Annotated in this window: 54 protein-coding genes and 2 tRNA genes (1 of these 56 running past the window's edge); 36 read left to right on the top strand and 20 right to left on the bottom strand. The window is 33.5% G+C overall.

Annotated features, from left to right (window positions below; all coding sequences use genetic code 11):
* The 15 genes from ACFFLS_RS23705 to ACFFLS_RS23635 form a co-directional block, all read left to right on the top strand.
* Positions 1 to 67: the 3' portion of a hypothetical protein gene (locus ACFFLS_RS23705; protein WP_379682937.1), read on the top strand. It extends 374 nt beyond the left edge of the window; 67 of the gene's 441 nt are visible here — the last part of the coding sequence; its start codon lies beyond the left edge, outside the window; it ends in the stop codon at positions 65 to 67.
* A gap of 120 nt (positions 68 to 187) precedes the next feature.
* Positions 188 to 754 (top strand): anthranilate synthase component II, encoded by a 567-nt coding sequence (locus ACFFLS_RS23700; protein ID WP_379682938.1) that lies wholly within the window; start codon positions 188 to 190, stop codon positions 752 to 754.
* A gap of 117 nt (positions 755 to 871) precedes the next feature.
* Positions 872 to 2,563, top strand: coding sequence for a right-handed parallel beta-helix repeat-containing protein (locus ACFFLS_RS23695; RefSeq protein WP_379682939.1), 1,692 nt, complete (start codon positions 872 to 874; stop codon positions 2,561 to 2,563).
* Between the two features lie 49 nt (positions 2,564 to 2,612).
* Positions 2,613 to 3,605: an anthranilate phosphoribosyltransferase gene (trpD, locus tag ACFFLS_RS23690; RefSeq protein ID WP_379682940.1), complete on the top strand. Its 993-nt coding sequence runs from the start codon at positions 2,613 to 2,615 to the stop codon at positions 3,603 to 3,605.
* 82 nt (positions 3,606 to 3,687) lie between these two features.
* Positions 3,688 to 4,473 (top strand): indole-3-glycerol phosphate synthase TrpC, encoded by a 786-nt coding sequence (gene trpC / locus ACFFLS_RS23685; protein WP_379682941.1) that lies wholly within the window; start codon positions 3,688 to 3,690, stop codon positions 4,471 to 4,473.
* Between the two features lie 250 nt (positions 4,474 to 4,723).
* Positions 4,724 to 5,356, top strand: coding sequence for a phosphoribosylanthranilate isomerase (locus tag ACFFLS_RS23680; RefSeq protein WP_379682942.1), 633 nt, complete (start codon positions 4,724 to 4,726; stop codon positions 5,354 to 5,356).
* An 11-nt stretch (positions 5,357 to 5,367) separates the two neighbouring features.
* Positions 5,368 to 6,549 carry a tryptophan synthase subunit beta gene (gene trpB, locus ACFFLS_RS23675; RefSeq protein ID WP_111288918.1) on the top strand — a complete coding sequence of 394 codons (1,182 nt, stop codon included), beginning with the start codon at positions 5,368 to 5,370 and terminating at the stop codon, positions 6,547 to 6,549.
* Between the two features lie 72 nt (positions 6,550 to 6,621).
* The gene (locus tag ACFFLS_RS23670) at positions 6,622 to 6,939 is read left to right on the top strand and encodes a gamma-glutamylcyclotransferase family protein (RefSeq protein ID WP_379682944.1); all 318 of its coding nucleotides are present in this window, start codon (positions 6,622 to 6,624) and stop codon (positions 6,937 to 6,939) included.
* Positions 6,940 to 7,094: 155 nt separating this feature from the next.
* Positions 7,095 to 8,153 carry a hypothetical protein gene (locus ACFFLS_RS23665; protein ID WP_379689688.1) on the top strand — a complete coding sequence of 353 codons (1,059 nt, stop codon included), beginning with the start codon at positions 7,095 to 7,097 and terminating at the stop codon, positions 8,151 to 8,153.
* 58 nt (positions 8,154 to 8,211) lie between these two features.
* On the top strand, positions 8,212 to 8,973 hold the full coding sequence (trpA, locus tag ACFFLS_RS23660) for a tryptophan synthase subunit alpha (RefSeq protein WP_379682947.1): 762 nt from the start codon (positions 8,212 to 8,214) through the stop codon (positions 8,971 to 8,973).
* Positions 8,974 to 9,078: 105 nt separating this feature from the next.
* Positions 9,079 to 9,618: a hypothetical protein gene (locus ACFFLS_RS23655; protein WP_379682948.1), complete on the top strand. Its 540-nt coding sequence runs from the start codon at positions 9,079 to 9,081 to the stop codon at positions 9,616 to 9,618.
* Positions 9,619 to 10,070: 452 nt separating this feature from the next.
* Positions 10,071 to 10,700 (top strand): TetR/AcrR family transcriptional regulator, encoded by a 630-nt coding sequence (locus ACFFLS_RS23650; protein ID WP_379682949.1) that lies wholly within the window; start codon positions 10,071 to 10,073, stop codon positions 10,698 to 10,700.
* On the top strand, positions 10,690 to 12,018 hold the full coding sequence (locus ACFFLS_RS23645; RefSeq protein ID WP_379689686.1) for a TolC family protein: 1,329 nt from the start codon (positions 10,690 to 10,692) through the stop codon (positions 12,016 to 12,018). Before ACFFLS_RS23650 ends, ACFFLS_RS23645 begins: the two co-directional genes overlap by 11 nt.
* A 12-nt stretch (positions 12,019 to 12,030) precedes the next feature.
* Positions 12,031 to 13,110 (top strand): HlyD family secretion protein, encoded by a 1,080-nt coding sequence (locus tag ACFFLS_RS23640; protein ID WP_379689683.1) that lies wholly within the window; start codon positions 12,031 to 12,033, stop codon positions 13,108 to 13,110.
* A 6-nt stretch (positions 13,111 to 13,116) separates the two neighbouring features.
* Positions 13,117 to 14,706, top strand: a complete 1,590-nt coding sequence (locus ACFFLS_RS23635; RefSeq protein WP_379682952.1) for a DHA2 family efflux MFS transporter permease subunit — start codon at positions 13,117 to 13,119, stop codon at positions 14,704 to 14,706.
* 138 nt (positions 14,707 to 14,844) lie between these two features.
* On the opposite strand, the gene yaaA is transcribed toward ACFFLS_RS23635, so the two are convergent.
* Positions 14,845 to 15,603 carry a peroxide stress protein YaaA gene (yaaA, locus tag ACFFLS_RS23630; RefSeq protein WP_379682953.1) on the bottom strand — a complete coding sequence of 253 codons (759 nt, stop codon included), beginning with the start codon at positions 15,601 to 15,603 and terminating at the stop codon, positions 14,845 to 14,847.
* Between the two features lie 476 nt (positions 15,604 to 16,079).
* On the opposite strand from yaaA, the gene ACFFLS_RS23625 reads away from it, so the two are divergent.
* From ACFFLS_RS23625 to ACFFLS_RS23615, 3 genes are read left to right on the top strand one after another with little or no spacing between them, the layout of a single operon-like run.
* Positions 16,080 to 17,537, top strand: a complete 1,458-nt coding sequence (locus tag ACFFLS_RS23625; RefSeq protein WP_379682954.1) for a CCA tRNA nucleotidyltransferase — start codon at positions 16,080 to 16,082, stop codon at positions 17,535 to 17,537.
* Positions 17,537 to 17,893 carry a hypothetical protein gene (locus ACFFLS_RS23620; protein WP_379682955.1) on the top strand — a complete coding sequence of 119 codons (357 nt, stop codon included), beginning with the start codon at positions 17,537 to 17,539 and terminating at the stop codon, positions 17,891 to 17,893. Before ACFFLS_RS23625 ends, ACFFLS_RS23620 begins: the two co-directional genes overlap by 1 nt.
* Positions 17,890 to 18,915, top strand: coding sequence for a COX15/CtaA family protein (locus tag ACFFLS_RS23615; protein ID WP_379682956.1), 1,026 nt, complete (start codon positions 17,890 to 17,892; stop codon positions 18,913 to 18,915). The genes ACFFLS_RS23620 and ACFFLS_RS23615 overlap by 4 nt, the downstream gene beginning before the upstream one ends.
* 360 nt (positions 18,916 to 19,275) lie before the next feature.
* Here the strand turns inward: ACFFLS_RS23615 and ACFFLS_RS23610 are convergent, their stop codons facing one another.
* The 9 genes from ACFFLS_RS23610 to ACFFLS_RS23570 form a co-directional block, all read right to left on the bottom strand.
* Positions 19,276 to 20,043 carry a LytR/AlgR family response regulator transcription factor gene (locus ACFFLS_RS23610; RefSeq protein WP_379682957.1) on the bottom strand — a complete coding sequence of 256 codons (768 nt, stop codon included), beginning with the start codon at positions 20,041 to 20,043 and terminating at the stop codon, positions 19,276 to 19,278.
* A gap of 32 nt (positions 20,044 to 20,075) precedes the next feature.
* Entirely contained in the window at positions 20,076 to 20,444 is a 369-nt protein-coding gene (locus tag ACFFLS_RS23605; RefSeq protein ID WP_379682958.1) for a 2TM domain-containing protein, read from the bottom strand.
* Between the two features lie 17 nt (positions 20,445 to 20,461).
* Complete coding sequence (locus ACFFLS_RS23600) at positions 20,462 to 20,779, bottom strand: 2TM domain-containing protein (RefSeq protein ID WP_379689681.1); 318 nt, start codon at positions 20,777 to 20,779, stop codon at positions 20,462 to 20,464.
* Positions 20,770 to 21,096 (bottom strand): 2TM domain-containing protein, encoded by a 327-nt coding sequence (locus ACFFLS_RS23595; RefSeq protein ID WP_379682960.1) that lies wholly within the window; start codon positions 21,094 to 21,096, stop codon positions 20,770 to 20,772. The genes ACFFLS_RS23600 and ACFFLS_RS23595 overlap by 10 nt, the downstream gene beginning before the upstream one ends.
* A 1-nt stretch (position 21,097) precedes the next feature.
* Positions 21,098 to 21,403 (bottom strand): 2TM domain-containing protein, encoded by a 306-nt coding sequence (locus ACFFLS_RS23590; RefSeq protein ID WP_379682961.1) that lies wholly within the window; start codon positions 21,401 to 21,403, stop codon positions 21,098 to 21,100.
* Positions 21,403 to 22,743, bottom strand: coding sequence for a histidine kinase (locus ACFFLS_RS23585; protein WP_379682962.1), 1,341 nt, complete (start codon positions 22,741 to 22,743; stop codon positions 21,403 to 21,405). The genes ACFFLS_RS23590 and ACFFLS_RS23585 overlap by 1 nt, the downstream gene beginning before the upstream one ends.
* Positions 22,744 to 22,765: 22 nt before the next feature.
* Positions 22,766 to 23,386 (bottom strand): hypothetical protein, encoded by a 621-nt coding sequence (locus tag ACFFLS_RS23580; protein ID WP_379682963.1) that lies wholly within the window; start codon positions 23,384 to 23,386, stop codon positions 22,766 to 22,768.
* 38 nt (positions 23,387 to 23,424) lie between these two features.
* Complete coding sequence (locus ACFFLS_RS23575; RefSeq protein ID WP_379682964.1) at positions 23,425 to 23,835, bottom strand: DUF2141 domain-containing protein; 411 nt, start codon at positions 23,833 to 23,835, stop codon at positions 23,425 to 23,427.
* Positions 23,836 to 24,135: 300 nt separating this feature from the next.
* Positions 24,136 to 26,295 carry a TonB-dependent receptor gene (locus ACFFLS_RS23570; RefSeq protein ID WP_379682965.1) on the bottom strand — a complete coding sequence of 720 codons (2,160 nt, stop codon included), beginning with the start codon at positions 26,293 to 26,295 and terminating at the stop codon, positions 24,136 to 24,138.
* Between the two features lie 197 nt (positions 26,296 to 26,492).
* Here ACFFLS_RS23570 and ACFFLS_RS23565 point away from each other — a divergent pair, with 197 nt between their 5' ends.
* From ACFFLS_RS23565 to ACFFLS_RS23515, 11 genes are all read left to right on the top strand, one after another.
* A complete protein-coding gene (locus ACFFLS_RS23565; RefSeq protein WP_379682966.1) occupies positions 26,493 to 26,951 on the top strand; it encodes a DinB family protein in 459 nt (152 codons plus the stop codon).
* Between the two features lie 10 nt (positions 26,952 to 26,961).
* Entirely contained in the window at positions 26,962 to 27,420 is a 459-nt protein-coding gene (locus ACFFLS_RS23560; RefSeq protein ID WP_379682967.1) for a YciI family protein, read from the top strand.
* A 159-nt stretch (positions 27,421 to 27,579) separates the two neighbouring features.
* Entirely contained in the window at positions 27,580 to 28,908 is a 1,329-nt protein-coding gene (locus ACFFLS_RS23555; RefSeq protein WP_379682968.1) for a hypothetical protein, read from the top strand.
* Entirely contained in the window at positions 28,908 to 29,483 is a 576-nt protein-coding gene (locus tag ACFFLS_RS23550; protein WP_379682969.1) for a sugar O-acetyltransferase, read from the top strand. Before ACFFLS_RS23555 ends, ACFFLS_RS23550 begins: the two co-directional genes overlap by 1 nt.
* Positions 29,483 to 29,872, top strand: coding sequence for an SMU1112c/YaeR family gloxylase I-like metalloprotein (gloA2, locus tag ACFFLS_RS23545; protein WP_379682970.1), 390 nt, complete (start codon positions 29,483 to 29,485; stop codon positions 29,870 to 29,872). The genes ACFFLS_RS23550 and gloA2 overlap by 1 nt, the downstream gene beginning before the upstream one ends.
* Before the next feature lie 315 nt (positions 29,873 to 30,187).
* Complete coding sequence (locus ACFFLS_RS23540) at positions 30,188 to 31,489, top strand: chloride channel protein (protein WP_379682971.1); 1,302 nt, start codon at positions 30,188 to 30,190, stop codon at positions 31,487 to 31,489.
* A 91-nt stretch (positions 31,490 to 31,580) separates the two neighbouring features.
* A complete protein-coding gene (locus ACFFLS_RS23535) occupies positions 31,581 to 32,180 on the top strand; it encodes an HPP family protein (protein ID WP_379689679.1) in 600 nt (199 codons plus the stop codon).
* 210 nt (positions 32,181 to 32,390) lie between these two features.
* Positions 32,391 to 32,930, top strand: coding sequence for an IS1096 element passenger TnpR family protein (locus ACFFLS_RS23530; RefSeq protein ID WP_379682972.1), 540 nt, complete (start codon positions 32,391 to 32,393; stop codon positions 32,928 to 32,930).
* A gap of 109 nt (positions 32,931 to 33,039) precedes the next feature.
* Complete coding sequence (locus tag ACFFLS_RS23525; RefSeq protein ID WP_379682973.1) at positions 33,040 to 33,399, top strand: four helix bundle protein; 360 nt, start codon at positions 33,040 to 33,042, stop codon at positions 33,397 to 33,399.
* Positions 33,400 to 33,433: 34 nt separating this feature from the next.
* Positions 33,434 to 34,492, top strand: a complete 1,059-nt coding sequence (locus ACFFLS_RS23520) for a nucleoid-associated protein (protein WP_012026889.1) — start codon at positions 33,434 to 33,436, stop codon at positions 34,490 to 34,492.
* Positions 34,493 to 34,672: 180 nt separating this feature from the next.
* The gene (locus ACFFLS_RS23515) at positions 34,673 to 35,707 is read left to right on the top strand and encodes a hypothetical protein (protein ID WP_379682974.1); all 1,035 of its coding nucleotides are present in this window, start codon (positions 34,673 to 34,675) and stop codon (positions 35,705 to 35,707) included.
* A 70-nt stretch (positions 35,708 to 35,777) separates the two neighbouring features.
* On the opposite strand, the gene ACFFLS_RS23510 is transcribed toward ACFFLS_RS23515, so the two are convergent.
* On the bottom strand, positions 35,778 to 36,359 hold the full coding sequence (locus ACFFLS_RS23510; protein ID WP_379682975.1) for a TetR/AcrR family transcriptional regulator: 582 nt from the start codon (positions 36,357 to 36,359) through the stop codon (positions 35,778 to 35,780).
* A 72-nt stretch (positions 36,360 to 36,431) separates the two neighbouring features.
* The gene (locus ACFFLS_RS23505; protein ID WP_379682976.1) at positions 36,432 to 37,184 is read right to left on the bottom strand and encodes a glucose 1-dehydrogenase; all 753 of its coding nucleotides are present in this window, start codon (positions 37,182 to 37,184) and stop codon (positions 36,432 to 36,434) included.
* A gap of 228 nt (positions 37,185 to 37,412) precedes the next feature.
* Between ACFFLS_RS23505 and ACFFLS_RS23500 the strand changes: the two genes are divergently transcribed.
* On the top strand, positions 37,413 to 39,782 hold the full coding sequence (locus ACFFLS_RS23500) for a GAF domain-containing protein (RefSeq protein WP_379682977.1): 2,370 nt from the start codon (positions 37,413 to 37,415) through the stop codon (positions 39,780 to 39,782).
* Positions 39,783 to 39,833: 51 nt separating this feature from the next.
* Here the strand turns inward: ACFFLS_RS23500 and ACFFLS_RS23495 are convergent, their stop codons facing one another.
* Positions 39,834 to 41,018 carry a Pycsar system effector family protein gene (locus ACFFLS_RS23495; protein WP_379682978.1) on the bottom strand — a complete coding sequence of 395 codons (1,185 nt, stop codon included), beginning with the start codon at positions 41,016 to 41,018 and terminating at the stop codon, positions 39,834 to 39,836.
* 26 nt (positions 41,019 to 41,044) lie between these two features.
* On the opposite strand from ACFFLS_RS23495, the gene ACFFLS_RS23490 reads away from it, so the two are divergent.
* Positions 41,045 to 44,776 (top strand): metallophosphoesterase, encoded by a 3,732-nt coding sequence (locus ACFFLS_RS23490; protein ID WP_379682979.1) that lies wholly within the window; start codon positions 41,045 to 41,047, stop codon positions 44,774 to 44,776.
* A 127-nt stretch (positions 44,777 to 44,903) separates the two neighbouring features.
* On the opposite strand, the gene ACFFLS_RS23485 is transcribed toward ACFFLS_RS23490, so the two are convergent.
* Together ACFFLS_RS23485 and ACFFLS_RS23480 are read right to left on the bottom strand one after the other, a co-directional pair.
* On the bottom strand, positions 44,904 to 45,770 hold the full coding sequence (locus ACFFLS_RS23485) for a YjiK family protein (protein WP_379682980.1): 867 nt from the start codon (positions 45,768 to 45,770) through the stop codon (positions 44,904 to 44,906).
* Positions 45,771 to 45,853: 83 nt separating this feature from the next.
* Positions 45,854 to 46,906, bottom strand: coding sequence for a hypothetical protein (locus ACFFLS_RS23480; RefSeq protein ID WP_379689677.1), 1,053 nt, complete (start codon positions 46,904 to 46,906; stop codon positions 45,854 to 45,856).
* A 108-nt stretch (positions 46,907 to 47,014) separates the two neighbouring features.
* Between ACFFLS_RS23480 and ACFFLS_RS23475 the strand changes: the two genes are divergently transcribed.
* The 3 genes from ACFFLS_RS23475 to ACFFLS_RS23465 are packed head-to-tail and all read left to right on the top strand — an operon-like array spanning position 47,015 to position 51,131.
* On the top strand, positions 47,015 to 47,926 hold the full coding sequence (locus ACFFLS_RS23475) for an ABC transporter ATP-binding protein (protein ID WP_379682981.1): 912 nt from the start codon (positions 47,015 to 47,017) through the stop codon (positions 47,924 to 47,926).
* A gap of 3 nt (positions 47,927 to 47,929) precedes the next feature.
* Entirely contained in the window at positions 47,930 to 48,766 is an 837-nt protein-coding gene (locus ACFFLS_RS23470; RefSeq protein WP_379682982.1) for an ABC transporter permease, read from the top strand.
* Between the two features lie 13 nt (positions 48,767 to 48,779).
* Positions 48,780 to 51,131: a T9SS type B sorting domain-containing protein gene (locus ACFFLS_RS23465; RefSeq protein ID WP_379682983.1), complete on the top strand. Its 2,352-nt coding sequence runs from the start codon at positions 48,780 to 48,782 to the stop codon at positions 51,129 to 51,131.
* A 124-nt stretch (positions 51,132 to 51,255) separates the two neighbouring features.
* Here the strand turns inward: ACFFLS_RS23465 and typA are convergent, their stop codons facing one another.
* Positions 51,256 to 53,052, bottom strand: a complete 1,797-nt coding sequence (gene typA, locus ACFFLS_RS23460) for a translational GTPase TypA (protein WP_379682984.1) — start codon at positions 53,050 to 53,052, stop codon at positions 51,256 to 51,258.
* A 168-nt stretch (positions 53,053 to 53,220) separates the two neighbouring features.
* Here typA and ACFFLS_RS23455 point away from each other — a divergent pair, with 168 nt between their 5' ends.
* Together ACFFLS_RS23455 and ACFFLS_RS23450 are read left to right on the top strand one after the other, a co-directional pair.
* Positions 53,221 to 54,930: a PAS domain-containing sensor histidine kinase gene (locus ACFFLS_RS23455; protein WP_379682985.1), complete on the top strand. Its 1,710-nt coding sequence runs from the start codon at positions 53,221 to 53,223 to the stop codon at positions 54,928 to 54,930.
* 3 nt (positions 54,931 to 54,933) lie between these two features.
* Positions 54,934 to 55,344, top strand: a complete 411-nt coding sequence (locus tag ACFFLS_RS23450) for a response regulator (RefSeq protein WP_379682986.1) — start codon at positions 54,934 to 54,936, stop codon at positions 55,342 to 55,344.
* A gap of 151 nt (positions 55,345 to 55,495) precedes the next feature.
* On the opposite strand, the gene rpsT is transcribed toward ACFFLS_RS23450, so the two are convergent.
* From rpsT to proS, 4 genes are all read right to left on the bottom strand, one after another.
* Entirely contained in the window at positions 55,496 to 55,747 is a 252-nt protein-coding gene (gene rpsT, locus ACFFLS_RS23445; protein ID WP_089052957.1) for a 30S ribosomal protein S20, read from the bottom strand.
* A 156-nt stretch (positions 55,748 to 55,903) separates the two neighbouring features.
* Positions 55,904 to 55,975 (bottom strand) — tRNA-Glu (locus tag ACFFLS_RS23440).
* Positions 55,976 to 56,020: 45 nt separating this feature from the next.
* Positions 56,021 to 56,092 (bottom strand) — tRNA-Glu (locus tag ACFFLS_RS23435).
* A gap of 81 nt (positions 56,093 to 56,173) precedes the next feature.
* Positions 56,174 to 57,652: a proline--tRNA ligase gene (gene proS, locus ACFFLS_RS23430; RefSeq protein ID WP_379682987.1), complete on the bottom strand. Its 1,479-nt coding sequence runs from the start codon at positions 57,650 to 57,652 to the stop codon at positions 56,174 to 56,176.
* Between the last annotated feature and the right edge of the window lie 19 nt (positions 57,653 to 57,671).

Below are 57,671 nucleotides of genomic sequence, written 5' to 3'. Positions count from 1 at the left end.
AATAGAAAAAGTAGAAAAATTAGGAATCAACAGAATCATTACTGAAAAGTACGTTCGAGAAAAATAAAGATTTAGTTTCAAGTTTTATTTGTTTCAAGTTTGCTTCGCCCGTTCGGCTTTCAGCCTCGGGTCAAGTTGTTGGAACGTGAAACTTGAAACCTGAAACTTTGAAACAAAAAACAACACAATGAAAAAGATTTTAGTTATAGACAATTACGATAGTTTCACTTACAATTTAGTGCACTATCTAGAAGATTTAAACTGCGAAGTTACCGTTTACAGAAACGACGAATTTGAAATCGATGAAATCGCTTCTTTTGAAAAAATATTACTTTCTCCAGGACCTGGAATTCCAGACGAAGCAGGTTTATTGAAAGCAGTAATCGAAAAATACAGTCCAACGAAAAGTATTTTGGGTGTGTGTTTAGGGCAGCAAGCAATTGGTGAAGTTTTTGGCGGAACGCTTTCAAATCTTGACAAAGTTTATCATGGAGTTGCCACAAATGTGAAAGCGGTAGTAGATGATGAAATTTTATTTGAAGGTTTAGGAAACGAATTTGAAGTAGGAAGATACCATTCTTGGGTTGTAGATGCTAATTTGCCAGAAGATTTAGAAGCAACTTCGATAGACGAAAACGGACAAATCATGTCTTTACGCCACAAAAATTACGATGTAAGAGGTGTTCAATTTCACCCAGAAAGCGTTTTAACACCAAACGGAAAAAGGATTTTAGAGAACTGGATTAAGAGTTAACAAAGTTTTTTTTAAAACAAACATAATCTGATAAATTCAATTCAAATATTATAAATTTATTGCGCAAGTAATGATAAAAAAACTTGCCAATAAATTTATAATTCAATAAAAAATACTATGAAAAAAATTTTACTTGCTTTATTTGTTCTCTTTTCAGCCTATTCATTCGCAGCGGATGTCAGTGGTAAAGTGTTACTAGATAACAGTGTCACTTTTGAAAATTGTACTATCACTTTTACTCCAGTTTCTCCTAGTGCTATATTTACCCAAACTACTTCTTTCGCAAACGGTAATTTTACTGCAACTGTTGCTAATGGAGTATATAATATTAAATATGAAAAAGCCGGCTACCAAACTTATGAGCTATTGAATTATTTTATAAATGACACCGTTATTTTGAACGATGTCACTTTATCATCTAACAATTTAGTATTAGTAAATGGCAATGTAAGTGGTTCATGGAAAAAAGGAAACACTTATAGAGTAACAGGTAATATAATAGTTCCAGCTGGTCAAACTTTAACTATTGAAGAAGGTGTAGAAATAAAATTTGATGGATATTATTCTTTAACTGTAAATGGTACATTATTAGCAAATGGTACAGCCGATAAATACATTAAGTTCACATCAAATAGCACCTCTCCAACTAATAAAGATTGGAATCAGATAGTAATAAATGGCATTTCAGAAATGGATTATTGTATTGTAGAATATGGAAAAGCTAAAAATGATGATAATATTGGTATTTTAAATGTAACTGGAAACCTTACCCTGACAAACAGCATCGTTAGAAACTCAGAACAAAGTGCAATAAGTATTCGAAATGCGGGTGTTATAATCGTAGAAAATAATAAAATATATAACTGCGCATATGGATTCTCTATATATACTTCAGGAAAAGTTATAATTGAAAACAACGAAATATACAATCATGTTTGGATAGGCATAAATATATATCAGGCATCGACATCATCAACATTTAAAAATAATATTATTCATGATTGTATCTATCAAGGAATCCAGTCGATTGAATTTAATTATAAAATAGAAAGAAACATAATTTTCAACACAGGGACTGGAATATTCGTTACTTACGGTCAGCCTACTATAATCAATAATACAATAATTTATAATAAACATGGAATTGGCCTATATGACAACCCATCTATTACACCAAACCCTATTATCAATTCAAATATTATAAGTAACAACTCAAACTATGCAATTTATTCTAGTGGAACATATAAACCTCATTCTGTTGCGTATAATTTGTTCTATAACAATGGCTCTGGAATAGGAAATATGCTGCCTATTGGAGTTGGAACAATAATTACAACAAATAAAAACAATACCCCCGCTGATGCTTACTACAATATTTTTCTAAATCCAGAATTTGAATCTATCAATCCTGCTGAAGCTTCTTTTTGTACTTTAAAAAATATTTCTCCTGCTGTTAATGCTGGAGACCCATCAATAATAACATCTAATGGTACTATAGCTGATATGGGCGCAAAAGAATTAGGAGGAAATTTATCTACAGGAGATTTCACTAACTCTAAATTGGAAAGTATAAAAGTATTCCCAAATCCAACAACTGACTTCCTATCATTTGAAACCAATCAAAATCAAACATTTGATAGTATAAAATTCTTTGACATAAATGGAAAAAACATTGACCAAGTTAGATTAGACCAGGCTAAGTCAGCTTATCAGTGGAAAGTATCTAGCCATTTTAAAACTGGGGTGTATGTGTATGTAATTATGAATGGAAATTCAATCATACACTCTGGAAAATTTATAAAAAAATAAAGACAAATTCTATAGCAATAAATAGAGTTTATTTCAACAAATAAAAAAAATGAAAACTATATTAAACAAATTGATCAATCACGAAGTGCTTACTAAAGAAGAAGCAAAAAACGTTTTGATTAATATTTCAACAGGTCAATACAATCCAAGCCAGATTTCGGCATTTTTGACTGTTTTTATGATGCGAAGCATTACAATTGATGAACTTTCGGGCTTTCGCGAAGCTTTATTAGAATTGTGTATTCGTGTCGATTTATCAGCCTATAATACTATCGATTTATGCGGAACCGGTGGAGATGGAAAAGATACGTTTAACATTTCGACTTTGGCTTCTTTTGTATCAGCCGGAGCCGGAATAAAAGTGGCAAAACACGGAAATTACGGAGTTTCATCGATTTCTGGATCAAGCAACGTGATGGAAAAAATGGGAATTAAATTCAGCAACGATACTGATTTCTTAGAAAAATGTATCGATCAGGCTGGAATTTGTGTGCTCCATGCTCCCTTATTTCACCCAGCAATGAAAAATGTCGGACCAATCCGAAAAGAATTGGCAGTGAAAACTTTCTTCAATATGTTGGGACCAATGGTAAATCCGGCTTTTCCACAAAATCAGTTGGTTGGTGTTTTCAACTTAGAATTAGCTAGAATGTACGCCTATTTATACCAAAATACAGATACCAATTTTACTATTCTTCATTCGCTTGACGGTTATGATGAAATTTCCTTGACTGGACCAACAAAAATCATTACCAGCCATTTGGAAGGCATGCTAAAACCAGAAGATTTTGGCGTTCGTCTTTTATCACAAACAGAAATTGAAGGCGGAAAAACAATCGAAGAATCGGCTGAAATTTTCACAAATATCATTTCCGGAAAAGGAAACGAAGCTCAGAACAATGTGGTTTGCGCCAATGCTGCAATGGCAATTGCAACGGTTACAAAATGTTCTCCGCAAGAAGGGTTTGAATTAGCTAAAGAAAGTTTATTCTCTGGAAAAGGGTTGAAAGCATTGAATACATTACAGGAATTAAGTAAATAAATTTGTTTCAAGTTTCAGGTTTCAAGTTGTTTGAACGTTCGACAAACTTGAAACCTGAAACCTGAAACCTGAAACAACAACCATGAACATTTTAGATAAAATAATAATAGATAAAAAACGAGAAGTAATTCTAAAGAAATCGATTATTCCGGTTTCTCAATTGGAAGCTTCTGTCTTTTTTGGAAAAGAAACTATTTCTCTTAGCAAGAAATTAAAAGAAAGCAATTCTGGAATTATTGCAGAACACAAACGTCGTTCTCCATCAAAATCAATCATCAACAATAGTTTTACAGTTGAAGAAGTGGTAAAAGGTTATGAGAATGCAGGCGCTTGCGGAATTTCGGTTTTAACAGATGGAAAATATTTTGGTGGCTCTCTCGATGATTTGCTTTTAGCTAGAGCTTCAGTAAATATTCCGCTTTTGCGAAAAGAATTTATTGTCGATGAATACCAGATTTTGGAAGCAAAAGCACACGGAGCCGATTTGATTTTGTTAATCGCTGCTGTTTTAACCCGTGACGAAATCAAATCTTTATCTGAATTTGCTAAGAAATTAGGTTTAGAAGTTTTGCTTGAAGTGCACAACCAAGAAGAACTAGAGAAATCAATCATGCCTACTTTAGATATGATCGGAGTGAATAACAGAAACCTAAAAACATTCGAAGTAAGCTTAGACTTCAGTAAAGATTTGGCATCTCAAATTCCAAATGATTTTGTAAAAGTTTCTGAAAGCGGGATTTCATCAGTAGAAGCGATTCAAGAGTTAAAACCTTATGGCTACAAAGGTTTCTTGATTGGAGAAAACTTTATGAAAACCGATAACGCAGGACAAGCCGCAATGGAATTCATCAGTCAAATAAACCAATAAGATTTGCCACAAAAACGCAAAGGCGCAAATCTAATTTTACGAATCTATAAAATATAAAAACTTATTGTCTTTGCGGCAAAAAGAAATAAAAAAACTTAGCGTCTTGGCGTCTTAGTGGCAAAAGAAACAAGAAAACTTAGTGTCTTTGCGGCAAAAAGAAATAAAAAAAAACTTAGCGTCTTGGCGTCTTAGTGGCAAAAAAACAAAAAACTTAGTGTCTTAGCGCCTTCGTGGCAAAAACAAAATAAAAATGAAACTCAAAATATGCGGCATGAAATATCCAGAAAATATCCTCGAAGTGGGCGCTCTCCTACCCGATTATATGGGATTTATTTTCTGGGAAAAGTCCGCTAGATATTGCAATGGGAATGTTCCCGAACTGATAAAAACCATCAAAAAAACAGGAGTTTTTGTCAATCAAAGTCAGGAAGAAATTCTTGAAAAAGTTGAAAAATACAATTTACAGGCCGTTCAGCTACACGGAGAAGAATCTGTTGCATTTTGTTCAGAATTAAAAGAAAAACTTCCGAAGAAAATCGAAATTATTAAAGTATTTTCGGCAGACGAAAATTTTGATTTTGAAGCTATAAAACCTTTTGAAAATGTCTGCGATTATTTTCTGTTTGACACAAAAGGCAAATTACCTGGTGGCAACGGAACCACATTCGATTGGAGCATCTTAAAAAAATACAATTCTAAAAAACCGTTTTTTTTAAGCGGTGGCATCGGAATGAACGAATTAAAGGCCATTGAAGAAATTTCAAAAACCAAACTGCCTATTTATGCTGTCGATGTAAATAGCAAATTTGAAATCGAACCAGGACTAAAAAATAAAAACCTATTAAGCAATTTTAAGCGCAAATTTGAAATTGTAAACATTTAAAATTTATAAAAATGAGTTTTAACGTCAACGAAAAAGGATATTACGGAGAATTTGGAGGAGCTTACATCCCGGAAATGTTATATCCAAATGTAGAAGAATTACGTCAGAAATATTTAAGCATAATGGATGAGCCCGATTTTAAAGCTGAGTTCAACCAATTGCTGAAAGATTATGTAGGACGCCCTAGTCCGCTATATTTTGCTAAACGATTATCAGAAAAATACAATACCAAAGTCTATCTAAAAAGAGAAGACTTAAACCATACCGGAGCACATAAAGTCAACAATACAATAGGGCAAATATTGCTTGCTAAGCGTTTAGGCAAAAAAAGAATTATTGCCGAAACGGGAGCTGGACAACACGGTGTGGCAACAGCGACAGTTTGTGCTTTAATGGGAATTGAGTGTATCGTTTATATGGGTGAAATCGACATTGCACGTCAGGCACCAAACGTGGCGCGTATGAAAATGTTAGGTGCAGAAGTACGTCCGGCACTTTCGGGTTCAAGGACTTTAAAAGATGCAACAAACGAAGCAATCCGTGATTGGATCAACAATCCGGTTGACACGCATTATATTATCGGATCAGCGATTGGGCCACATCCTTATCCGGATATGGTAACGCGTTTTCAGAGTATTATTTCTGAAGAAATCAAATGGCAGTTAAAAGAAAAAGAAGGTCGCGAAAACCCTGATTATGTAGTCGCTTGTATTGGAGGCGGAAGTAATGCAGCAGGAACATATTATCATTTTTTGCATGAACCAGAAGTTGGAATTATCGCTGTTGAAGCAGCTGGAAAAGGTGTTGACAGCGGGCATAGTGCAGCAACAAGCAAGTTAGGAAAGGTCGGCGTTATTCACGGCTGTAAAACGCTTTTGATGCAAACTCCAGATGGACAAATTACAGAACCGTATTCTATTTCAGCAGGACTAGATTATCCTGGGGTTGGGCCTTTACATGCGCATTTAGCACAAACTGGCCGTGGAGAATTTTTCTCTGTTACCGATGATGATGCTATGAATGCTGGTCTTCAATTGACAAAATTAGAGGGAATTATTCCGGCAATTGAAAGTGCTCACGCTTTTGCCGTTTTAGATCAAAAGAAATTCAAACCGACAGATGTTGTCGTAATCAGTCTTTCTGGTCGCGGCGATAAAGATTTAGATAATTATATAGAATACTTTAAATTGTAATAAAAGTTATACTTTTGGGTATCAATCAAACGGATACCTAACCACAACAATTAAAGAGAAAAATAAGCAATTATGGAAAAGTTATTCTCATACGGAACTTTACGATCAAAAGAAATTCAAATGCGTCTTTTCAATAAAATACTAACGGGTACTGCAGATCAGTTGTTAGGCTATAAATTGAAAAGCCTCAAAATAGAGGAAGAATTTGGAATGGCCGATTATGTTGTCGCAGTAGCAAGCGAAAATCCTACTGATATTATACACGGTATTGTTTTCAATATTTCGCATGCCGATTTTGCTAAAGTAGATTTGTTCGAATCAAATGCCTACAGAAGGGTTCAGGTAACATTACAATCAGGAGAGACGGCTTGGGTTTACATCGAAAATTAAACAAACAATCACATGTAAAAAAGTGTATGAAAAATTATTTTTTCTATATTATTTTCGTGCTTTTCACGATTCAATTTTCGTACAGTCAAATAGCATCCGAATATACTAATCTAGTCGATGAAGGACGTAAATTATACAATCTGCAAAAATATGCATTGGCTTTAGAAAAATATTCTTCAGCCTTTAAAATAAAAGAATATGATGCTGTAGATTTATACAACGCTGCCTGTAATGCCGCTCTATCAGGACAATCAAAAATAGCTATGGAATTATTAAATAAATCTGTAGATAATGGATACTTTGATGAAGAGCATTTAAAAAAAGATTGTGACTTATATTCTCTTCATTCTTTAAAGGATTGGGAAGTTTTATTTTCGAAAATTGAAAGAGAAAAATCAAACGTAAAAACAGAAGAAGAAGTCTTTAAAAAAGTCTTTATAAGTGACTCAATTAGCAAAAATCTATATGAATTATTTTTCACGAAAGATTACAAAAGTAAAAATACTAAGCAGGATTTTGAAAAAGATCGCAGTTTGCTTTCTAACCTTGTAAAAGCTAATAAAATTGAGTCTACGAAAGATTTAGGTATAAGTGATTTTTCGCAAAGCATGAAATATGATTCGATACGCAACAGCCGATATCGCTGTAGTTTTATAATAGCGCCTAGTGTCTTTGGAGTAAATATCAATGAATATCTTATGACTAGAGCTGGTTATAGGATTGCAATTGAATATTCTACTACCAAAGGCAATGCATTAATCAATGAACTAAAAATAGAAAAACAAAATCTTCTAAGCCCATCCATAAATATTAAACAGAGATTCGAGACTTTTATAACCACAATAGATACCTGTCACTTTAGATTTGGAATTTTCAATAATGACAAAAGAGTAATTGGAATATCTTCTACAACTTCCATCAAAAATAAAATAAAAAAAATATTTGAAGATTTGGAATACGCAGAGAGCACAGAACTTCCAAAATTAGATGCTTCAAAAAAACATGGCTACATATCCTTTTTTACTGGAGATTCAGAAACCAGCGGTCCTAAAAACTCTATTGGATTTGTGATGCAACAGACTTTTGAATTTATATTTTTTGATAATACAGATATTATTGTAGTTTCTACAAATGGTGAGTATGGTTTTTATAGAACGAAAAAAATTGAAAAAATCAAAGATTTTATAAGTAACAGGAAAAATACATTAATATAAATAACAAAATATAACAGCTTTACCATCTTTTTGGAACTGCTGTATAAAAAACATAAAAATGAACAGAATAACTCAAAAATTACAAGAAGATAAAAAGATACTTTCTATTTATTTTTCTGCCGGATATCCTAATCTAAACGATACGGTACAAATTATTCAGGATTTAGAAAAAAATGGAGTGGATTTAATCGAAATCGGACTTCCTTTCAGTGATCCTTTGGCAGATGGGCCTACTATACAGGCAAGTTCTACACAGGCGCTACATAACGGAATGACGACTCAGATTCTTTTTGATCAGTTGCAGAACATCCGCGAAAGCGTAAAAATTCCGTTGATTATTATGGGATATTTTAATCCGATGTTACAATACGGTGTTGAAGCTTTTTGTAAAAAATGTGCTGAAATTGGAATTGACGGCTTAATTATTCCTGATCTTCCAGTTGATGTTTATGCTGATGAATACAAAGCGATTTTCGAAAAATACGGTTTAATAAATGTGTTTTTGATTACGCCTCAAACTTCAGATGAACGTATTCGTTTTATCGACAGCGTTTCAAACGGATTTATCTATATGGTAAGTTCTGCAAGTGTTACAGGTTCTCAATCTGGTTTCGGAAATACTCAGGAAACGTATTTTGAAAGAATTGCAGAGATGAATTTAAAAAATCCACAAATCATTGGTTTTGGAATTTCGAACAAAGAAACGTTCAATCAAGCCACTAAATACGCAAAAGGAGCTATTATCGGAAGTGCTTTTATCAAACATTTAAGCGAAAGCGGAAGTGGAAAAATTGAGGATTTTATTGGAGGAATTCGATAAATTTCTAAAAACATATAATTATAAAACGGCATTCATTTTTTGATGTCGTTTTTTATGCCTGTATATGAATGTATATTTAGGTACAATCTTATTTAAAAATCACAAATGAAAAAATCTCATTTCGTACTTGTTATCCTTTTCATTATTTTAAGCTGTCAAAAAAAAGATAATTATTCACAATTAACTTATAATCAAAAAGCAAATGAATTAATTGAGCAAGTACTAAAAAATGATTCATGCAATTGTCTATTGGAAATCCCACATGAATCAATGATTAAAATAAGTATGACCGAAAGTCCACGATTTGATATTATTAGAAAAAAAATTATGGAGAAACTTAATCTGGAGGGTGAACATCAATTGGATAGTTTAGAAAAAGTTTCAGAAAATTTTGTTTTAGATTCTCTACTTTTAAAAAAAAATAATATTACTATTTTTAGAATAGACTCAATCCATGAGTTAACTGAAGATCGAAGTACCAAGCTTATTAAAAAATGCCCAAATGGAATTTTATATTGTACCAAACCAATTTTAAACAAGGATAAAACAGCAGTACTATTTTATGGTCAAGCGTTTAATTGTTTTGGACCACAATTGAGGGTTTATAATTATAAAAATGAAAAATGGGTTTATGAGAAAAATTAAAATAATATTTTAAAAGCAAATTCAATTTTTAATCAATAAACAAGTATGCAAAAGGGCTTTTTATTAGAAGTGCTTTTATCAAACATTTAAGCGAAAGCGGAAGCGGAAAAATTCAAGAGTTTGTTGGAGAGATTCGATAAATAAATCTAATTAAAAATATAATATCCGTTTAGTTTGTCATTTCGACGAAGTAGAAATCTTTATTGCAAAATCGACAAAGATTGGATTTCACTTTACGGAGCCACTTGTGGAGATTTCTCCTTCGTCGAAATGACAATATTGCGAAAAAAGCCTGAAAACTCTATTTTTCAGGCTTTTTTATTTTAACTAATCCAGAACAAATTAACATAAATTATCGAAACCGTTTTATGTTAATATTGTGTTAAAACAAAATTAAACAACTGTTTAAATTAAACAAGTGTTTAATTTTGCATCCGATTAGAAACACTATCATGTCAAACATCGAATTAAACGACAAAAAGATTCAGATTCTTACAGTGGCTGAAAGGTTATTTTCTGAAAAAGGATTTGAGGGGACATCTATACGAGACATATCAAAAGAGGCAAAAATCAATATTGCGATGGTCTCCTATTATTTTGGTTCAAAAGATAACTTGCTGGAATCCTTAATCATTTATAAAACTTCTGATTTAAGATTAAAACTTGAAAATCTGCTTCAGGAAGATTTAGAACCTATTGAAAAAGTCAACAAACTGATTGAAATCTACATCAACAGAATCAGTTGCAACAAAGGAATTTTCAGGGTTTTGCATTTTGAAATCAACTCCAAAAAGAAAGAGAAAAGCATGGCCGCTTTTACAGAACTGAAAAAAGGAAACTTAAAATCTGTAGAAAGCATTATTGCACAAGGGCAGTCTAAAGGCGTTTTCAGAAAAGATGTCATTATTCCGCTTATTACTCCCACTATTATCGGAACGTTTTTTCATTTCCATATGAACAAACCTTTCTTTGTAGAATTACTGAATTTAGATACAGAAGAATTGTATAACAATTACATTAAAACCAGTCTCACAAAGCACATTCAACAAACTATAAAAGCGCTACTTGTTTATGAAAATTAGTCAATTAATGCTCTTTGGAGTTTTCTTTATCGGAATATCTTCAATAGAAGCACAAGAGAAAACAAGTTTAACTTTAGATGAAGCCGTAAAAATGGCTTGGGAAAAGAGCAATGAAGTTGCGCTTGCCAATACTAAAGTAAACTCAAAAAAATATGAGCTAAAGTCGGTTAAGAACAACCAATATCCAGACTTGAAAATTTCGGGCCAATACCAGCGATTAACAAAAGCTTCTATTGACATGCATAACAGCGATCAATCGAGTTCTTCTGAACCAATGCCGTCTCCGGATCAAGCTATGTTAGGAATGGCAAATCTTAGTCTACCAATCTTTTCTGGATTTAAAATCCAAAATAGCATCAATGCTTACGATAATTTATACGAAGCAGAAACTGCTAATGCGGCTAAAACAAAAGAAGATGTTGCTATTCGTGTAATCACTTATTATACTGCATTGTACAAAGCACAAAAGACATTAGATCTTTTAAACGAAAATCAAAAGCAAGCTAAACAGCGTGTTACTGATTTTACGGAATTAGAGAAAAACGGAATTATTCCGAGAAACGATTTATTAAAAGCCCAATTATTAGTTTCAAAAACACAATTATCTATTGATGAAGCTAATAATAATATCAATAACATCAATTTTTATCTAACAACATTGCTTAAATTAGAACCGTCTGTTAAGCTAGAAGTTAACGAAGCGGATTTCTTTAATCTAAAAACAAGCAATGCCCCTACATCTGATGCTTTGGCGCTTGAAAACAGAAAAGATTTAGAAGCTTTGCGTTTTCAGTCAAAAGCCAGCGAAGCCAATATCAAAATTGCGAGAGCAGGATATTATCCGTCGCTTGCTTTATTGGGAGGCTATACCGCTTTGGATTTGAAAGATTTTATTACGGTTAAATATGCTATGAATTTCGGAGTTGGTTTATCGTATGATTTATCTGGAATCCTGAAAAACAGTGCGCATGTAAAAGAAGCTGAAAGCAAAGCTCTTGAAGTAAAAAATTCGGAAGCTATTTTAACAGACCGTATTAAAGTTGAGGTTCAGAAATCTATCGAAGATTATGATTTAGCGATTAATCAAAGCGTAGTTTACGATGAAGCGCTTCAACAGGCCGCTGAAAACTACAGATTGGTAAAAGACAAATTCGACAACGGTTTATCTGATACCAATGATTTGGTTGAAGCTGATGTTGAGCATTTAAGCGCCAAAATCAATACGGCTTTATCTAAAGCGACCATTATTCAAAAATATTACGAATTACTTTCAGTATCAGGACAATTATCACAATCATTCAATCTTTCAAAAATATAATCTATAGCTCTCATGGAAAAGAAAAAAACAAATAAAAAATTCATTATCATACTAACCGTTTTGGTTTTAGTGGGCGGAACTTACGGAATCTCAAAATATACGCACTCATTGTCTCATGAAGAAACAGATGACGCGCAGATTGAGAAAAAAATGAATCCGATTATCCCGAGAGTTTCAGGATATATCAGTAAAGTTTATGTAAAAGATAATGATTATGTAAAGAAAGGTGATACGTTGTTTACAATCGATAAGAGAGATTATCAGTTGAAGATTGATGAGGCAAACGCTGCACTTTTAGGAGCTGAAGGACAATATGAAGCAGCAAAAGCAGATATTGGAAGTGCGAATGCAAGCATCTCAGTTTCAGATGCTCAAATGAAATCTGCTACAGGTTCTATTGAAAGCGCAAAAATTAGATTAAGACAATTAACAAACGACTACAATCGTTACAATAATCTTTATAAAACACATACTATTACAAAACAGCAATATGAGCAGGCTTTATCTGCAAAAGAAGAAGCTGAAAACCAAGTACGTGTATTAGAACAACAACAGAGAGCAAGTTCTTACCAGAAATCGGTAATTCAGTCAAAATCTAGAGTTTCTGACAAACAGACAGAAGTTGCTGCAGCAAACATCAAAAAAGCGCAAACGATGCTTGATGTCGCTAAATTAAATCTTACTTATACTGTTGTAACTGCTGCAATTGATGGTCAAGTTTCTAAAGTTGATATTCAGCCAGGACAATTGGTTCAACCAGGACAATCTTTATTTTACATCATCAACAATAATGAAGCTTGGGTTGTAGCCAACTTTAAAGAAACCCAATTGAACAAAATGGTAATTGGCCAAAAAGTAAGCTTAAAGGTAGATGCATATCCAAATTACGAATTTAAAGGAACATTGACTTCTTTTTCTCCTGCAACTGGATCACGTTTTTCTTTATTGCCTCCTGACAATGCGACAGGAAACTTCGTAAAAACAATTCAAAGATTACCTGTAAAAATTAGTCTAGACGAAACAAACGATCCTGAAAAAGTAAAACTTTTGAGACCAGGGATGAATGTTGATGTAGACGTACACTTGAAATAAGATTAAATGGCAACAGCAGTACAATCAGAAGATGATTTAGTAGAATACGGTTTCAGACGTGTTATCATTACGATTACGGCGGTTCTTTGTGCACTGCTAGAAATTGTAGATACCACGATTGTAAACGTAGCGCTGACACATATGCGAGGAAGCCTTGGTGCTACCCTTACCGATGTGGCGTGGGTAATTACGGCATACGCTATTGCGAATGTTATTGTAATCCCAATGACGAGCTGGCTGTCGCAGCAATTTGGACGACGTAATTACTTTGTAGCTTCTATTATAATTTTTACAGTCTGTTCTTTTTTATGCGGTAATGCCACAAATATATGGGAACTTGTAGCCTTTAGGTTTGTTCAAGGAATGGGTGGTGGTGCCCTTTTGGTAACCGCTCAGACCATTATTACCGAAAGTTATCCTGTCGCCAAACGTGGTATGGCTCAAGCAATCTACGGAATGGGTGTAATCGTAGGACCAACTTTAGGACCGCCTTTGGGAGGATATTTAGTAGATACTTATTCTTGGCCGTATATATTTTATATTAATATTCCGCTTGGTATTATTGCTACAATTCTGGCAATAAGCTTTGTGAGAAGTCCGAAATATGGAGAAAAGCTAAAAGCAAATCAAGTAGACTGGTGGGGAATTATTCTACTGATGGCATTCATCGGATCTCTTCAATTCGTTTTAGAACACGGACAACAAGATGACTGGTTTAACGATACTACTATTATTGTTTTAAGCGTTGTGTCGGTTCTTGGACTTTTGTTGTTTATCTGGAGAGAGCTTACTTATAAGCATCCAATCGTAAACTTGAGTGTTTTAAAAGACGGAAACTTAAGAATCGGAACCGTAATGTGTTTTATTCTTGGTTTTGGTCTATACGGATCGACTTTGATTATTCCGATTTATACACAGTCAATTTTAGGATGGACTGCAATGGAGGCTGGTTTATTGCTAATTCCAGGATCTATCACCACTGCGATTATGATGCCGTTTGTGGGGAATATGATTCAGAAAGGCGTACCGCAAGGCTATATGGTTGGAGTCGGATTCTTGGTATTCTTTTTCTTTACCTTCCTAATGCACAACAGAATGACTCCAGATACAGGTGCAGAACATTTATTCTGGCCATTGATTTTGAGAGGAATTGGTTTAGGATTGCTTTTCGTTCCGATTACAACTCTTTCGCTTTCAACGTTAAAAGGAAAACAAATTGGTGAAGGAGCCGCTTTTACTGGAATGATGCGCCAGTTAGGAGGTTCATTTGGTATCGCAATCATTACCACTTATATAACAAGATTAAGCCAGGAACACAGAGTTAACTTATTAAGATACTTAGATCCTGCAAAATTTGAAGTACAACAAAGAATCACTGGTATGCAACAAGCCTTTATGGCAAAAGGATTCAGTGCAGATGTTGCGCTCAAAAAAGCTCATCAAGCAATAGATTATTCAATTTTAAAACAGAGTACCGTTTTATCCTACATGGACATTTTCATGTATTTAGGAATTATGTTTTTATGCTGTATTCCTATTATCCTTTTAATTAAGAAAGGAAAGAATAAGATTAATCCCGCAGATGCGATGCATTAATATTCAATAATTATTTATAATACGAAAAACGCCGAGACATTCCTGAACTCGGCGTTTTTATTTTTGTTTTAGGTTTCAAGTTTCAGCTTGAAAACCTTTGAATCTTTGAATCTTTGTCACTTTGTACCTCAAAAAAAATTATCTCGTAAAAACCAGATTATTTCCTTTTGAAAGATTAGCATCAAATTGATAACCTTCGTAGTTAAAACCTTTTAAATCATCAATAGTTTCAGCGTTGGTGTCAATGATATAACGCACCATCATACCTCTCGCCTTTTTCGCAAAGAAACTGATTATTTTTAGTTTTCCGTCTTTGTAATCTTTAAAGTCAGGAGTAATTACAGGCACTTTTAAAGCTTTTATATCAACCGCAGAAAAATATTCGTTGCTTGCTAAATTCACGAATAATTCATCTTTCTTCAACTCTTTGTTTAAAGCTTTAGTTACAACAGGTTTCCAGAATTCATGCAAGTTTTTCGATTCGCCAACAGGCATTTTAGTTCCCATTTCTAAACGATAAGCTTGCATTAAATCAAGTGGTTTCAAAAGGCCATAAAGTCCTGATAAAATTCTCAATTTATCTTGAAGAACATCCAATTTTTCTAACGGAATTGTATAAGCATCCAGACCTGTATAAACATCACCATCAAAAGTATAAACCGCCGGACGAGCATTTTCTGCTGTAAAAGGTGTTTTCCAATCCTGATTTCTTTTCCAATTTAAATCGGCTAATTTGTCTGAGATTGACATTAGTTCTGATAATTCAGTTGGCTTTTTTGTTTTTACTACTTTATGAACCACTTTAGCTTCTTTTAAGAATGAAGGTTCTGTATATTGAGGAGTTGGTAATTCTTTTTCGAAATTCAATGATTTCGCAGGAGATATAACAATTTTCATGAGTGCTTTTTTCTATGATTCAAAAATACAAATTGCATTTCTAAAAATTGATTATCGTAATTGATTTGTTTTATTGTTGCATAAATGTTTTTTAACCACAAATTACACAAATTTCCACGAATTATGTTTTGCACAAATTCCTATACATTATAGGATTTAAAGGATTTAAAAAATCTGTGCAAATCTTTTTAATCTGTGGCTAAAAAATAAATTTGTGAAAATTTGTGTAATTTGCGGTAAATCATATTACCTATAATAGAGTAAGATTTCCACAGATTTTTAATCATTCTTATCCTAATAATCTGTGGCTAAAAAATAAATTCGTGGAAATTCGTGCATTTCGTGGCAACCATTCCCATTTTAATAAAATTCTATACGACAAAATGTGAAATTGTTCAAAAAAGTGAGCTCTAGATTATAATAGGCATTTTCTATGTTGTAAATTTGCATGCATTTTATTTCTACTGAAATTTGAAATGCGTTTTATTCAAAAATTGGAATTCGTGGCTATACAAACAAACTATAAAACTGCTTTACAAAACAAAATCTTCGATGTTATTTCGAAAGCTTCTCAGGAATTAAATGTTGACTCTTATGTAATAGGAGGATTTGTTCGTGATTTGCTTTTAAATCGAGGTTCAAAAAAAGACATTGATGTAGTTGCTGTTGGAAGTGGCATCGAATTGGCTCTTAAAGTTTCCGATTTACTTCCGAACAAACCAAAAGTGCAGGTTTTTAAAACTTACGGAACCGCAATGCTTCGTTTCGAAGATACCGATATCGAATTTGTCGGAGCCAGAAAAGAATCCTACACTCGTGACAGCCGAAATCCGATTGTAGAAAACGGAACTTTGCAAGATGATCAAAATCGTCGTGATTTTACCATTAATGCTTTGGCACTTTCATTAAACGAAAATAGTTTCGGAGATCTTTTAGATCCGTTTGACGGATTAACGGATTTGGAAAACAAAACAATCAAAACGCCACTAAATCCAGACATTACTTATTCTGATGATCCATTGCGAATGCTTCGTGCGATTCGTTTTGCTACTCAATTGAATTTCGAAATCGAAGAAAATTCATTGAATGCCATCACAAAAAATGCAGATCGTATCAAAATTATTTCTGGCGAAAGAATTGTAGACGAATTGAATAAAATTCTTTCGACTCCAAAACCATCAACTGGATTTTTGCTTTTATACAAAACAGGACTTCTGGATATTATTTTACCTGAATTAACAGCTTTGAATCAGGTAGAAGAAATTGAAGGTCATACACATAAAAACAATTTCTACCATACATTGGAAGTGGTCGACAATATTTGCCCAAATACCGATGACGTTTGGTTACGCTGGTCTGCCTTGTTGCATGATATTGGGAAAGCGCCAACAAAACGTTTCACTAAAAAACAAGGTTGGACTTTCCACGGACATGAGTTTTTAGGCGGAAAAATGGCGAAAAAAATATTCGAACGTCTGCATATGCCTTTGAACCATAAAATGAAATTCGTTCAGAAAATGGTGATTATGAGTTCACGACCGATTGTTTTGGCGCAAGATATTGTGACAGATAGTGCGGTTCGCCGTTTGGTTTTTGATGCTGGAGAAGATGTAGAAGATTTAATGACTTTATGCGAAGCTGATATAACGACTAAAAATCCAGCGAAATTCAAAAAATATCATAAGAATTTTGAAGTTGTCCGCAAGAAAATCGTTGAAGTTGAAGAACGCGACCACGTTCGTAATTTCCAACCGCCAATTACCGGAGAAGAAATTATGGAAATGTTTGATTTGAAGCCTTCACGTGAAATCGGAATTTTGAAAGAAGCGGTGAAAGAAGCTATTTTAGAAGGTATTATTCCGAATGAATATCAAGCGGCTTATGAATTTGTAATTAAAAGAGCTGAGAAATTAAACTTAAAACCTAAAAAATAATGGGTATTTCCGCAGTAGCAATTTTTAGAATTCTAGTCCTAATTGTAGTAATATTTCCCAACTATCTTTTTTATAAAAAGTATAATAAAAATAAAAAAAGATATTTTATACATGCGTTTGCTTTCTTTTTTATCAGTATTACCGTCTCTCTTTTGGTTATGCTTTTTATAGCAATTTCGAAAGAATTAATATCTGGTTTTTTAAATATAGATATTGACGACACTACTAATACTTACATGATATTTTTTGCTATCATGACAATACCAAGCAGCTTTTTAGCAAACTTTTATCTATTAAATGCTTACTTAAGAAAAAACAACAAATCAAACGAAATCGAATTAATCGGAAAAGAATGAAAAAAGAGAATAAATCAGTAATCATTTGGTTACTATCGGGTTGTGTTTTATTATTTTTAATGGTTGTTGTTGGCGGTATCACACGTCTAACCAATTCAGGTTTATCAATGACCGACTGGCATTTGGTGACCGACACTTTCCCACCTTTAACAGAAGCCAAATGGCAGGCTGCTTTTGATGAATATAAAAAGTTTCCTGAATATCAAAAAATCAATATTCATAACGATTTCCAATTAGCCGATTATAAATTCATTTATTTCTGGGAATGGTTTCACCGTTTTATTGGGCGTATTATTGGTTTGGTTTTCTTTGTTCCATTTGTTTATTTTTTAGCCAAAAAGAAATTAGATACTCCAACCATTAAAAAGTGTATCGTGCTTTTAGCGATGGGTGGTTTCCAAGGATTTCTAGGATGGTTTATGGTTCGCAGCGGACTGATTGATAATCCAGATGTAAGCCACTTTAGACTTTCATTACACTTGACTTTTGCTTTTATCACTTTTGCCTACACGCTTTGGGTTGCTTTAGATTTAATTTATCCTGAAAGAAATATCAACAAGATTTTACCTTTACGAAATATTGCTCGTTACGCTTTAGTTGCTTTATTAATCCAGATAATTTACGGCGGATTTGTGGCAGGATTAAATGCTGGATTAATTCACAATCATTGGCCTTTAATGAGCGACGGAGAATTTATTCACGAATCTGTTTTTATTGAACAGTCTAGTTTAATCAAAAATTTAATTGAAGGAAAAAGTGGTGTTCAGTTTGTACACAGAACTTTTGCTTATGCCGTTGTGGCGGTTATACTTTTCCTTTTCTTCAAAAGCAAAAAATACACACTTACAAGAACACAGTCAAACGGAATCAATACTTTAGTTGTTTTTGTTTTTATTCAGTTTCTGTTAGGAGTTTTTACTTTATTGTACAGCGTTCCTTTGGCTTTAGGATTAATTCACCAGATTATGGCGTTTTTCCTTTTGAGCGCGATGACGTTTACATTGCATCGATTGAGCAAATAATGTTTTGAACGATACCTAAAAAGAGCTGAAAATTTCAGCTCTTTTTATTTAAGAAATATTGTCTTGAAGATATGAACCGAGCCTACGGCTCTCTAAATTTGGGATGGCTATTTTTGACCGGATTAAAATCCGGCCCTACAAAATGTATCGAACCTATGGCTCTTCTTAAAAAACGAAAAAGTAATTGAGAAAAATTAAAAAATTCCGTAGGAATGAAAATATATTGTAGCAACGGATTTTAATGCGTTGAAATAATAAATCAATTCTACATAAAGTTCCGTAGGAACGAAACATTTTACATTTTACATTTTACAATATACATTTTACAATATACATCATAATTTTGCATTCTTAAAAAAACTATCCCAACCAAGCTTTAAAATCCTGCACTTTTTCACGGCTTACAACTACCTCATCCTCTTTATAACTTGGTAAAATCACTTTTAAACGTGAATTGGTGTAAACCTGAATTTCTTTAATTGCTTTTAATGGCACAATGAATTTTCTGCTTACGCGAAAGAAATCCTTCTTATCGAGTTCTTGTTCTAAAATTTCTAAAGTAGAGTCAATCAGATAATCGCGGTTTTCGAAGGTATGAATGTAAGTTCCTTTGTTTTCACTAAAGAAACACTCAATTTCTTCTGTATTTATCACTTTGAGATGCTGTCCGATTTTAACCGTAAATCTCTTTTTATACGTTTTCTCAAACGGATTGGAAAGCATTTGGCGAATCTGTTCGAAATCCATTTTTAGATTTTGGGATTCGGCATCAGCTTTCGGAATACGGCTTTTAAATTTATTGACTGCCGTTTCCAAATCGTCTTCATCAATTGGTTTTAGAAGATAATCGATGCTGTTGAGTTTAAAAGCTTTTAACGCATATTCGTCATAAGCTGTTGTAAAAATAATGGCGCTTTGAATATCAATTTTTTCAAAAATCTCAAAAGACAAACCATCTGAAAGCTGAATATCCAAAAATATCAAATCCGGATGACTGTTATTCTCAAACCATTCTAGCGATTCTTCTACAGAATGCAGCATCGTTTGTACATTTATATCTAGTTTTTCGAGTTTTCGCTGCAACAATCTCGCAGCTGGTTTTTCGTCTTCTATGATTAAGGTTGTCATGTATTAATACAAAAAGTTAAATTATTTTAAAGTTATTCCCATTTATCAGCTTTAGCTTGTTCTTTACTCATGTATTCCTGAATTTTCTTTTGTTCCCAATCTTGGGTGAAGAACCAATCTCTACCGAAAACAGAAAAGGCATGAAACAACAAACCGATTCCCCAATAAAATGCTGTCGAATAAGTTCTCCAGTCAAATAAACTTGTTTCATAGATACTTCTGGTAAAGAAATCCGAATTTACACTTGCCACAATAATAATAAAATTAACAATGATATAAACTCGTAAGTGCGAATAAAAACCTTTAAGCCTTTTTACCTTTTTGTATGCGATATCAAATTTTTCATCTGAACCGAATTCTGATCTGTAATTCTGATACATACGATTTCTAAATTCTCCCATTTCTTTTATATTTTAAATTATTGCCATTTTTCTTTATTATCTCGTTCTTTTTCCATCAGTTCCCTGATTTTTCTTTCCTCCCATTCTTTTCCAAAACAAGGAAGGATATTAAAGACTTTCATTCCGTGAATCACTACTCCTATTCCCCACCATAACAAAGGCCAGTAAAACCATAAATGATGCGGCGATGTGTACAAATTAATAAAAACCAACAGTATATTTACCAATATATAAGAAGTCAGGTTTCCATAAAATCCTTTGATGTTTTCTACCTTTTTTTTTGCCTGAAGATATTTTTCTTCTTCGATATAATCTCTTTCCATAATTACTCCCATTTTTGATTTTTTCTTTCTTTTTCTAAAATACTTTTCACTTTACGTTGTTCCCATTCCTCTCCAAAAATCTTGTATGAGGCAAACTGCTCAATGGCCTGAATTAAAAACGCTGTTGTCCAGATACACATTACAAATCCGTTTATATATCTAATCGGAAAAAAATTAAATCTCACGTCAAAATAAACATTTAAAATATAAAGAAGCAGCGCCACGACGTAAATAAGCGTATGTGAGTAAAACGATTTAAGTTTAGCTACTTTTTTGGCTGCAATCTCATGAAGTTCTGATTCGTAACTTCCGTTATAATTTGTTTCCATGCTATTCCCAATTTTGTTGGTTATTTTTTTCTTTCTCCATGATTTCGTTAATTTTTCTTTCTTCCCATTTTTCATCAAAAAACGGAGGCAGATTGAAAACCTTTAAACCATGTATTACAATTGCCAATCCCCAGCCCATAAGACACCATAAAAACCAAAAATAACCTGGAGATGTCATAATATTTACCACTATCACAATCGGATTAGTAATTAAGTAAAGCATAACGTGTTCGTAAAATCCTCTTATCTCCTTTACTTTTTTCTGTGCGCTGTAATAACGTTCTGCTTCCGTAAAATCAGTTTTCATTATTTCCAGTTTTTTTGGTTGTGTTCTTTCTCCAGAATCTCTCTGATTTTTCGTTCTTCCCAGTTCGAACTGTACCCAAAAACCTTAAAGGCATGCATTACAACTCCAAATCCCCAGCCTATAGCAGAAAACCAAAACCACTGGAATTTAGGAGAATAGGTCAAATTTATAAAAATTAAAAAAGGTATTACACAGCAGTATGAAATAATGTTTCCATAAAACCCTTTTAATTCTTCAACTCTTTTTTTAGCTCTGAAATAAGCTCTATTTTCGTCATTATTATAATCTAAACTCGTTTCCATAACTGTAATTTGTTTGGTTAAAATCGGAATTTTAACGGTGAAATTTTTCTCGTCCTGTTCAACAATTACTTTTCGTTTGGTGACAATTCCGTATCGATCAACGATGTTTTGCAACCCCACTCCTTTTCTGTCCCGAAGCACTTCTTTCTTTTGAAAATCGTTCTGAATAACCAGATAATCCTTTTCAATAAAAATCCTGATATGCAACGGTTTCTGTTCACTTACCACATTGTGTTTTACCGTATTCTCGAGCAGCAATTGCAACGAAAGCGGTACCACTTTTGCGTCTGGATTTATTCCTGCTGTTGGAACTTCGTAAAACAAACTGTTTTCAAAACGCATTTTCAGCAGGTTCATGTATGTTTTTGCAAAAGAAAGCTCATCTTCTACCGAAACCAATTCTTTATCGCGCTGTTCCAAAACATAACGGTAGATTTTAGATAAAGAAGTAGTAAATCGCTGGGCATTATCCGGATTTTCTTCAATCAAAGAACTTAAAACATTTAGGCTGTTAAACAAAAAATGCGGGTCAATCTGATTCTTTAAACTTTCGAATTTTGCGTTGGCCGTTCCGGCAATAATCTTCTGTTGTGTTACCTTGTTTTCCTGATACAGTTTGTAAAAATGCAGCGAGTGAAAAACCAGCAGCACAATAAAAGTAAGTATAGAAGATGATACATAATCGGCGGCGCTTTCGTTGGCCAGAAAACTAATTATGGTCTTCTGTTCAATTACAACCTCAGTAAATAAACGAAGGATGAAAATAACAAAAAGCGAAACAAAAAAAGAACTTACAAAACCAACGCTAATACGTCTTGGCGAAAAACGGTCTTCTTTAAAAACCCGGTCTAATAATTCAAATAACGCAGCATTGACAATATATAAAACCACGCTGTAAAGCATACAGTAAAAAAAGTAGATGAAGAGATTCTTTTGGAAAACTTCAAGTCCGTAGGTCGCAAAGCGAATCAGGAACGTAAAAAGAAAAACAATTCCTCCTACTATAAACGCTTTAAATAAATTTGGTTTTAGTGTCATTACTGTAATTTAAAATATTAGCTTATTTGCAGGTTTTCTGAACTTCTAATGCTCTATCTAATCCCCATTTTGGAGAAAATTGAGTTTCTGGTTTAAAAGTACCAAAAAGTTCAATAGCTTTATTTACTTCGGCGCACAAAGGTTTTGTGTCAACTCCTGTCCATTTCGCTCCGCCTAATTGGTAATCTGCTTCTCCAAAAACAGCTCTCGGATTATTTGGATCAAGGGCTTTTGCTTTCGCGTAAGCTTCCATAACTTTTGCAGAATATTTCATTCCGTTTGTCATTGGATCTTTAACAACATAAGCCGTATAAATCAAAGCCTGCAACACATAGAGTTCCGAATTGGACTGGTCTTTGATCAATTCTACATCAAGAGCTTCTTGCGCTTTCGTCAACATTAGATCAACTTTTGTTTTGTCTTTTTCAGAAAAAGATGCAGTTGTATTTACCAAAGCCACATAATAATTTGGCAACCAGCTTGATTTTTCTGCAGAAGCGATTCTTTCAAATAATTGAGAAGCTTCTGTATTTTTTCCTTCTTTCCAAAGATCAAAGGCTTTTCCCATTCCTTGTTCAAATTTTGTCTGTGCAGAACTTACTACGGCTATAAATAAAGCTATTACGGTAATAAAATTTTTCATTTTCTTATTTTTTTAATGGTTGTTAATCGGTTATATTTTTATTTAAAATTAATTTTAATTTTTGAATTTCCACTTACAGAAAATTTAGCATCTTGATAAGAAGGAGGCCCCATAAATCCTTTTGCATTGTTTGAAGCAGCATAATCCTCAGACGGAATTCCCATCATGTTTTTGTCTAAAATTCCGTTATTGTTTTCGTCATGAAAAGTTGAAATCGCATATTCTCCAGCAGGAACTCCTACGAATGTTACTGTCGCTTCATTATCTTTAATTTCTGAAACTTGGCTTTTGTACGTTGTTTTAAGAAAAGTTCCTTCCGAATTATACAAACCAACTTTTACAATTCCGTTACTGTTTTTCAATCCTGAAACAGAAACAGTAAGATTAGCATTTTGAGCAGACATTAAGCTGCAGATGAATAACAATGTAAGTGTAATAATTTTGCTCATGATTTCTTTTTTTTAAGATGATTAGTTTTTTTAGGTTCAAAGGTTCAGAGTGGCAAAGGTTTTATTTTCAATTGTTAATTCAACTCTGATACTTTATCACTTTGTTACTCTGTTACTTTTAATTTACACTTCAAAAGTATGTTGGTTTTTACTCTTTTAAAATTAAATGCTACCGAGTTGTTGATTTTTGATGATGAATTGTTTCTTTTTAAGATACTAAGATTCTAAGTGGCTGAGATTCTAAGTTTTTTGAATACTTTTCACTTAGAAACTTAGTGTCTCAGTATCTTAGAAGCTTTTTTAAAGATTCTTCAACTGATTCTCATTTTTATTCTGGCTGATGGTCCAGAAGAAACCTACGAAGAAAAAACGATCGGCAGTTGGCACGATGGCTTGTCTATTATAGACTCCTGTTGCATCTGGTGTTTTAGCATAATCGTATCCGAAAATGTTTTGTGTTCCTAAAATATTCGATACAGAAAAATAAATGATCTTTTGTGTTGTCAGCAGATAAGCCCAGTTAAAACTCAAACTATTATATGCTTTTGTTTTGCCATTCATAAACTGTGTCTGATTTGGATCGTTGTACGGACGTCCTGTGCTGAAACTGTTTGTAAAACCAATCTGAGATTTCCAGTCTGTAATAAAATATTTGGTCACAACAGATAAATTATGATTCGCTACAAAACTCGGCGTTGCCATATTCGGAAAGTTTTTATACTGTCTTTCAGAATCTATATAAGAATATGAAATCCAATATTCAAGGTTTTTATACAAATTGCTATCTCTCCAAAATATATCCAGTCCTTTTGCATAACCCGAACCGTTATTATTGAAAACCGAATTATACCGAATATCTCTTGTATCGTACTGAACCAGATTGCTATAATCTTTGTAATAAGCCTCTGCTCTAAAAGTCTGCCCTGGTTGGGTAAATTGATAATTCAGTATATAATGTCTTGCTTTTTCGCTTTCAAACTGATGGAATTTTGAATATTTAATATAATCAACTACAGGAGCTTGTGTAAAATCTCCGTAAGCAAATGAAAACTGGCTGCTTTTAGAAACTTTGTACGCTAGCGAAGCTCTTGGAGCAATTGCTGTTTCATCCAAAAGACTGTTGTAAGACAATCTGAAACCTACTTTTGCTGCCAATTTTTTAGAAAACTGAATTTCGCCTTCGGTATAAAAAGCCACAATATTTGAATCGTAACCATTTGAAGCCTGAATTGAAACATTGTCATCAAAATTTTCATTGAATTTGGTAATGAAATAATCAGTACCAAAAGACAGTTTGAAACGATTTGAAAAGCTCTTTCTCAATTTCAATTTCAGCTGAGCCGCATTCTCATCATTATTAATATCGTTGATGTCGTATTTTAATTTGTTTTTGCTGTATCCGTAGCTTAAACCAGTTGTCACTTGCCATCCATCGCCGAAAGTACCTTTGTAAGAAGAATTCAGATAGAAATTATTATTATTCATGTCCGTTCTTATCGGATTTTCAAAATTGATGTTTTTCTGATTCAAATCGAATTTTTCTGAGTCGAAAGCGGCATACATTTTAAAAATTCCGTTTGTAAAATTATAACGATAAACGAGTTCTCCGCCAAGCGACTGGTAAGGACTATTCCAATCAACATTCTGAGGAATCACAGCCTGATAAGGAGCCAAGTTGATATAAGCCATATTTACGCTCAACGAACTTTTTTTCCATTTTTGAGTATTTCCTAAACTTAAACCAACAGTCATTAAACCAATATCTGTTTTGTTGTGATCTGGTTCGTCCTGCGTATTCAAAAGCAAAACACTAGACAATGCTTCTCCGTATTCTGCTGAATATCCTCCAGTTGAAAAAGCAATTCCGCTGAATAAAAAAGGAGAAAAACGGCTTCTTGTTGGTAAATTATTTGTGGTTGCGCCATAAGGCTGCGCTACACGAATTCCGTCTACAAAAGTCTGTGTTTCGCTGGCTTCTCCTCCACGTACAAACAAACGTCCGTCTTCGCCCACAGATTGCGTTCCAGGCAATGTCTGCAATGCGGCAATAATATTTCCAGCAGAACCAGCAGTTGTTACAATGTCCAAAGGTTTTAAAACCGAAACCCTAGCTTTTTCTCCAGATTCCATAGTTCCGGCAGTAATTACAACAGCATCCAGAGAATTTACATTTTCTTTCAGTTTTATGGTTTGATCTTTAAAATTTGTTACATCAATTTCTTTGGTAAACGTTTCAAACAATAAAAAACTAACTACTATTGTCTGATTTCCAGAAGTTGTGGTTTCAAAAGAAAATTCTCCTGTTTCAGAACTTGAAGCCCCATCATAAGTTCCGTCTAGATAAATGTTTGCTCCGGCAACCGGTTTTCCTTTCTGGTCAAGAACTTTTCCTGAAATAATGTTTTGAGCGAAAGTAAATACACTCATTAATAAGAAAATAAACGTAATTCTGGTTTTCATACCTACTGATTTTATTTGTTATTGGGTCTTGTATGGTATCGCTTTTTTTGGCGATGTTATATTTTGGTTTTTGATGAAGCAAATGTATCTTAACATTTCTTGTTAAAAAATATATAATAACCCAATTGTAGAATTTTGAGGATGAGTTGTAAATTTCTAATTTGTATCTTAGCTAGGAATTCCAAAAACCACCGATTATGTCAGAAAACAAAAGAATCTCCGATTTATACCAGTCCGTTTATAATGGAAATCCTTGGCTAGAGGTTACTCTAGCAGGCACATTAAGTAATGTAACGGCCGAACAAGCTTACAAAAAGATAAATCCGAATCTGAATACCATTTGGGAGATTGTTAATCATCTAATTCAATGGAGAAGAAATATTTTGCAGCGCATGCAGGGAGAAACCATCATAACTCCCGACCACAATTATTTTGTACCCGTTCTAGATCCATCAGAAGTTGCTTGGGAACAATCGCTGCAGACACTGGCAAAATCTCAGGAAGCTTGGAATACTTTTTTTGAGGATTTTGATGATACTGATCTGGCAAAAATATATATCAATAATGGACATACCTATTACGAACATATTCACGGAATTATTCAGCACGACGTTTATCATTTGGGGCAGATTGTAATTTTGAAGAAAATGCTTTAAAAATTCATTTATGAAAAAGCCGTTTTTAATTTTCGCTTTTTTTATGCTAAATGCAGTCGGATTTTCTCAGGAAACTGAGGCAAAATACGATGAGAATTTAGCAAAGTCTCTTCATGCCGATGAATACGGAATGAAGAAATATGTTTTTTGTCTTTTGAAATCAGGAAGCAATACCACAGTTTCTAAAGAAGAAAGCAAGAAATTATTTGAAGGACATATGGCCAACATTAATAAATTGGCAAAAGAAGGAAAACTGGTCGTTGCCGGACCTTTCATGAAAAACGACCGAAATTATCGCGGCATTTATATTTTTAATGTAGAAACCATAGCTGAAGCTGAAGCGCTCGTTGTCACAGATCCAGCCATAAAAGCAAAATTACTCGAAGCCGAATTAACGCCTTGGTATTGCTCTGCTGCATTACAGGAAATTCCAAAAATGCATGAAAAAATTGCCAAGACGAAAATGTAATCTTAGATGAATAAAATAAACTTGAAATCGACTCTGTATTTTTTTCTCGCAATTCTTTTTCTATCAATTAAATCATACGCGAAAAACGATTATGATAGCTCGAAAATTTCTGAACAAACAAAAGAAATTGTCAAAAGAATAGAAAAAATAAACATTTTGATGGGGGAATTTGTAGGTCAAGCACCTCGGAGGCCTCAACAATATGAGAACTTTGAAGAATTAAAAAAGAAAACTTCTTTTGAGGAATTAAGAATGTTAACTGATCACCCAAATGGTGTTGTGAGATGTTATGCATTTTGGGCACTTGCCCATAACGAAAATGTAGATTTATTCTCGATAGTAAAAACTCATTTAATTGATGATGCGACAATAGAAACTCTATTTGGTTGCACAGGATCCGTCGAAAAAGTAGGAGATGTTTTCATTAATATAGTTACACCTAAATATTTTGACCTAAACATCAAAAAATTGAATGAAAAAGAGTCAAAAGCATTAGATAGTCTTTTAATTTATAAAAACAACAATCTTGATTCAAGGTTTACTGCTATTGAAAATGTCGAAATTAATGAATTATTGTATCCAAGAATTAGAGAATTAGTAACAAAATTTCACAATCAATCTGCTTTAGCAACTTTATCAAAATATAGAAAGGAAAACGATATACAATTGATTTTAAAGAACAAAGGAGAAGACAAAAGTTTTTTTTACACCTATAAAGCAATTCAGAATTTTCCAGACTCAAAGTTTTTTCCTCTACTAGAGAAAAATTTAATGCAAACCTTAGATAATGATCATTTTGATTATGATTGGAGAGAGTTATATAAAGCAATTGCAACTTATAAAAATACAAAAGCAGTTGATTTACTAACTATACCATTTACAAAAGTTAAACATCAAAACATTAAAAAGTATCATATTGATTTTATTTACGATGCAATATTAGTCAATGAATCCAGTCTTTATGATGACCTATTATGGAAAATCTGGGAAGAAGAAAATATCATTACTCTTAAAGGTTTTAAATATCTTTTAAAAACTAATCCATCCAAAACCTACGAATTAAGCAAGCAAAATCTTTTAAAGAATTACAACGGAAATCATGAAAATGTAACACCTTTTATTGATGAAAGTATTTTTGCAGATGGATTAAAAGAAACTATGCTGAATTTTATTTTAGCAAATGAGAGAAATTTGGCCTATAATATAATTTCAAATCAAATTCTAGAAAGTGATGTACACGATTTTGAAATGTACTGCAAAAAAGTATTAGAACTAAAAGAAACAACTTTTGTTGAACCTTTATTCAAAAGATTACAAACCGAAAACAATCCTAATGTTTATCTCCAAATCGTAGAAACTCTTATTTCGTTTAAAGACAAAGACATCAACAAAAGAATTCTGGAAACTAGGAAAGAAAATAAAAACATGAATCAGAATTGGGGAAGTGACTCTTTAGATCAAATCCTCGAAAAAAACAACATTAAATAATGAAAACAGAAAAAGAAAAAATGATTTCGGGCGAATATTACAACGCCTTTGACCCTGAATTGCTAAAAGGACGTCGTGCTGCCAAAAATCTCCTTCATTCTTTAAATGTAAAAGAATACAGAGTTACCAAAAAAGCCAAAGAAATTTTAAAAGAACTGATTCCTAATGCTGGAGCTGGACTTTATATCGAACCGCCTTTTCATTGTGATTATGGCTACAACATATTTGCCGGAGAAAATGTTTATTTTAATGTGAATTGTGTTGTTTTAGATTGTGCACCCGTTACTATTGGCTCAAATGTTTTTATTGCACCGAATGTGCAGATTTATACCGCTTCGCATCCGCTTGAAGCTGAATTAAGAAAAACGCTAGAAAATGCTTATCCTGTTACTATTGGTGATGATTGCTGGATTGGCGGCAATTCTGTTATCTGTCCAGGCGTAACAATCGGCAAAGGCTGTGTTATTGGTGCCGGATCTGTGGTCACAAAAGATATTCCAGACAATTCATTAGCCGTTGGAAATCCGGCGAAAGTCATTCGAAAACTAAATCAGGAACCTGAATCCCAAAAATAATGCTTACTCTAAACAAAGTTCATCATATTGCTATTTTATGCTCTGATTACGAAAAATCGAAACATTTCTACACTCAGATTTTAGGTTTGACAATTATTCGCGAAATTTATCGCGAAGAACGTCAGTCTTATAAATTAGATTTAGCATTAAATGGTTCTTATGTCGTCGAATTATTTTCATTTCCAGATCCGCCCAAAAGACCTTCTAGACCAGAAGCTGTCGGTTTGCGCCATTTGGCTTTTGAAGTGATCAATCTCGAAGAAACCATTTCTTTTTTATATTCTAAAGGCATTGAATCGGAACCCATTCGCATTGACGAAATAACAGAAAAACGTTTTACATTTATTTCCGATCCTGATTTATTGCCGATTGAGTTTTATGAGCGATAATATTTTGCCACGAAGACGCTAAGGCACAAAGTTTTTTTGGTAGCCACCAATTAAAAAGATTTAAAGTTTATCTCTCGCAGATTTGGCAGATTATGGAGATTATTTCTTGTCTTTTTTATCAAATCTGCTCAATCTGTCAAATCTGCGAGAAAAAACTTTGCGTTTCTGCGACTTTGCGAGATTCATTCTGCACGCCGTGCTTGCAGAAACACATTGAACGAATTTTCTTCTTTATATTGCTTTTAACACACTAAAATGAATATTTTCTAGAAAAAACCGAATTTCATCCTTAATTTTGTAACCCGCATAAAATAAATGCGAATTCTCAAACTTATAATGATGAACAAAACGGCGCAAATCAAAAAAAATCATCAATTAATCAAATTCCGAAAATTAGTTATTGTTTCTATCTTAATCGGCTTTCTTTCAGCCTTTCTCGGAATTTCACTAAAAAAAATCACAGAATATTACGAAGAAATATTTTTTCATGAAGTTACGGTCCATCCGATATTCTATATTATTTTTCCAGTTTTTGGATTATCCGTAATTTATTTTCTCAGACAATATTTATTTAAGAAAAAAGAGAACAAAGGAATTAAAGAGGTCTTTGAAAGTACCGCATCAAAATCTAAAAATCTTCCTTCTTATAAAATTCCGTCACACTTTATTAACGGATTAATAACTGTCATTTTTGGAGGTTCAACTGGAATAGAAGTTTCTACAGTTGTCGCAACCGCAACAATCGGATCTGTTGCTCACGAAAAAGAAAATGTTTTCCGTCAATACAAAACCGAATTAATTTGTGCGGGAGTTGCCGCCGGAGTTACAGCACTTTTCAGCAGTCCGATTGCGGGAATTTTATTTGCTTTTGAAGTGATTTCTAGAAAAGTAACCCGAGCTTTTGTCATTTCAAACTTAATTGCGGTTTCAATTGCTTTTGGTTTATTAACCATTTTAAAAGAACAACCTTTATTTGCTGTTTCGATTACAACTTGGCATTTAAAAGCCATTCCGTATTTCATTCTTTTAGGAATTTTGGCAGGAATGAACTCGGTTTACCTTACACGTTGCGTTTTGTTTTTTAAATCACAATTCGGAAAAATAACTACACATTATTATAAGATTATTTTAGGTTCTGTTGTTTTAAGCATTTCACTTTTTATTTTTCCACAATTGTATGGAGAAGGATATCATGCGATTAAAACAAGTTTTATTGCGCCAAACCAAATCATGACAATGACTTTGGCTTTAACTTTTATTGGAATTCTGATTTTAAAACCAATCGTTACTTCTATAACGCTGGCTTCAGGGGGCGATGGCGGTGTTTTTGCTCCGAGTCTTTTTATTGGTGCTTTTTTAGGATTACTGTTGGCTACAATCTTAAACAGCTTTTTTCATGTAAATGTAATTCCGATTAACTTTATGATCATCGGAATGGCGGCTGTTTTAAGCGCCAGCATTCACGCTCCTTTTACCGCAATATTTTTGGTTTGTGGCTTAACAAACGATTATACTTTGTTTTTACCCATTCTTGTAGTTTGTCTGATTTCAAAATACACCGCAAAAGCAATTTATCCTTACACCGTATATAGTTACGCTCCAAGCTTGACGAAATAAATTATTTAGCCACAGATTTAAATGATTCAACAGATTTTAATCATTTTAATCTGTGAAATCTGTGGCAGAAAAAATCCACATATAAAATATCATGCCAACTCAAAAATTAAAAAGAAGCTACAGAAAAACCCGTTACATTCTTTACAAAGAAACATTAATTGATTACAAAGAACATTTCTGGTCGTTTTTAGGATCTTTTGTCGGAATTGGGATTCTGGCTTATGTCCAGTCAATTCATTTTTCGGGGCCAGATGCTGTTTATTTAATAGGTTCTTTTGGTGCTTCGAGTGTTTTGGTTTACGGAATCATCCAGAGTCCGTTTTCTCAACCGCGAAATTTAGTCGGCGGGCACGTAATTTCTGCCCTAGTTGGTGTTACTGTCAATAAACTCGTTCCAGATATTATGTGGATTGCGGCACCTTTGGCCGTTTCTTTTGCCATCATTCTAATGCAGATTACCAAAACGCTTCACCCGCCTGGAGGCGCAACGGCTTTGATTGCAGTTATTGGTACAGAAAAAGTAAAAGCCTTGGGATATATGTATGTTCTTTCTCCCGTTTTTACAGGAGTGTTGATTTTACTTTTAACAGCTTTGATTTTTAATAATATGACTTCAAGCAGAAGTTATCCGAGTCATAGCACTTATCACAAGCATTATCATAAACTGAGAAAAAGATTGACTAGAAAGTAACGGTTTCGTAATTCCTGCAAGATTTTGAAAACCTTGTAGGTATAACTTTAAATATAATTACAAACCTACAAGGTTAAAAAAACCTTACAGGAAGGCCAAGCGAAAACCACAGTAAATCAAAAGATTAAAATCTTTTCAACAAATCGTAATTCACGATTCATATTTCGTTTTTTATATTTTACCTTTGACCTCTCAATAAAAACAAAGATTATGGTTTATAAATTTAGAGTAATTCTAGACGCCGAAGAAGATATTTTCAGAGATATTGCAATTCTTGAAGACGATACACTTGAAGATTTACACAATGCTATCTTCAATGCTTTTGGTTTTGACGGATCTGAAGTAGCTTCATTTTATACTTGTGATGATACTTGGAATCAGGAAGACGAAATTCCGCTTTTTGATACCGGCGATGTTCCAGGCGAACAAAGAACCATGAACGATTACCCTTTGTCGAGCATCTTAGACGAAGAAAACACTAAAATTATTTACGTTTACGATTTCATCAGCATGTGGACATTCTTAGTTGAATTGGCCGCTATCGAAGAAGAAACCGTTGGCGCAACTTATCCAGAAACATTGTTTTCGCACGGAGAAATGCCAGACGAAGCAACCGAAAAAAGCTTTGAAGCAGACATGCACGATGATATCTACGGAGAATTTGAAGATGATTTAGACGAAGACGATCTTGACATGTTTGAAGGCGACGATAGCTTTGAAGATTACGGATTTGAGGAGAATTGGAATTAGATTAAAGGTTCAAAGGTACAGAGTTACAAAGGTTCAAAGGTTTTAAAAACTCATGTTTTTAAATTGTAGTATTTTTCTTAGTTTTATATTTTACTTTAAATATAAAAATATGAATACTTTCAGAGGTCTCTTTGTATGGCAAAAGTCTATGCAATTTGTAACAGAAGTTTACCAATTAACAACATCTTTTCCTAAAGAAGAAATCTACGGATTAACTTCTCAAATTAGAAGAAGCTCAATATCAATTCCCAGCAATATTGCTGAAGGTTACGGAAGAGATGGAGATAACGATTATTTACGTTTTTTAAATATTTCTATGTCATCTTTGTTTGAAATACAAACACAGTTAGAAATTTCTTTTAACTTAAAATTTATAACAGAAAATCAATTTAATAAAATATATGGAGAAAGCAGAGAGATAGAAAGAATGTTGAGTTCTTTTATAAGAAAAATAAAAGATCACAAATAACCTTTGACACTTTGCAACTCTGAACCTAGAAAATATGATCAATTTATTCAACACCCACATCGACACGCTGGCGATACACCGCGTAGGAAATAAAAGCCGTAATGAGGCAATTTTTTTATCAGAGCAGCCATTTAATCTTAATGACGAGATTGTTCCTTTGATAAAAGAATTCTTTTTTAAGCCTTTTAGAGAAAAAGAAGAAAACTATTATCAGTTTGCGCACGAAGTAGATTTGGACTACAACGATATGTTTAAATATGCAACTGAAATTTTTGCCAATCCAGCGAATGTTCATGAGGTTTCTAAAAAGATCACGAAACATTTATACGAGCAGTCAAATCATCCGCATATTAAAAACGGAGAGGTTTATGTGACTTATTTGACCAACTTAAGCATAGACAACAATGTCGTTGATGCAATCGGAATTTTTAAAAGCGAATTACAAGCAGATTTTTTACAGTTTGAAGAAAACGGAAGTAATCTTGAAATGATTTTGCAACAAGGAATCAACTTGAGTAAACTAGACAAAGGCTGTTTGATTTTTAACTACAAAAAAGAAGAAGGATACAAAATCCTTACTGTAGACAGCAACCGTTATGATGCGCGTTACTGGCTAGAGCACTTTTTATCTGTTGATGCTTTTGAAGACGAAAATTTCATCACTAAAAAATATTTAAAATTCTGTCAAAACTTTGCAAAAGACGTGGTTTTGCCAGCAGAAGACAAGAAAGAGGAAGTAATGTTTATGAACCGATCTGTGAATTATTTCGCTAAAAATGATCAGTTTGAAGAACAGAATTTCTTGAATGAAGTACTAGACAATCCTGAATTAATTCCTGAATTCAAAAACTATAAAGTGGATAAAGGAGAAAAATACAGCATCGAAGATGTAACCTCATTCCCTATTGCCAACGCAGCAGTTTCTGATGCTAGAAAATCGATTAAAAACGTTATTAATCTGGATACACATATTCAGATTAAAATGGATTTCATCAATCCAGAAAGTGCAGAAAAATTTGTTGAAAAAGGCTGGGATGAAGAAAAACAAATGTATTACTACTTAGTGTATTTCAATAAAGAAGAAAAAAGCTAAGAGTCATTCATTTTCAATTACTTACTTACACAAACAGAAAACGGCAGTTACAAATTGTAATTGCCGTTTTTTTTATGATTGATAATCTGTTTGATTTGACAATCAGATTTTTTATATATTCGCCTCGTTAATTTTAATAATTAATTACCAAAGCCATTCCCAAATCTAAACCAGCAAACAATGATAATCTACGGTCACAATCATTTTAAAATTAAAGAAATACATCCGAGCGAATTAGGTTTAATAGATGATGATTATCATATCGAAATTCGTCAAAAATATTTTCATATCTACTGGATTCCGTTTTTTGGGTTAGGAAAAATATGGACAATCAGGCGAAATGGCGAATTGTATGATCTTCCAGAGGTTTACGTTCAAGAAATAAAAAAGAATAATATAAAAATCAGAAGTCCTTGGTACACTTATTCTCTTCCACTAATTCTTTTGGTTGGTTTTCTAATTTTTACAGGTGTTGAAAAATTCAAAGATCATCAGCATGAAAAGCTGGACATGCAGTATTTTACGAGAGATGTTCAAGCATTATATGAAGAGATTGAGCATGTAAAATCAAATGAATTTATTACGCTGGAAAATACCGAAAAAACGGACTCCGAATCTACTATGTATTTAAAAGTGGAGAAAGTATATGCTGATAAAATTCTTTTTACCTTAATTCCGGGCTTTTTTCTAGAAGGCTCAAAAACAGATTTAGAAGAGTGTTACAATGCAAACAAAGCAAATTTAGATACCATTACAATATCAAAAAAAGATTTAAAAAGCGCTGTTAACAATGATTATGAAGCTTATAGAAACTATAAGTATAAGGGCCAAACGATATTAAATTCAAACAATCCGTATCGATTGTCTAAAATTGAGAAAAAATTCGAACCTAAAATAGATGTCGGGCAGACTTTTATTGATTACAAAACAATCAAGATTATGCTAACCAATAGCAGTGTTGGTTTTAAAATTGTATCGATTAAAAACATTACTAACTCTATTCCTTGGAATACCAAATTGCCACTTGAAGTAAAAGCGGGAACACATTCAAATCCTTCTTTTTTTATGCTGGAAAATACTGAAGATGAAAAATTCAGTTTTTACGGAAATCAGAAGTACAGCGCCGAATTAAAAATTGTCGATGATAATGGCATCGAATATTCCTATTTTCTAAACGGTGAAGGAAATACGAACACTATTACAAAACAACAATAACTAGACAGAAGCATAAAAAAAACGGCCGTTGCAAATGTAACGGCCGTTTTTCTTGGTACGATTTTGTATTCTAAAATAAGGAAAAAATAGCTTTGAGAATATCGTCATAGACTGTTTTGTCTTTTTCGCCACCACGAGCCAGAACTCGAATTCCAGAATAATTATTGAAAACAAAACGAGCCAGCATCTGCGCATCGTTCTTTGTAGAAATCTGTCCTTTCTCCTGCCCTTTTTTAATTGCATTAAAAAAAACTTCTTCCATAATTTGTCTGTTTTCAATTACAATCTTTTCAATTTGAGGTTCGTGCATTGCGAGCTCAACAGCAGAGTTTACCATAAAACAGCCTTTTGTAATTCGGTCATCAAGACTTTCTAAAACAGCTTGTTTAAATATTTGCGAAATAGCATCTTTAACATTTTCACTGTTTTCCAAAAGTTCTTTTACTGCGTCTTGCCCTTGTTTTTGATATCTCTTTAAGGAAGTCACAAACAATTTTTGCTTGTCGCCAAAAGTATCATACAAACTCGAACGGCTTAATCCTAAATGATTTACTAAATCCTGTGCGGATGTTCCGTTATATCCTTTGTGCCAAAAAATCTCAACTGCTTTATCTAAAACCTGATCTTCATTAAATTCTTTCGTTCTAGCCATAACTTTAAAATTGAATTCTCCTCAAAAATACAAAAAAATACGGAACAATCGTTCCTAAATTAATCAAAAAAATTATAATACGGTATTTACGATAAGTCCGCCGTCAACTACAATTTCAGTTCCGTTGATAAATGAAGCGTCATCTGAAGCTAAGAAACTAACTGTTTTTGCAACTTCTGAAGCCTGACCAAAACGTTTCAATAAAATCTTTTCGCTTAAAGCGGCTCCTAAACCTTCAACGTCTGCTTTTTCTAAACCAACTTTTCCGTAAAGCGGCGTTTCAACAGGACCAGGAGAAACAGCATTTACTCTAATTTTTCTCGATGCCAATTCTACAGCAAAAACTTTATTTAAAGACAATACCGCCGCTTTACTTGCCGCATAAACACTAGAGTTTGGCATTCCAACATGAGCATTTACAGAAGTATTGAAAATGATTGAACCGCCATCATTTAAAATTGGAAGCACTTTTTGTACTGTAAAATAAACTCCTTTTACGTTTACATTCATAATGCTATCATAATGATCTTCTGAAGCTGATTCGACTGGAGCAAAAGAAGCGATTCCGGCATTCAAAAATAAAATATCAACTTTTCCGAATTTTGCTTTTACCTCTTCAACTAAATTGTCAATAGATTTTAAATCTGATTGATCGGCTACAATTCCAGTAACATTCAATTCTGATTCTGCTTTTGCCAAAGCTTCTTTATTTCTTCCAGTTACGATTACTTTTGTGCCTTTTGACACTAAATCGGCTGCAGCTGCGTATCCGATTCCGCTATTACCACCTGTCACGATTGCTACTTTGTTTTCTAAATTTTTCATTTTGTTTATTTTTTTAAGTTATTGATTATTCAATTATTATGACACAAAGATATAATAACGGAACGTTCGTTCCATTATTTAGAATGTTAATTTTGAGTTAAAAAAATAATCTTCATTCGAAAAACCTTTATTTACAAGGGAATCAACTATTTAACTATAGAGGAAAGAAATTAAAAAATGTCGGAGATGCTTAATTTATCATTAATTTTGCATTAAAAATAAACTAAGATGGATATTCAGTTTTTCAAAGAAAGTCCTTTCACCACTATAATTTCATTTCACAAGCTAATTGAATCTTTTGAGGAAATTGCTTTGTCTGATATAGATTACCGATCCAATTACGCAAAAGCGATTTTGAAACAAATCGAATTAATTCCAGAACTAAGAACTGGAATTCTGGATTATTCAGTAATTAAAGAAAATGAAGGATTAATCAAAAACATCGTAGCCGATTTATTCCCGACGGCACTTACACATAACGAAATCAAGGCGATAACGATTCCGTTTCAGAATATTTCCTTCAATTATACAGAGCGTTTCAAAAAAATCCTAAAAAATGCAGGAGACGAATTTTATATGGAAATTCGTGATTTTAGCGAGCATCAATTCTATATCAATAACTGCTGTTTGATTTTAAGCTATTATTACAAACAACATATAGACTTTAATCAGCCTTTTTTTTATGACATTCCTGATGAAAACGGCGTAGAAAGACATTACCGCATTCTGTACAATGCCGATTTCATGGAAATAATTCCAACAGAAAATGCCGTTACGTTAACACAGGAAGATATTGATCAATTGATTGACAACTACAATGATATCAACTTATGGAAATCTAAATTCCCAAAAGGAAGCTGGATTTTAAGAGGTTTCGGAATCGTTTCGTTGTTTGATGCTACTACAGAAAGCGCCATTTCTACCTTAAAAAGTAATTTGCTCAAACCTAGCGCAACAACAGCAACATCTGGCGAAGAAATCTCTAATATTTTTCAATCCATTTTTAATCTTACAAATCTAAAAGTCGGGTTTATTATTTATAATCCGGAAGAAGAGAAATTTTTGAGACCCGAAAAATATGATACGCAACTTAGAAGTTTTTTACTTTCATCAGAACAAGAAGTAGATTGTAAAAATGCTTTTTTTGGTTGTTCTTTTGAAAACTTATTAGATAACAAAGAGCCTTTTGTAATTTCAAACGTCAAAAAATTCACAGAAGAATCAACAAACAAAAGACTTGGCGAACATTTACTGCTGCAGAATATTCAAAGCTGTATTTTTGCTCCTGTCATCAAAGACGGACATTTATTGGGAGTTGTCGAATTAGTTTCTGAGAATCCGAGAGATTTAAACACTGTCAACGCAACAAAATTAGATTTGGTGCTTCCGTATTTAACAGATACAATTGATCGCTACAATACTGATATGCAACATCAGATTGAAGCTATTATTCAGCGTGAATATACTACAATTCACCCAAGCGTATATTGGAAATTTAAAAGAGAATCGCTGAATTATTTCCAAAACAATAATCCATCAAAAGATTATATTTTTAAGGAAATCGTATTTAAAAATGTTTTCCCACTTTACGGACAAATTGATATAAAAGGTTCTTCTGAACATAGAAACGATACGGTTAGAAAAGATTTAAAAAATCAGCTGACAACTATTTTGGAGATTTTTGAAAATCAGAAGCCAAACAGCAGTCTGATGCTTTTGGAACAAAGAAAATTTGAATTGGAATCGCTTCGAGACGAACTCGATCAGCCTTTAAAAGCCGATACAGAACAGCATATTCAGCGTTATATCGAAGATGAGATTCATCCGATTTTAAAAAACACTAAGGATACATCCAAAAATCAGAAACTGGAAGAAGAATATTTTGAAAGTCTTGACGAAAAGACTGGCATGTTTTATCAGGAAAGAAAGAAATTTGATAACGCAATGTCAATCATCAACAAGAAACTAGCTTCTGTTTTAGATAAAAAGCAACTCGAAGCGCAACAGATTTATCCGCATTATTATGAGCGTTTTAAAACCGATGGTGTTGAGCATAACTTGTATATTGGAGCTTCAATAGCGCCAACCAAGCCTTTTGACATTATGTATCTGCACAATCTGCGTTTATGGCAATTGCAGACTTTATGTGAAATGGAACTTGAACATCATCAGCTTAAAGAATCGCTTCCTTATGAATTAGATGTTACTTCGCTTATTTTGGTTTTCAGCGCTGCTTTATCTATTCGTTTTAGAATGGACGAAAAGCGTTTTGATGTCGACGGAACTTATAATGCAAGATATGAGGTAGTTAAAAAACGTATTGACAAGGCTCACATCAAAGGAAGTAGTGAACGCATTACCGAAAAAGAAAAAATTACGATTGTCTATTCACAAAACAGTGAAGAAGCAGAATATTTAAAATACATTAAATACCTGCAGCACAAAAAAATATTAGAACCTTCTATCGAACAATTTGAAGTTGAAGACCTTCAAGGCGTTTCTGGGTTGAGAGCCATTCGCGTAAAAGTAATCAACAACATTACGAATTCGAATACTAAAAAAATTACTTATCAGGATCTTTTAGATGAGTTGAATTAACTATAAAAAGCTTTGCCAAAGTTTAAATTTGACAAAGCTTTATTTTTTCTTTTAAAGCGTAACTCCCTTAAAAGCAATCACAAAGGATATTACGGTTATAATAATTCCAACCATAAAAAAGTTATAGGCTATACGGAGCAGATTGTATTTTCGTTGTAAAACCAATCCAAGATAATACAAATCTTTGATCATTGTCGAATACAAATAATCGCGGTCTTTCATCATTTCATTCATTGCCCAATCATAATCTTCGAGAGGCATTTTATAGAAATTTCCAAAAAACATTAAATTCACTTTTTTAGCTTCTACATCTCCCCTTGTAAAAAAACCAGAAGTGACTTTTGGTCTGGTTGAAAGAATAGCAAAAATAATCGTGATAACGCTCGACATCAGCATAATAAAAGTCGGAACCACCAAATGCGCATTTTTTGGACTGTCTAATTTCGGAATAATCGACGATAATGCAATTGAGATAATAATCGCATTTACTGACAACAAAATATTGGCTTTACTGTCTGCAATACCGCTTAATCGAGTATGATTTCCAAGCGTAACACGAAATAAAGTATCAACACCGCGTTCTGTTTTGTCGCTTTTATCCTTTTTGCTGTTTTCTTCATCAATAGCGGTTGCGGCTTTTAATTGCTGCTTATTAATTTTTTTCTGAATTAGAAGTAGGTTTTTTTCTTTCAGTGGCTGCCATTTTCGCAGCGCATAATCGGTATAAAAACGATGTTTGTTGAGTAAAAAATTCAGGTTTTCTTTTGTCCATTCTGCATTTGTAAAGCTGGCAAGTCCAGTATTTTTTAATTCTAAACGGAGTAATTCGCAGGTTGTTACATATTCTGTTCCCATCAAATGGGCATAATCTGCATCTTTAATGATTTTTTCAAGATGTGTTTTCGGCTGGTATTCTTTGGCAGTAGCCAGAATCAGACTAGAAACAAGAGAAATAAATTCTTCTGACTTCCCTTTTTCTCTCAAAAATTTGTCGGCAATTTTTACACTTTCTTCTTCATGATGTTGATAACCCTCAATATAACCAGTGTCATGGAACCAAGCGGCCGTCAAAAGCGCCTCCTTATCACCTCCCTCAACATCCTCTTTTTTACACAGCTCTTTTACCGCTGTAACTACAGTTAAAGTATGGTTAAAATTATGATAAGAATATAAATTAGAAAGTTTATCTTTGAGTAAATTACTGACGAAATCCTCGGATTGTTCTATTAGATTCATAAAGAATATTTTTATACCACTAAATTATGAAATTGTTTTTGGATAATCATTTTATTGCGAAAATTAAAACCGGCGCCACAGCTGTCATTATACTTTTTCTTGTTTTTTCATGTGCTACCAATAAACCACAATACGGAAAAAATGTAAGCGCGAACGAAAATGAAAACGCAACTGACAGCATAAAAATTGCGCATACTTTTTATCTTGTCGGTGATGCCGGAAATGCCGACGAAGATCAGGCACAAAAAACACTGGAACTTTTGCATCAAAGGTTGCAAAAAGCCAGCAAAAAATCTACCCTTTTATTTTTGGGTGACAACATTTATCCTAAAGGTTTCCCTGCAGAAAAGAAAAATGCAGATAAGGCTTTAGCCGAAACAAAATTGAAGAATCAATTAAAACTTGCAGAAGGTTTTAAAGGAAAAACAATTGTAATTCCGGGGAATCATGATTGGTACAGCGGCATAAAAGGATTAGAAAATCAAGCCAGTTTTGTAACTAATTATTTAAATGATAAAAAAGCTTTTCTGCCAAGAAAATCCTGCCCGATTGAAGATGTTAAAATTGATAGCACTACGACGTTAATAGCCGTTGATAGTGAATGGTTTCTCGAAGATTGGGATGATCATCCAACTATGAATGACAATTGTGAAATTAAAACTAAAGAACAGTTTTACGAAGAATTAGAAAGTCTTTTAAACAAAAACCAAGAGAAAACAGTTGTTCTTGCAATTCACCATCCTTTATTAAGCAACGGAACCCATGGCGGACAGTTTTCATTAGAAAAACAATTGTTTCCACTGGAGAAAAAAATCCCTCTTCCGGTTATCGGATCTTTTATTAATCTGCTTCGAAAAACCTCTGGAATAAGTCCACAAGACATTCAAAATAAACAATATACAATTTATGCTAAGCGAATCAAAACGTTGCTGCAGAAACAAAAAAACGTGATTGTAGTTTCGGGTCATGATCACAATTTACAATACATCAGCAAAGAAAACATTCAGCAGATTATCAGCGGTGCGGGATCAAAATCTGAAGCCGCGAGAGCTATTAATCCGTTTGATTTTTCGTATGGCGGAAATGGCTATGCTACTTTAACCATGTATAAAAGCGGTGATGCCAAAGTAAATTTTTACGGAAATGTAGAAAATAAAGAAAAAATGCTTTTTGAGCGCGAAATCATTAAGGCTAAAGAAATTAACTGGGCGCCTTCAACTTCAAATAATTTTCCGCCAAAAACCACGACTTCAATTTATTCTTCAAAAATGACCGATAAAAGTTTGTTTCATAAATTTTTATTCGGGCAACATTACAGAAAATATTACAGCATGCCAATCGAGGTTCAAACTGCTACTGTAGACACTCTAAAAGGTGGTTTGAAACCTATTCGCGAAGGCGGCGGACATCAGTCAGTTTCCTTACGAATGTCAGATCCAAAAGGGCGAGAGTTTGTGATGCGTGGCATGAAAAAAAGCGCTTCTGTGTTTTTACAGTCGGTTGCCTTTAAAGATCAATACGTTGTAAATGATTTTCAGAAAACCTATACCGAAGATTTTTTATATGATTTTTATACTACCTCGCATCCGTATGCACCTTTTGTAACGGGAAGCATGTCGGATAAGATTGGTTTGGCACACACTAATCCGATTTTATATTATATTCCAAAACAAAATGGTTTGGGAGAATTTAATTCCGGTTTCGGAGATCAGCTATATATGGTTGAAGAAAGACCTGCCGATAATCATCTTGACGGAAAAAACTTTGGAAATCCAACTAATATAATTGGTACTGATGACATGATGGCAAATCTTCATAAAGATGAAAAATATGTTGTCGATGAAAAAGAATATATAAAAGCGCGTTTGTTTGATATACTAATCGGTGACTGGGACAGACACAGCGATCAATGGCGCTGGGCTGAATTTAAAAAAGACGGAAAGGTAATTTATAAACCTATTCCGCGTGACCGTGATCAGGCATTTGTTAAATATGACGGGGCTTTATTGTCTATTTTAATGAATATTCCAGCTTTACGTCATATGCGTACTTTTAAGGATAAAATTGGAAATGTGAAATGGCTCAGCCGAGAACCTTATCCTATGGATCTAGCATTCTTAAAAACTGCTGAAGAGAAAGATTGGCTAGAACAGGCAAAATACATCCAAGAAAATCTAAAAGACGAGGATATCGATCAGGCTTTTAAAAAGATGCCGAAAGAAGTACAGGACGAGACTGTTGAGGAGATTAAGCGAAAACTGAAAAACAGAAAAAAAGACCTGCAGAAATATGCCAAAGAGTATTCTGATATTTTGAGCAAAACCGTTATGATTGCGGGAACCGATAAAAAAGACAAATTTGTTCTGAATCATAAGGCAAGAAAAAATATCGAAATTCAGGTTTATCGAGTGAAAAAAGAAGGAGACGAATTGGTGTACACGAAAAATGTCAACGATTCTAAAACCAAAAATCTATGGATTTACGGTTTAGATGATAATGATATTTTTGAAGTAAAAGGTAATGAGAAATCGAAAATTAAAATTCGTTTAATCGGTGGGCAGAACAACGACACCTACAATATCGAAAATGGAAAAAAGGTTATTGTTTATGATTTCAAATCAAAAGAAAACACCTATAATTTAGATTCTAAAACTCAAACACAGTTAACAGACGATTATGATGTTAACTTATACAATTATGAAAAACCAAAATACAATGTAATCTCAGGACTTCCGAACATCGGATTTAATCCTGATGATGGCGTAAAAGTGGGTATTAACCTTAATTATACCGTCAATAATTTCAAACAGAATCCTTATACGCAAAGACATATTTTTAATGCTTTTTATTATTTTGCGACAGGTGGTCTAGAATTTAATTACGCAGCACATTTCCCAGGATTATTAGGAAAGTGGGTAATCGATGTAGAATCGTTATATACAACTCCAAATTTTGCGATGAATTATTTTGGTTATGGAAATGAAACACCATATGAAAACGACCTAAGTCTAGATTACAATCGCGTCCGTATCAGAAAATTTAATGCTTCGGGAGCCATCAGACATGTAGGCAGATATGGAAGCGAATTCAGCATTCAGCCTATTTTTCAGAGAATGACAGTAGAACGAACTGAAAACAGATATATAGATCTTACAAATGTTGTAAATCCAGACATTTTTGAAAGTCAGAATTTTGGAAGCTTAAAGGTTAAATATCAGTTCAAAAATTCTGATTTTGCAGCAAAACCAACTTTGGGAATGTATTTTATGATTTCTGGAACTTGGACTGCAAATCTTGAAAACACCAAGAAAAACTTTCCGACTCTGGAAAGTATCTTAGGTTTCACGCATAAACTTGATCATAACGGAAAACTTGTTTTGGCCACTTATCTAAAAGGAAAAGCAATCTTAAACAACAATTATGAATTTTATCAAGGTGCAACTTTAGGAGGTGATACCGATTTGAGAGGTTACAGAAACGAACGTTTTTTAGGAAACTCTTATTTTTCTCAAAGTTCTGATTTGCGCCTGAGCCTTGGAAAAATACAAAAAACAATTGCTCCCCTCACCTACGGAATTCTAGGAGGTTTTGACTATGGAAGGATTTGGCTTGACGGTGAAAATTCAAGAAAATGGCATCAGGATTATGGAGGCGGTCTGTGGCTGAATGCAATCAATATAATTACAGCGAGGATTTCATACTTCAAATCTCCTGACGAAATTGGAAGGGTTATTTTTGGAGCGGCTTACAGCTTCTAGCTGAAGGCTCAAAGTAACAAAGTTTTTTTAGCCACGAATTTCACTAATTTACACTAATTTTATTTTAATATAATTCGTAGAAATTAGTGTAATTCGTGGCTAACTTTTTTTCTTAGCAACTTAAATCTTAGTGGTTTTCAAGTTTAAATTCATACACGTTTCCTCCTACTTTGTTTGTTTTTTCGTCGGCAATCAGCAGGGTGTTGTTGTCTTTAAAAACGATGGCTTCTTTTTGAGAAAAATGATTTAATTCTATTTGGGTATGAGTTCCTTTGTGGAATAAATCTCCTTTAAAATCTTTAAACAAAAGCACTTTGTCATGACTTAACAAAGCTACTTTTTTACCATCAGGACTAATTGTGGCGCTTGTTAAAACACAATGATTGTAATTATTGCAGGTTTTAAATTCTCCTATTCTAACTGCATTTTGCTTTCCAGAAGCATTTTTGATTTTGTAGATAAAAGCGGTTCCATCAAAACCTTTGCTTCGATTTTTGGTAAAAAGATAGAAGTAACCATTTTGTTCAAAGAAACCTTCAACATCATAGAACATTTCTTTTTTCTTTGGAGGAAATTCAGTTTGTTCCGGATATGAAAACGAAACTTTGTATTCTGCAGAAGCCTGATCTTTATTCAACTGATTTTTGGCCACTTTATAAATACACAAATCCTTGCGTTCGTTATCGTTATTTCCAAAATCACCAATATAAATATTTCCGGCTTTATCTTTTGTAATATCTTCCCAGTCAACGTTTACGGCATTTGCAATTGTAATTGTTTTGGCTATTTTACCTTTAGCATCAATAGCATAAATAGCGTTTTTATTTCCACTATCTTCTAGCGTATAAATAGTGTTGGTGTCAGGAAAATAAGTAATTCCTGAAACTTCCTTTAATTTTTTTGGAAGCGAATAAAGTTCTTTTAAATCAGAACCAGATTGCGTTTGGCAAGCCAATAAAACTATCGAAACGGCTATTAAAAAAGATTTTTTCATGATACTATTTTTATTTTGCCACAGATTAAAAGGATTACAATTATTAAAAAATCTTTTAAATCTGTGAATGTGTAGCTAAAACTTTAAACTAGATTAGTATTCTTAAAATTACGGGTAATAAACTCAAATGCGGCGTGCATGATGTGTCCCATCGATTTTGCATTTTTGAATTTCATATCATTTGTATAACGATACAATTCCATTTTTAGCTGCAGCAAATGCTCTTCTGTCGAGATGGTATCGTGGCACATAATATTCAGCAGTTTTTTTATTCTATTTTCGGCAGAATGAATACGTTTGGCTAGAATTGCCCTTTCTTCATCTTTGTACTGAATAATAGAACGTTCCTCCAATTTTTCTTTTATCAATTGAATCATCGGAAAATTTTCCTTAAAAAACTGTGGGCGATAAACTTTAAAATTTCCTTCGTAACATTGCTGGTCAAAATCAATCGGACGAATTTTATACACCACCTGATCAAAATCGTGAATCGGAACAATTACATAATTGTAAGCTCGCATATCTCCCAAAAGACGAATCATACAGCGCTCGTTAAACTTAACAAACTCTTTTGCAATCTGAGCTTTTTCCATTTCTGTACAAGAAACGAGAAGCGTATCCATAAAAACGTCGCCCGGAATTCCGATAATATGCTCTTCAATCAAAGTATCTTTATAAACCAAAAAATTGATTTTATCTGGCGAAAGAATATCTTCTAACTCTAAACCATAAATTCGCGAAGCATCTGCTTTTTTGATGTAAAAATGAACATAGTTATCGTTTAGAATATTTCGGACTTTTATTCTGAAAGGTTTCGAATTTCCGAAAGTACAATAATCAATCGCATCGATGTTGAGAAACTGAATAATTTCGCTATTTCCGTCAGAATGCAGAAGCGAATAAATTCTTTTTAAATTTAAATCGATTTCATTTCGCTCAAATTCATTGTAATAAACCCGAATCCAAAGCGTATCGTTGTCATGCTTATCAAAAACATTTATTGAACCCGAAAAGCGAAGCAAATCATCATAAAACACAGAAACTTTTGAAATGCGTTCATAACGCTCCAAATAACTTAAAAGAGGCTGTGTTAAAGGATACGACGGTTTTTTTAAAACCATTAAAGGTTCGCTCATTTTGAATATCTTTAATACAAATTTACATCAATACGATTGAATGTTAGAATTTAAAGTAACAAAAATCGAATTGGCTCGTCCTATTAAAAAACTAAAACCAGAAAAAATTTGGAAACCATTTTAACCATTGAAAATTTAAGTAAAAGATACGGCCGGATTCAGGCTTTAAAAGATGTATCGTTTAGAGTACAAAAAGGACACGTCTACGGTATTCTTGGGCCGAACGGCAGCGGAAAATCAACCACTTTGGGAATTGTTTTAAATGTTGTGAACAAATCTTCCGGAAATTACAGTTGGTTTGATGGAAAAATGCAAACACACGACGCCTTAAAAAAAGTTGGAGCCATTATCGAAAGACCCAATTTTTATCCTTACATGACGGCAGAAGAAAATCTGAAACTGGTTTGCAAAATCAAAAACATAAATTACTCTAAAGTAAATGAAAAGCTTGAACTTGTGGGTTTGATTGAGAGAAAGATGAGTAAATTCAGTACTTTTTCTCTAGGAATGAAACAGCGCTTGGCAATTGCATCGGCACTTTTGAATGATCCGGAGATTTTGATTCTGGATGAGCCTACCAACGGATTAGATCCTCAGGGAATTCATCAGATTCGTGACATTATCAAGAAAATTGCCTCACAAGGAACGACTATTTTATTGGCTTCTCATTTATTAGATGAAGTAGAAAAAGTATGTTCGCAGGTAATTGTTTTACGAAAAGGCGAAATCTTGTATTCGGGTTCTGTTGACGGAATGTCTTCTAATGAAAGCTTTTTTGAACTTCAGGCAAATGATAATCAGGCATTAAAATCGGTTATAGAACAACATCCAGCTGTAGCAAAAACGACTGAAGAAGATGGGAAAATCTTAGTTTACCTGCAATCCGATTTATCAGCTTCAGAATTAAACTTGTATTTATTTTCTAAAAACATCGCTTTAAGTCATTTGGTAAAACGCAAAAACAGCCTAGAAGCGCAATTTTTAGAATTAACCAAAAACGCAGCCATTCAAAAAAACTAAACCATGAAAAGACTTCTCTCTATAGAATTGCAAAAAATCTGGATGAATAAAGCCAGTCGAATCCTTACTCTTATTTATTTTATATTACTCTCATTCATAGCATTAATAGCTGCAATAAAATTTGATATAGGTCCCTTCAAATTTCATTTGGCAGAAATGGGAATCTTTAACTTTCCGTTTATCTGGCATTTTAATACTTTCGTTGCTGCTTGGCTAAAGTTCTTTCTGGCAATTGTAATTGTTTCTATGATGGCCAACGAATACAGTTACGGAACATTAAAACAAAATCTAATTGATGGATTAAGTAAAAAAGAGTTCATCCTGTCCAAATTCCTAACTGTTGTTTTGTTTTCACTTTGCTCCACAGTTTTTGTTTTTATAATGAGCTTGATTCTCGGATTGACTTTTTCTTCCTACACTGAAATAGATGTCATTTTCATGGATTTGGATTATCTCTTGGCATTTTTCATAAAACTGGTTGGTTTCTTTTCTTTCTGTTTATTTCTCGGAATTTTTGTAAAACGTTCGGCTTTTGCACTAGGCTTTTTATTAGTTTGGAGCATTTTTGAAGGAATGATGAGAGCATTTCTAGCCTTTAAGGTTTTCCCAAATAGCAATACAGATTTATATGTTGCACAGTTTTTTCCTTTAGAAGCCATGTCGAACTTAATTGTTAATCCGGCTCCGAGATTATCCGTTGTAAAAAATATCGGCAAGCAAATCGGAATTGAAACCGACAGCGCATACAGCGTTGATTATTTAGCGTGCTTTATCGTTTTAATCTGGACTTTTTTATTCATTTATTTTTCTTACAAATTATTAAAGAATCGAGATTTGTAGTATATTTGATACTATGAGCTGTTTTAGAGTTTTGGGATTAATTTTTACGTTGTGCTTTTTTTGTAATAAAATCAAAGCACAAAATATTGTTGTTGATCCTACTAAAACACCTGTAGAGCTTGTAAAAAATGTTCTGATAAACAGCTCATGTATCGATACCGAAACCGTAAATGCTACAGGAAATCCAACAGCTACAGGTCAGAGTTATGCTGCATTTAGTTCTGCGGGCAGTACTTTTCCGTTTGCCAACGGAGTGGTTTTAACCACATCACCAAGTAAAAATGCCGAAGGTCCTTTTAATCAAGCCACCTCTGTAGGTGTAAAAATAGAAAGCTGGGCTGGTGATGTCGACTTAAACAAGGCTATAAACACAACAAGCAGCACACAAGCTACCGTTTTAGAATTTGATTTTACAGCATTGACAAATTCGTTAAGCTTCAATTACATTTTTGCGTCAAACGAATACCAATCGTATTATCCTTGTTTGTATTCTGATGGTTTTGCTTTTTTAATTAAAGAAAGTGGCAGCACAGAAGAATATAAAAATCTTGCAGTCCTTCCCAACAGTACAACAGCGGTTTCTGCTACAACTGTACATCCAAAAATAGAATCTGTAATAGTTTCTGGAAGTGTCAAAGACGGTTGCGATGCTAGTAATGAAAATTACTTCAACGGATACAATACCGCAACAAGTCCCATTAATTACGCGGGGCAGACTGTTGTTATGAATGCGCATACTGCTGTGGTACCCGGAAAAAAATACCATTTAAAACTTGTTATTGCCGATGACGATACACGTAAATACAATTCGGCTGTATTTATAGAAGGCGGAAGTTTTGTAACCAATATCAATTTTGGAGAAAACAAGACCGTTGCCAATAATAGCGCACTCTGTTTTGGAGAAAATTATTTGCTGGACACCAAACTTGACCCTGCTATTTATACCTTCAAATGGTTTAAAAAAGACAGTTCTAATAATTATGTTCAGATTGCAGGAGCTACAGGTTCTTCATACAGTGTTACTGCTACAGGAACGTATAAAGTGGAAGCCAATTTAAGCAGTACAACCTGTATCAATATTGGTGAAATTACAATTGAATATATGCCTGAAATTGCCTCGTCTGACACTACATTCCTGCAATGTGATGACAACAGCGATGGAATAACCATTTTTGATTTAACTAAGGCAACAAATATTGTAAAAAATAATGTTTCACAAATTTCACTGCAAGGTTTTTATGAATCATTGGCCAATGCCCAATCAAAAACAAACCCAATTGCAAATCCGCAACATTATACCAACAAAACGCCTAATCAGATTGTTTTCGCTCGAATAGAAAACAGCATTAATTGTTATAAAACGGCACAAATCACACTTCAAATTTCAAATCACGTAATTCCGAATCAAGCTCCAATTGCAACCTGCGATGAAGATGTTTTACAAGACGGCTTGTATCAATTTGATTTGAATCTTCAGGTCACGCCTCAAATCATGAGCGGCCTGCCATCTGGCTTGGTAATAGAATATTATTTGACAGCCTCAGATGCAGTACAGACTGTAAATAAGCTTCCAAACATCTTCAAAAATAACATTCCATATCTCCAGACCATCTACGCAAGAGCGGTAAACGGATCCGACTGTTATGATATTGTTCCGATTGAATTGGTCGTAAACACTTTCGATCCTGCCAATTTTGAAGATGAAAAAGTATTTTTATGCAAAGGAGATCAAGAAACTCTTGAAGTTGCTTCTGGCTTTAAAAGCTATTTATGGTCAAATGGAAGCACCTCAAATTCCATTCTTGTTACTGCTGGAGGAGATTATTCTGTAACCGTCACCAATGGAGATGATTGTCAAAAAACTAAAAAATTCAACGTAATCTCATCGGAGCCAGCAGTTATAACAGGCGCTCAGGTGAAAGACTTTTCTGGAATTGATAATTCTATATTGGTAGAATATACTGGAAATGGCGATTATGAATTCTCCCTAAACAATTCTGATTTTCAAAACTCTGCTTTATTTAGTTCTGTTGTGCCAGGAGTTTATCGAGCTGTTGCAAGAGACAAAAACGGTTGTGGCTTGTCGAATTCTTTCTTAATATATGTCTTAGATTATCCTAGATTTTTTACACCAAACGGAGACAATTATAATGATTTGTGGGCGATAAAAAACATTGACCAAATGCCTGATTATACCATTTCAATTTTTGACCGTTACGGGAAATTGATAAAACAAATGAATCAGAACAGTGCGGGCTGGAACGGTTTTTTTAATGGCCAACAAGTACCTGCGGGTGATTATTGGTTTACTTTATTGTTTATCGATGGTAAAAGTACAAGAGGACATTTTAGCTTAAAAAGATAAAACTTTAAAATTCCAAATTAAAAAAAAACAAATTCCAAATACCAAATACCAAATTAAAAAACACTAAAAAAAACCCAAACTCCTAATCGGAATTTGGGATTTCTATATTGAAATTTAAAACGAATTAGATTTTAAATCTTTTTCTATCAGTTTCTGTCAAATAAATTTTTCTCAAACGAATAGATTTTGGAGTTACCTCTACATATTCATCTTTTTGAATATATTCTAAAGCCTCTTCAAGAGAGAAAATAATTGGTGGAATAATTCTCGCTTTTTCATCAGCTCCAGAAGAACGAACGTTAGATTGCTTTTTCTCTTTCGTTACGTTTACACACATATCATCACTACGAGAGTTTTCTCCAATTACTTGACCTTCGTAAATTTCAGCATTTGGCTCAACGAAAAACTTACCACGATCTTGTAATTTATCGATAGAATAAGGAATGGCTTTTCCTTTCTCCATAGAAATCAGAGAACCTTTGTTACGTCCAGCAATTTCCCCTTTGAATGGCTCATATCCAATAAAACGGTGTGACATAATAGCCTCACCAGCTGTTGCAGTAAGCAATTGGTTACGTAATCCAATAATTCCACGAGATGGAATATTAAATTTAATAATCATACGTTCTCCTTTTGTTTCCATGCTCAACATTTCACCTTTACGAAGTGTAACGAATTCAACTGCTCTACCTGAAAGATTTTCCGGTAAGTCGATTGTTAATTCCTCGATTGGTTCACATTTTTTACCATCAATTTCCTTAATGATAACTTGTGGTTGTCCAATTTGAAGTTCGTAACCTTCTCTTCTCATTGTTTCAATAAGAACGGATAAATGAAGTACTCCACGACCAAAAACCATGAATTTATCAGCAGAATCAGTTTCACCTAACTTCATAGCTAAGTTTTTCTCTAATTCTTTTGTCAAACGCTCTCTAATATGGCGAGAAGTTACAAACTTACCTTCTTTACCAAAGAAAGGAGAATCATTAATAGTAAACAACATACTCATTGTTGGCTCATCGATAGCAATAGAAGCTAAACCTTCTGGATTTTCAGCATCAGAAATAGTATCTCCAATTTCAAAACCTTCAATACCAACAACTGCACAAATATCTCCAGCAATTACTTCTGTTACTTTTTTACGTCCAAGACCTTCGAAAGTGTGTAACTCTTTAATTCTAGATTTTGTTACCGAACCATCTCTTTTTACCAAAGAAATTGGCATTCCTTCTTTCAAGATACCTCTTTCTAAACGACCAATAGCAATACGTCCTGTAAAAGCAGAGAAATCTAAAGATGTAATCAACATTTGAGGATTTCCTTCTGATACTTTAGGAGCTGGTACATTTTCAACAACCATATCTAATAATGCTTCAACATTATCAGTTACGTTTTCCCAATGATCAGACATCCAATTGTTTTTAGCAGAACCATAAACAGTAGGAAAATCTAACTGCCATTCTTCAGCACCTAATTCAAACATTAAGTCAAAAACTTTTTCATGAACTTCTTCAGGAGTACAGTTTTCTTTATCCACTTTGTTAATAACTACACAAGGCTTAAGACCTAAGTCAATCGCTTTTTGCAATACAAAACGCGTTTGTGGCATTGGTCCTTCAAAAGCATCTACTAGCAAGCATACACCATCGGCCATGTTCAATACACGTTCAACTTCACCTCCAAAATCCGCGTGGCCAGGAGTGTCAATAATATTGATTTTTGTTCCTTTATATTGAACTGATACGTTTTTAGAAGTAATTGTAATACCTCTCTCACGCTCTAAATCGTTATTATCTAAGATTAAATCACCTGTGTTTTCGTTTTCACGAAATAACTGACAGTGATACATAATTTTATCAACCAAAGTTGTTTTACCGTGATCGACGTGGGCAATAATTGCAATGTTTCTAATAGATTCCATCTGTGATTTTTAATGGGCGCAAAGGTACACTTTATTTTCTAAAAAAAAACGTTTCTATCATAGTTTGCGTATATACAATCAATTAGTTAATATGAAACGCCAAAATATCGGCTCCAAAATAATATTAACATATGTTTAGTTATAGTTAATTTAACTATATTTGAAGTAATGAAAAGTAAAACCCTTAAAATTACTCTAATCTATATCAGCATCTCAATAATCGTGGCTGTAACATGTCATAAATTATTTGCTCTTTACTTTTCAGGCCTACAATATCTTTCGCTCTCACTAGTAAAAGACATTTTTTTTATTCTTGCAACTGGATTGGTTTTTAGATACATTCTTTCCAAAAATGAAAACCGAAACAATACTGTTTTTGAAAAACTAAACCAGACCAACGAAGAAATAAAGGAATCAAACGAGAAGTATGACATTGTAGCAAAAGCAACAAGCGACACGATTTGGGACTGGAAAATTCAGGAAGACAGCATAAACTGGAACAAAGGAATTGAAAGTGTTTTTGGATACAATCCAGAAGATGTTGGAAAAAGCTCTAAGTGGTGGTTTGACAAAATTCATCCTGAAGACAGTATTCGAATGTCAATAAAATTATATTCTTTTATTGAACAGAAAACTGAAAAATGGCAAGATCAATACCGTTTTAGATGTGCCGACGGAACTTATAAATATGTCTTAGACAGAGGCTTTTTATTAAAGGATGAAAACGGAAAAGCAACCAGAATGATTGGTGCAATACAAGATATTACTAAACAAAAAGAAGAAGAGCAACGTTTAAAACTTTTAGAAACAGTAATTACACAATCAAAAGATTCTATTTTAATCACAGAAGCAAATTCTCTTGATCGCAAAATTCCTAAAATTGTCTATGTCAATCCTGCCTTTTCTCAAATGTCAGGATATCGATCACATGAAATAATCGGAAAATCAACAAATATATTTAAAGGACCAAAATCCGACTCTGAAGAATTAAAAAAACTTCTCAGAGCTATTAAGAACGAAGAAGAATGTGTAATAGAAACCATAACATACACTAAAACACAAGAAGAATACTGGGTAAGATTTTCAATGATTCCAATTTTCAACAATGAAGGCGTTATCTCACATTGGATTTCAATCCAAAGGGATATTACGGATGAAAAAAAAATGGAGACAGAAAAAGAGCATCTAATCAGAGAATTAACCCAGAACAACAAGGATTTAAAACAGTTTTCTTACATCACATCACACAATTTACGCGCGCCGTTGTCTAATTTGATTGGCCTTCTAAATCTTATTGAAGATCTTCCAATCGAAAATGAAGAACTTGAGGAAATACTGGCAGGCTTTACCAAATCGACACATTTATTAAATGAAACCATTAATGATCTTGTAAAAGTTATCATCATCAAAGACAATCCTTCGATGCAGAAAGAAGAGGTTTCTTTGCAGGAAGTCTTTGAAAACGTATTCAGTCAGCTTTCTTTTCAAATTGAACTTCATAAGCCAATTATAAAGCTTAAATTTGACAAAGTTCCGCAAATTATCACGAACAAAGCATATCTTGAAAGCATTCTGCTTAATTTGCTTACTAATTCTATAAAGTATAAATCTGAAAATAGAAAACTAAAAATCTCTATAATTGCAGAACAAATTGAAAATAAAACAATATTAAGCTTTAAAGACAACGGAATCGGAATTGACTTAGAACGAAACCGGGATAAAATTTTCGGACTTTATCAAAGATTCCATAATTATCCCGACAGCAAAGGACTCGGACTGTACCTTGTTAAGTCTCAGGTCGAAACTATGGGCGGGACGATAAGTATTGACAGCGAAGTCAACAAAGGGACTACATTTACAATAACATTTAAAAACTAAATTATGCTTGAGCAGATTTTATGTATTGATGATGATCCAATCACATTAATGTTATGCAAAAAAGTAATAGCCAGATCATCATTTTCGAATGAGATAATTACTGCACAAAATGGAGAAGAAGCACTGCATTACTTCAACACTTTAAAATATGCCAATACAAAAAGCAACATTAAGCCTGAGCTTATTTTTTTAGATCTCAACATGCCAATAATGGGCGGATGGGAATTTCTTGATCATTTCACCTCTTCTGCTTATTCAGACTTCAATAAAGCAAGCGTCATTGTATTGTCTTCTACCATTGACCCCGATGACTTAGCAAAAGCAAAAAAATACCCCATCATTATAGATTTTCTCTCCAAACCTATTACACAGGCAATGCTAGAATACCTTAAAAAGAAAATTGGTTTACAATAAATTTATAAAATTCAATTTTAAAATTCCAAATTCCAATTTACACAACTGTTGGCATTTGGAATTTATTTTTTCTATTTGAATTTCTTTAGATTCAAGACAAAAAAAAATCCTCTTAAAAAGAGGATTTATTATATCTAATAAATTGTATTAATTACAATTTAGCAACATGTTTAGTTAATTTAGACTTCAAGTTAGAAGCTTTATTATCATGAATGATGTTCTTTTTAGCTAATTTATCAATCATAGAAATTACAGTTGATAATTTTGCCGTTGCATCAGATTTATCAGTAGCTAATCTTAACGCTTTAATAGCATTACGAGTAGTTTTATGCTGATATCTGTTAAGAACTCTTCTCTTTTCGTTGCTTCTGATTCTTTTTAATGCTGACTTATGATTTGCCATTTCTTTTAATTTTAGATGTAATAATTATTATAAATACTAGTTAAAAAAGAAAAACCTCCCACAATTGTCAAAACAATCACTTTGGTTTTAACTAATAAAATAAAAACCGAGACACCAATTTTTATTTTATAAAACTAATTTACAACTAATTTTTTGTAGTCCGTAGGGGAATCGAACCCCTGTTACCAGGATGAAAACCTGGCGTCCTAACCCCTAGACGAACGGACCTTAATTCTCCTAAGTTTGGAAATTTTCAATATGTAATATAACTTGTAGTCCGTGGGGGAATCGAACCCCCCTTACCAGGATGAAAACCTGGCGTCCTAACCGATAGACGAACGGACCATGGTGCTTTTCTAATGCGGATGCAAAGATACATCTATTTTTTATTTGTACAATAGCAAACACAAAAAAAATACACTTTTTTTAATATGCCTTAGCAAACAGCACCCTTTTCGAAGACGGATTCCCAGTAAATACACAGGTTCCCGCTTCTTCGACAGCATCCAAAGGAATACAACGAATCGTAGCTTTTGTTAAGTCTTTTATTTTTTCTTCAGTCTCTGCGGTTCCGTCCCAATGAGCAGAAACAAAACCACCTTTACCGTTTAAAACTTCTTTAAATTCCTCAAAATTATTCACTTGCGTAATATGAGTATCGCGATAATTTAAAGCTTTAGCAAACAAATCATTTTGAATTTGCTCTAATAAGTCATTTATATAATTTTCGATTCCGTCTGCAGAAACCGTTTCTTTTGACAAAGTATCGCGTCTTGCAACCTCAAAAGTTCCATTTTCTAGATCTTTTGGCCCAACTGCAATTCGAACCGGGACACCTTTCAATTCCCATTCTGCAAATTTAAATCCTGGCTTTTGAGTTGTTCTGTCATCAAACTTAACTGTAATTCTTAATTTTCTCAATTTAGCAGTCAAAACACTTGCAGCTTCACTTATTTGAGCCAATTGTTCATCCGTTTTGTAAATCGGAACAATAACAACTTGTATTGGAGCCAAATTTGGAGGCAACACTAGTCCTTGATCATCAGAGTGCGTCATAATCAAAGCCCCCATCAATCTAGTCGAAACCCCCCATGATGTTCCCCAAACGTGTTCCTGTTTACCTTCAGCATTTGCAAATTTCACATCAAACGCCTGAGCGAAATTCTGCCCTAAAAAGTGAGATGTTCCAGCCTGAAGTGCTTTTCCATCTTGCATTAAAGCCTCAATACAATAAGTTTCATCTGCACCTGCAAAACGTTCTGATTCGGTCTTAAAACCTCTCACCACCGGAATCGCCATAAAATTCTGTGCAAAATCAGCATAAACATTCATCATTTTTTCAGATTCCTCCAAAGCCTCCGCTTTTGTAGCATGCGCTGTATGGCCTTCCTGCCATAAAAACTCAGCAGTTCTTAAAAACAAACGCGTACGCATTTCCCAACGCACCACATTTGCCCACTGATTAATCAACAAAGGCAAATCACGATAAGACTGCACCCAACCTTTATAAGTAGACCAAATAATTGCCTCACTAGTTGGACGCACAATAAGTTCTTCTTCTAACTTAGCCTCTGGATCCACCATAAGTTTTCCTGGCCTGCTTTCATCATTTTTTAATCTATAATGTGTTACGACAGCACATTCTTTTGCAAATCCCTCAGCATTTTTTTCCTCAGCTTCAAACATGCTTTTCGGAACAAACAAAGGAAAATAAGCATTCTGATGCCCTGTTTCTTTAAACATTCTATCCAACTCAGCCTGCATTTTTTCCCAAATAGCATATCCGTAAGGCTTGATCACCATACACCCTCTAACTCCCGAATTTTCAGCTAAATCTGCTTTGACAACCAGTTCATTATACCATTTAGAATAATCTTCTGATCTAGTAGTAAGGTTCTTACTCATATTATATAGTTTGGCACAA

The sequence above is a fragment of the Flavobacterium procerum genome (assembly GCF_042431625.1).
Lineage (GTDB): Bacteria > Bacteroidota > Bacteroidia > Flavobacteriales > Flavobacteriaceae > Flavobacterium > Flavobacterium procerum.
This window is presented reverse-complemented; position numbering and strand designations above follow the sequence as displayed.

What these genes read in the sequence shown, in the direction of transcription:
- ACFFLS_RS23620 (WP_379682955.1), top strand. Translation starts at nt 17,537, where the DNA reads ATGGGTATTTCCGCAGTAGCAATTTTTAGAATTCTAGTCCTAATTGTA.
- ACFFLS_RS23540 (WP_379682971.1), top strand. Translation starts at nt 30,188, where the DNA reads ATGCGAATTCTCAAACTTATAATGATGAACAAAACGGCGCAAATCAAA.
- ACFFLS_RS23625 (WP_379682954.1), top strand. Translation starts at nt 16,080, where the DNA reads ATGCGTTTTATTCAAAAATTGGAATTCGTGGCTATACAAACAAACTAT.
- ACFFLS_RS23525 (WP_379682973.1), top strand. Translation starts at nt 33,040, where the DNA reads ATGAATACTTTCAGAGGTCTCTTTGTATGGCAAAAGTCTATGCAATTT.
- ACFFLS_RS23615 (WP_379682956.1), top strand. Translation starts at nt 17,890, where the DNA reads ATGAAAAAAGAGAATAAATCAGTAATCATTTGGTTACTATCGGGTTGT.
- rpsT (WP_089052957.1), bottom strand. Translation starts at nt 55,747, where the DNA reads ATGGCAAATCATAAGTCAGCATTAAAAAGAATCAGAAGCAACGAAAAG.
- ACFFLS_RS23645 (WP_379689686.1), top strand. Translation starts at nt 10,690, where the DNA reads ATGAAAATTAGTCAATTAATGCTCTTTGGAGTTTTCTTTATCGGAATA.
- ACFFLS_RS23670 (WP_379682944.1), top strand. Translation starts at nt 6,622, where the DNA reads ATGGAAAAGTTATTCTCATACGGAACTTTACGATCAAAAGAAATTCAA.
- ACFFLS_RS23650 (WP_379682949.1), top strand. Translation starts at nt 10,071, where the DNA reads ATGTCAAACATCGAATTAAACGACAAAAAGATTCAGATTCTTACAGTG.
- ACFFLS_RS23640 (WP_379689683.1), top strand. Translation starts at nt 12,031, where the DNA reads ATGGAAAAGAAAAAAACAAATAAAAAATTCATTATCATACTAACCGTT.
- ACFFLS_RS23700 (WP_379682938.1), top strand. Translation starts at nt 188, where the DNA reads ATGAAAAAGATTTTAGTTATAGACAATTACGATAGTTTCACTTACAAT.
- ACFFLS_RS23570 (WP_379682965.1), bottom strand. Translation starts at nt 26,295, where the DNA reads ATGAAAACCAGAATTACGTTTATTTTCTTATTAATGAGTGTATTTACT.
- ACFFLS_RS23515 (WP_379682974.1), top strand. Translation starts at nt 34,673, where the DNA reads ATGATAATCTACGGTCACAATCATTTTAAAATTAAAGAAATACATCCG.
- ACFFLS_RS23470 (WP_379682982.1), top strand. Translation starts at nt 47,930, where the DNA reads ATGAAAAGACTTCTCTCTATAGAATTGCAAAAAATCTGGATGAATAAA.
- ACFFLS_RS23555 (WP_379682968.1), top strand. Translation starts at nt 27,580, where the DNA reads ATGGGGGAATTTGTAGGTCAAGCACCTCGGAGGCCTCAACAATATGAG.
- ACFFLS_RS23635 (WP_379682952.1), top strand. Translation starts at nt 13,117, where the DNA reads ATGGCAACAGCAGTACAATCAGAAGATGATTTAGTAGAATACGGTTTC.
- ACFFLS_RS23595 (WP_379682960.1), bottom strand. Translation starts at nt 21,096, where the DNA reads ATGGAAACAAATTATAACGGAAGTTACGAATCAGAACTTCATGAGATT.
- ACFFLS_RS23680 (WP_379682942.1), top strand. Translation starts at nt 4,724, where the DNA reads ATGAAACTCAAAATATGCGGCATGAAATATCCAGAAAATATCCTCGAA.
- ACFFLS_RS23510 (WP_379682975.1), bottom strand. Translation starts at nt 36,359, where the DNA reads ATGGCTAGAACGAAAGAATTTAATGAAGATCAGGTTTTAGATAAAGCA.
- ACFFLS_RS23490 (WP_379682979.1), top strand. Translation starts at nt 41,045, where the DNA reads ATGAAATTGTTTTTGGATAATCATTTTATTGCGAAAATTAAAACCGGC.
- ACFFLS_RS23600 (WP_379689681.1), bottom strand. Translation starts at nt 20,779, where the DNA reads ATGGGAGTAATTATGGAAAGAGATTATATCGAAGAAGAAAAATATCTT.
- ACFFLS_RS23500 (WP_379682977.1), top strand. Translation starts at nt 37,413, where the DNA reads ATGGATATTCAGTTTTTCAAAGAAAGTCCTTTCACCACTATAATTTCA.
- trpB (WP_111288918.1), top strand. Translation starts at nt 5,368, where the DNA reads ATGAGTTTTAACGTCAACGAAAAAGGATATTACGGAGAATTTGGAGGA.
- ACFFLS_RS23655 (WP_379682948.1), top strand. Translation starts at nt 9,079, where the DNA reads ATGAAAAAATCTCATTTCGTACTTGTTATCCTTTTCATTATTTTAAGC.
- ACFFLS_RS23455 (WP_379682985.1), top strand. Translation starts at nt 53,221, where the DNA reads ATGAAAAGTAAAACCCTTAAAATTACTCTAATCTATATCAGCATCTCA.
- ACFFLS_RS23480 (WP_379689677.1), bottom strand. Translation starts at nt 46,906, where the DNA reads ATGAGCGAACCTTTAATGGTTTTAAAAAAACCGTCGTATCCTTTAACA.
- ACFFLS_RS23450 (WP_379682986.1), top strand. Translation starts at nt 54,934, where the DNA reads ATGCTTGAGCAGATTTTATGTATTGATGATGATCCAATCACATTAATG.
- trpA (WP_379682947.1), top strand. Translation starts at nt 8,212, where the DNA reads ATGAACAGAATAACTCAAAAATTACAAGAAGATAAAAAGATACTTTCT.
- ACFFLS_RS23520 (WP_012026889.1), top strand. Translation starts at nt 33,434, where the DNA reads ATGATCAATTTATTCAACACCCACATCGACACGCTGGCGATACACCGC.
- yaaA (WP_379682953.1), bottom strand. Translation starts at nt 15,603, where the DNA reads ATGAAAATTGTTATATCTCCTGCGAAATCATTGAATTTCGAAAAAGAA.
- ACFFLS_RS23485 (WP_379682980.1), bottom strand. Translation starts at nt 45,770, where the DNA reads ATGAAAAAATCTTTTTTAATAGCCGTTTCGATAGTTTTATTGGCTTGC.
- ACFFLS_RS23590 (WP_379682961.1), bottom strand. Translation starts at nt 21,403, where the DNA reads ATGAAAACTGATTTTACGGAAGCAGAACGTTATTACAGCGCACAGAAA.
- ACFFLS_RS23580 (WP_379682963.1), bottom strand. Translation starts at nt 23,386, where the DNA reads ATGAAAAATTTTATTACCGTAATAGCTTTATTTATAGCCGTAGTAAGT.
- ACFFLS_RS23605 (WP_379682958.1), bottom strand. Translation starts at nt 20,444, where the DNA reads ATGGGAGAATTTAGAAATCGTATGTATCAGAATTACAGATCAGAATTC.
- trpC (WP_379682941.1), top strand. Translation starts at nt 3,688, where the DNA reads ATGAACATTTTAGATAAAATAATAATAGATAAAAAACGAGAAGTAATT.
- proS (WP_379682987.1), bottom strand. Translation starts at nt 57,652, where the DNA reads ATGAGTAAGAACCTTACTACTAGATCAGAAGATTATTCTAAATGGTAT.
- ACFFLS_RS23550 (WP_379682969.1), top strand. Translation starts at nt 28,908, where the DNA reads ATGAAAACAGAAAAAGAAAAAATGATTTCGGGCGAATATTACAACGCC.
- ACFFLS_RS23585 (WP_379682962.1), bottom strand. Translation starts at nt 22,743, where the DNA reads ATGACACTAAAACCAAATTTATTTAAAGCGTTTATAGTAGGAGGAATT.
- ACFFLS_RS23560 (WP_379682967.1), top strand. Translation starts at nt 26,962, where the DNA reads ATGAAAAAGCCGTTTTTAATTTTCGCTTTTTTTATGCTAAATGCAGTC.
- trpD (WP_379682940.1), top strand. Translation starts at nt 2,613, where the DNA reads ATGAAAACTATATTAAACAAATTGATCAATCACGAAGTGCTTACTAAA.
- ACFFLS_RS23575 (WP_379682964.1), bottom strand. Translation starts at nt 23,835, where the DNA reads ATGAGCAAAATTATTACACTTACATTGTTATTCATCTGCAGCTTAATG.
- typA (WP_379682984.1), bottom strand. Translation starts at nt 53,052, where the DNA reads ATGGAATCTATTAGAAACATTGCAATTATTGCCCACGTCGATCACGGT.
- ACFFLS_RS23535 (WP_379689679.1), top strand. Translation starts at nt 31,581, where the DNA reads ATGCCAACTCAAAAATTAAAAAGAAGCTACAGAAAAACCCGTTACATT.
- ACFFLS_RS23565 (WP_379682966.1), top strand. Translation starts at nt 26,493, where the DNA reads ATGTCAGAAAACAAAAGAATCTCCGATTTATACCAGTCCGTTTATAAT.
- ACFFLS_RS23695 (WP_379682939.1), top strand. Translation starts at nt 872, where the DNA reads ATGAAAAAAATTTTACTTGCTTTATTTGTTCTCTTTTCAGCCTATTCA.
- ACFFLS_RS23610 (WP_379682957.1), bottom strand. Translation starts at nt 20,043, where the DNA reads ATGACAACCTTAATCATAGAAGACGAAAAACCAGCTGCGAGATTGTTG.
- ACFFLS_RS23495 (WP_379682978.1), bottom strand. Translation starts at nt 41,018, where the DNA reads ATGAATCTAATAGAACAATCCGAGGATTTCGTCAGTAATTTACTCAAA.
- gloA2 (WP_379682970.1), top strand. Translation starts at nt 29,483, where the DNA reads ATGCTTACTCTAAACAAAGTTCATCATATTGCTATTTTATGCTCTGAT.
- ACFFLS_RS23465 (WP_379682983.1), top strand. Translation starts at nt 48,780, where the DNA reads ATGAGCTGTTTTAGAGTTTTGGGATTAATTTTTACGTTGTGCTTTTTT.
- ACFFLS_RS23530 (WP_379682972.1), top strand. Translation starts at nt 32,391, where the DNA reads ATGGTTTATAAATTTAGAGTAATTCTAGACGCCGAAGAAGATATTTTC.
- ACFFLS_RS23505 (WP_379682976.1), bottom strand. Translation starts at nt 37,184, where the DNA reads ATGAAAAATTTAGAAAACAAAGTAGCAATCGTGACAGGTGGTAATAGC.